This window comes from Caballeronia arationis (assembly GCF_001544975.2).
Lineage (GTDB): Bacteria > Pseudomonadota > Gammaproteobacteria > Burkholderiales > Burkholderiaceae > Caballeronia > Caballeronia arationis.
Genome location: NZ_FCOG02000007.1, coordinates 1 through 56404, shown reverse-complemented (window position 1 = coordinate 56404; position 56404 = coordinate 1). Strand labels below are relative to the sequence as shown.

Sequence of the window (56404 nt, the reverse complement as noted above, 5' to 3'; positions counted from 1 at the left end):
TAGATGCGCAGGATCGCCCCATGCGCGACGACGCAATAAAGACACTCGTTCACCGCGCTCGTCGCGACCACGATCATTTCGCGCTCGCCTTTGGTGAGGCCGCCTTCCTTCAGCATCAGGGCGTCGTGGTACGCGAAGAACGCGCGGAATTCGTCGGGGCGATGTGCGAGCGTGAGGAACACGTTCGGCACGAAACCGGCCTTTTCCTGCACTTCGACGATGCGTGCGCGGATATCGTCGGGCCACGCAGCAGGATCGGGCACGGGGTAGCGGCTGATCGGCTTTGCATTTGTCATCGGGGGTCTCCGTGGTCTGGAATCTCGCGCCCAAAGGGCTCCCGGCGATTGTAGCGGCTCTGCGATCTCGCACTCCGAGGGCGCCTCGTCGGCGTTTTCCCGTATAAACGCGTTCGGGGTATGCCGGTTGCTGACAGAGTGCTTCCTTGGACAACCGACGCAAAAGGGCGCAACGACGGCGCATGGAATCCTACGAACGCACTCCGCGAGAAACGATCTGGCGCATTCCGCAAGCGGCGTCGCCGATCGACGAAAAGCGCGTCCTCATCGCCGACGACGACATCAACGCCACGCGCGCCACGATGCTCGCCCTGGAGGATGCGGGCTTCGTCGTGCGCGCCGCGCACACCGGGCTCGATGCGGTCGGCGTCGCGCGCAAGTGGCGGCCGGCCACCGTGCTGCTCGACCTGACGATGCCGCTCGGCGACGGCTGGGAGGCGGCCGAAGTGATTCGCGCGTCGGACCCCGGGATGCTGCTGATGGCGCACACGAGTTCCACCGACTACGCGGACTGGCAGCGCTCGCGCCTCAGCGGTTTCGACGCGTACTTTGTCAAGCCGACCGAGCCCGCGCGGATCATCGAAGTGATCGAGCAGTATTTTCTTCAGCTGCCGGAGATTTGAGCAAAGCGCTCAGTGTCCGGTTTCCCGCAGATAGGCAGCCCGCGCGGCCACGCCCGTATTGGCGAAATCGGTAAAGACGCCATCGACGCCCAGCCGGAAGAACTTCAGGTATTCCGCGCTCGGATCGCCCTGGTAATCGGCGGCGAGATACTTCTTTTCGTTGCGGAACGTGAAGACGTGGACGAAGAGGCCGGCCTTGTGCGCTTCGCTCACGACGTTCGTCGCGGGCTGGGTCCGCGCCGTCGATGTCGAGCCCTTGAACGGCGTGCCGTCGGCGTTGGTCGCAGGATACGGATCAATCCTGAGCGGCACGATCTGCGGCTTCCACGGGCCGATGCCGTCCGCGTACGTCCTGATTTCGGCGAGACCCGAGGGCGTCAGCATCGCGTCGAACCAGCGCGGATCGCCTGCGACGGTCCAGTCGAACGGACGGCTGTCGGTGATCTCGTTGTAGAACACGTTGCCCGTGCGGTAATCGACGTCGTAGCCGTCGATGAGTTGCACGACCTTCGTCTTGAGGCCATGCGAGCGCATGTACTTGAGGCTGCCCGGCTCGAAGCTCTGCACGTAGACGGCGGCGTCGCGGGTGTTCATGCCGTTGGCGTCGAGCAGACGGATCAGCGCGTCTTCGAGCGGACGGCTGCCCGCCGGACCGCATCCGTTCGCTATTGCCTGCGCGTTGTTCCAGGTCGGATTCTTCGTCTCCGGATACACGGCGATCGTGCGTCCGGTCGCCTGGCTCTTCGCCTTCGCGACGTCGATGATCTGCTGGAACGTCATGACCGGATCGCGGCCGTTGAATTCGCTCGGGCGTTCGTTCGCGACATCGTACGTGGTGCCGCGGATGAGCGTCGTCAGTTCCTTCGCGGTGAAATCGGTGATCGACCAGTCGTTCGTATGGTCCTCGCCATCGACGACGAGCGACTTCAGCACCGACTTCGGATTCGACGGATCGGTCAGGTCGGTGAGGTATTGCGAGGGACCGGTGGCGGGCGCCGTCGCCCATTTCACCGGGACCATCACGCCGGGCACGGTGCGCTTCTTCGCCGCGACCGACGCGTTGGTTTTCGCGACTTCGGCCACGTTGGTGTTGTCCGAGAGCCAGGGATTGTGGCGCGCGACCAGCACGCAATCCTTCGACAGATGCAGGTCTTCTTCGAGCGCATCGGCGCCGCTGTCGGCGGCCAGTTCGTACGACGGCCGCGTCTCTTCGGGCCGCAGACCCGGCAACCCGCGATGGCCGATCACGAGCGGCGCCTTGCCATCGAGCGTCGCAAATGCTGGCTTCTGGCCGACGCTGCTACAGCCGGCGACGCTCATGGCAAGCATCGCCATTGCGACCGCGCTTTTGATTGGGCGGCAAGTGCGCTTCATCGGGTCTCCGTTCGTTCGATGCGTAACTGCGGATTATGACGAAGCGTACATGACCGCCGTGTGAACCTGCACGACGCAGCGCGCGCCGCTCAGCGCTTCGACGACGTGCGCGCCTTCGTCGTCGCACCTTCGGCGATTTCAGCCGCCTGCACGCCTGCATCGGCCGTCTTCTGCGCGACTTCGCCGCTCGCATCGAGAATCGCCCTCGCGCTCTCTCCGGCCGATTCGGCCATCGTGTCCGTCATGTTCGTGACGATGCGCGCCTCTTCGCCAATAGCCGACTCCGTTTCGCTCGCGGCGGCATCAAGCGCTTCCTTCATGCCGATGCCGTTGCGCTCATACTGGCTGCGTGCCTCGCTGATGATATCGGCTTCCGTCGACGTGACGATCGACAGGAAGTAACGTCCATACGAGGCGGCCTTTTCCGGAAACTGCGCGAGCATGATCGATTGCCAGCCGAGCACGTCGCCGGGACTCGATTCTTCGCCCGCGCGCAGCAGCGAACTGCTTTCCTCGATCATGGTCCTGACCGTCTGCACATTCAGTTCCGTCAGTTGCTGGATGCCGCTCGCAAGCCGTCCCGACACGTTCAGGAAGGCAGCGAGGTTGGCGCGGGTCATCGATGAGATGGGTTGCATGGCGTAGAACATGGGATCGCTCCTGTTGAGTGTCGAGCGTGTGCTCGGAGTGTCGAAGTCTGCCAGCGCTGTGTGACCGATGTTAGCGAGGACTCGGTGTCCCGCTGATGAAGGTCGATCGCGAACTGCGATGCGCACGGATTGAAAAAATGACGAAAGTCGCGAAGCGGGGCGGAGAAGCGCGGAAAGCGTCGATCGCCGGGTTCGTCGTTCGGGTCTCAGAGCGGCATGCCGCTCTGGTCTGTACGCGACCTGAGCGGCCGCGCGGTGGAACTCGCGGAACATTTCAGCATGCGGCGTTCCCGAGCCGGGCGACGCGCACTCTTTGCCGAAGGAGACAGCGATCGGGAAGGAGCGGCAGGAAGGTAGGGATGCTGACTAACGGCTCGCCGCGATGCTGCGGTCGTGCAGCGCCGATGCGATGAGCCACGCATTCGCGCCAGCGGCCTCGGCAGCGCGCAAGTCGTCGATGTGACGCACGCCGCCCGCGCCAACGATCGTTCGATCGTTTCCCGCGCGGCGGCGGATGTCAGCAATGGTCGCGAGATCGGGGCCGCTGAAGGAGCCGACACGGTCGAGCGACATCGCGATCACGCGTGCTGGCCAGTGCGATGCGTCGCGCCATAACGCGGGATCGCCGAGCGGCGCATCGAGCCGGCGGTCGAGCGACAGCACCGCATCGCGTGCGAACTCGTGCACCGATTCCGCGCGCAAGGTTTCGCTGCCGAAGACGGGCGTGACGACCGCGCCTTCTTCCTGCAGCGAGGCAATCATTTCGAGCGCAGACGCGCCATCGGTGAAGCCCGCATCGAGCCAGAGTTCGACACCGGGAAGCGCGCGGGCGAGACGCGCGAGCGCGGCCGTTTGCGGCGCGCCGCGCACGATGCCGTCGAGGTCGGCGACGTAGAGCACGGGCGCCGCGCAATAGTCGACGAGCGCCCGCGCGACGACGGCCGGATCGCTGCCGCTGCACAGTTGCGACTGCACGGGCCGATAGCGGCTGCGCTCGCCGCGCACGGCGTGGACGGCGACGCCGTCCAGAAGATCGACGACGGGAATGATCCGCATCGCGGCGTCAGTCGCTGAGTACGGCGGCGCCGCGGTCGGCGAAAGCCCGCAGCAGGTGATGCGCGATAGCGAAGGGCTTCGGCGCCGTGAGGCCGTCCGGATGCGTGCCATCGAGCATCGCCGCGACTTCGGCACGCGAGAACCAGCGCGCGTCTTCGAGTTCGACCGTATCGACGACGATCTGCGTGTCGTCAGCGTGTGCGAAGCAGCCGATCATCAGCGAAGACGGAAACGGCCAAGGCTGCGTGGCGTACTGCGTCACGCCGGAACAGCGCACGCCGGCTTCCTCCAGCACTTCGCGAACGACGGCACCGGCGGCGGTTTCGCCCGGCTCGACGAAGCCCGCGAGCGCCGAATACATGCCCGGCGCGAACTGGCGCTGCCGGCCGAGCAGACAGCGGTCGCCGTCGATGGCGAGCATGATCACCACCGGGTCGACGCGCGGAAAGTGCTGTGTGCCGCAGGCGTCGCAATGACGGCGCCAGCCGGCCGCCGCCGCGCGGCTCGGCTGTCCGCAGTTCGCGCAGAAGCGGTGGCGCCGGTGCCAGTCGAGCATCGATTTCGCCTGCCCGAGCGCGCTGACGAGCGCGGGCGCGACGAGACCGCGCATCGCGATCGAGCGCAGGTCGATCGGCCCGATTTCCGCATGGGGCGTCGCTGCCTCGATCGCGTCCTTCTGGAAACCTAGCGCGAAGAGCGCGCGGCCCTCGTGCTCGCCGTCCGTTTCCTCGCCGAGAAACACTCTCTGCACCGGCTCACCAAAGGGCGCGGCTTCGTCGGCCGAAAAGAGAACGTCGTGTCCGTCCGACACTTTCAGCAGCGGAATATCCGCGCTGAAAACGACGAACCGCGTCGACGGATCGCGGTGCAGGCGCTCTATGAACGCTTCGTCGTCGCGTTTTTCGGAATGCCGGTTGAGCGGGTTGAACGCAAAGCCAAGGGCAATGAAGGGGTCTGGAAGGGACATGGAAAGATTTTTCGGTACGATCGCGCAGGTTGCAACTTACCATGACGCGTTGGATGCGGCAGGCGCGCGCATCGCGCGAGACGAAGGAGCGAGACGATGAAGGTGTGCATTTACGGCGCGGGCGCGATCGGCGGGTGGATCGGCGTCAAGCTGGCTCAGGCGGGCCACGACGTGAGCGTGGTCGCGCGCGGCGCGACGCTCGACGCGCTCGCCGCGCACGGCCTGCGCCTCGTGGAAGGCGGCGCGACCCACGCGGTCAAGGTGCGCGCGAGCGCCGATCCGGCGGACCTCGGCGCGCAGGATGTGGTGGTGGTCGCGGTGAAGGCGCCCGCGATGGCGTCGGTGGCGGCGCGCATCGCGCCGCTCCTTGGCGCCGACACGGTCGTGCTCACCGCGATGAACGGCGTTCCGTGGTGGTTCTGCGACGGCCTGCCCGGCGACTTCGCGGGCAAGCGGCTCGCCTCCGTCGATCCGCAAGGCGATATCGCGGCGGCGATTCCCGGCGCGCGGACGCTCGGCTGCGTCGTGCACGCCGCCTGCGCGACGGATGCGCCCGGCGTGATCCGTCACGTTCAGGGCAAGGGACTGATCGTCGGCGAAGCGGCCGGGCGCCCGAGCGAGCGCGTGAAAGCGCTGTGCGCGCGTCTCACAGAAGCCGGCTTCGAGGCGAGCGCGTGCGACCAGATCCAGCGCGAAGTCTGGTTCAAGCTGTGGGGCAACATGACGATGAACCCGATCAGCGCGATCACCGGCGCCACGACCGACCGCATCCTCGGCGACGACCTCGTGCGCGAGTTCGTCACGAGCATCATGCTGGAGGCGAAGGAGATCGGCACGCGCTTCGGCATTCCGATCGACCAGCAGCCCGCCGACCGCCATGCGGTCACGCTGCGGCTCGGCGCGATCAAGACGTCGATGCTGCAGGACGTCGAGGCGTCGAGGCCCGTCGAACTGGATGCGCTCGTCGCGGCCGTCTGCGAACTCGGCCGGATGACCGGCGTCACGACGCCGTTCACCGACGCGCTGTTCGGACTCGCGCGCCTCAAGGCCCGAACGCTCGGGCTTTATCCGGCGGACTGAACTGAACGCGCAACCGATAGAAGGAATATCGAGATGAACGAGCCGCAGGACCTGCCGCCCTCGCGTGGCGAATTCGACGAACTGCGCGCGCTGGTGCGCGAGTTCGTCCGCGAACGCGACTGGGCGCGCTTTCACACGCCGAAAAACCTGGCGACCGCGATCAGCGTCGAAGCGAGCGAGTTGCTCGAACCGTTCCAGTGGCTCGCCTCGGGCGAGCGCGAAGAACTCGACGACGAGAAGCTCACCGGTATCCGCCATGAGATGGCCGATGTGCTCGCCTATCTCGTGATGCTCGCCGACAGGCTCGACGTCGATCTGTATCGCGCGGTCTTCGAGAAAATGGCGTTGAACCGGGCGAAATATCCGGTGCACAAGGTTCGCGGCGACGCGCGCAAGTATAGTGAGTACGAGGACTAGGGTTGTCAGCCGTTCGATGCGTCCGGCTCGCCCGAACCGCCCGCTGCGACCGCGACCCAAACCCGGCAACGCAAACCCGCGACGCAATCAACAGGAATCGCCGATGGACTTCTCCCTCTCCCCCGAACTGACCGACCTGCAGGCGCGCGTGCGCGCCTTTGTCGCCGACGAAATCGTGCCGTTCGAACGCGATCCGCGCTGCACGCCGCACGGGCCGGATGAATCGCTGCGCGCGGAACTGATCGCGAAAGGGCGGCGCGCGGGTCTGCTGTCGAGCCACGTTTCGCCGGAATTCGGCGGGCTCGGGCTCGGCCATGTCGCGAAAGCCATTCTTTTCGAGGAGGCCGGCTATTCGCCGCTCGGGCCGGTCGCACTCAACATCGCCGCGCCCGACGAAGGCAACATGCACCTGCTCGAAGCGATCGCGACGCCCGAACAGAAGGAACGCTGGCTGCGTCTGCTCGCGGCCGGCGAGATCCGCTCGTGCTTTTGCATGACCGAGCCGCCGCCCGGCGCGGGCGCGGACCCGTCCATGCTGCAGACCGTCGCGACGCGCGACAGCGACGACTACGTGATCGACGGCCGCAAATGGTTCATCACGGGCGCGGAGGGCGCGGCGGTCGCGATCGTGATGGCGAAGCTCGCGGACGGCCCCGCCACCATGTTTCTCGCCGACATGCAGAGCCCCGGCATCGTGATCGAACGGGCGATGGATTCGCTCGACACGTGTTTTCCGGGCGGTCACGCCGTCGTGCGTTTCGAAGGCCTGCGCGTGCCCGCCGCGAACGTGCTGGGCGAAGCCGGCGAAGGCTTCCGCTACGCGCAGGTGCGACTTTCGCCCGCGCGACTCACGCACTGCATGCGCTGGCTCGGCGCGGCACGGCGCGCGCACGACGTCGCTTCGGCGTATGCGCGCGAGCGGCAGGCATTCGGCCGCGCGCTCGGCGAACACGAGGGCGTCGGCTTCATGCTCGCCGACAACGAAATGGACCTGCACATCACGCGCCTTGCCATCTGGCACTGCGCGTGGGTGCTCGACCAGGGCGTGCTCGGCAAGCACGAATCGAGCATCGCGAAGGTGGTGTCGTCGGAGGCGCTGTGGCGCGTGGTCGACCGCTCCGTGCAGGTGCTGGGCGGACAGGGCGTGACGCACGAAACGGTCGTCGCGCGGATCTTCGCGGACATGCGCGCGTTTCGCATCTACGACGGCCCTTCGGAAGTGCATCGCTGGAGCATCGCGCGACGCATCCTGCGTGGCGACAAGCGCGCGGGCCGCGAATGAGCGGGATCGGACGCGTCCGTCGCGTGAGCGCGTCGCGTCTGTCAACGGGACGTCACTGCGGGCGCATCTGCCCGCTGCCCGAGCCCGCTTCCTGCGCGCGCTGGGCCGCGACGATGCGTCCGGCGCGCTGCGCGTTGTCGGGATAGTCCCACCAGTTGTTCGGATCGTAGCCGGCGGCGAGCCAGGCGAGCGTGTCGGCCTTGACCTCGGCGCGGGTCTTGGGCGCGTTCGGATCGTACTTCGCCGGCGGTTGCGCGAACGCCGAAGCGACACACGACGCGCCGAACAGCGCGCCGGCCAGAAGGCAGGGAAGGTTTTTCATGGCGGGAGCCTCGCACCGTCGAAAGACGGTTTTTTCATTCTAGGCGACGCATCGGACAAGGCGAGGCGCAATTTGGGGCCGAAATGATACGCTCGGTCCGTCCGATGCAAAAGGCCATCCCAACGCGCTCTGCGCTGTACGCATTCATCCGGTCGCGCGAAAATCGGCGCACGCGGCGACCGCCGGCCGCACACAAGACAATCCAGAACAATCACACGACAGGGGCGTGGCCATGAGTACGTTGCGGGTTGCCTCGGACAGCTTTGCGGAACTCGACGACCTCCGGTCGCTGCTCGACGCCGGCCGCGCGTGGTTTGTCGGACGCACCGTGGCCGACGTCCGGACCGGCCGCCACACGTTCCCGATCCTCACCGCGACCATCGGAGCGACCGACCCCGGCGCGCCCGCAATCGGCTTCTTCGGCGGCGTGCACGGACTTGAGCGGATCGGCACGCAACTGATCCTCGACTACATGCGCGCGCTGCTGCGCCGCCTCGAATGGGACGACCTGCTGTCCGAGCAGTTGCGTTCGATCCGGCTCGTCTTCATGCCGATCGTCAATCCCGGCGGCATGTGGGCGCGCACGCGCTCGAATCCGAACGGCGTCGACCTGATGCGCAACGCGCCGCAAAGCGCCGAAGGCCGCGTGCCGTGGCTCGCGGGCGGCCAACGCATCGGGCCGTGGCTGCCGTGGTATCGCGGCAGTCGCGACGGATCTATGGAAGTGGAAAGCGCGGCGCTCCTGTCGGTCGTTGAGAAGGAACTGATGTCGCGGCCGCTCAGCTTCGCGCTCGACTGCCATTCGGGCTTCGGCTGGGACGACAGCATCTGGTTTCCCTACGCGCGCACCGACCGGCAGATGCCGCATCTCGCCGAGATGTTCATGCTGAAGACGATGTTCGAGCAGTCGTGCCCGCATCACGGCTACGCGTTCGAACCGCAGAGCCATCAGTATCTGCTGCACGGCGATCTCTGGGACTGCGCGTACGACCGCACGCGCGCGCCGAACATCTTCCTGCCGATGACGCTCGAACTCGGCTCCTGGCGCTGGATCAGGAAGAATCCGCCGCAATTGTTCTCGCGGCTTGGCATCTATAACCCGATCAAGGCGCACCGGACGCGCCGCGTGCTGCGCCGGCACCCCAATTTCTTCGACTTTCTCACGCGCGCGGCGTTTTCTTCGCATCGATGGCTGCCGCGCGGCGATTTCCGCCAGCAGGTGATGGAACGCGCAGCCGAGCACTGGTGGAGCAAGGGCGCGCCATGAGCCAGTGGATCCTGCTGCGCGGACTCACGCGCGAGGCGCGTCACTGGGGTTCCTTCGCCGACGAATTCCGCGCGCGGATTGCGGATGCCGGCAGCGTTACGTCGATCGATCTGCCGGGCAACGGCACGGAACGCGCGATGCGCGTGCCTGCGGATGTGGACGGCATCGCGGAGTCGGTCCGCACGCGCGCGCAGGCAGCGGGAATCGCGGGGCCGTACCGGCTCCTGGCGATGTCGCTCGGCGCGATGGTCGCGACGCAGTGGGCAGCGCGCCATCCGGAGGAAATCGAGCGGCTCGTTCTCATCAATACGAGCATGCGGCCGTTTGCGAGCATCGGCGAGCGTTTGCGGCCGACGGCGTGGCCCGCGCTGGTTCGCGTCGCGGCTTGCTGGACGCGCGGCGTGCAATGCGAGCGCATCGTCCACGCGCTGACCTGCAACCGGCACGACGCGCTCGACGCTGATCTCGTCGCGTGGGCTCATGTACGCAACACTTCGCCCGTGAGCGCGGCAAGCGCGTTGCGGCAGCTTGCGGCGGCGGCGCGCTTTCGTGCGCCGCACGAAGCGCCGGGTTGCCCGACGCTGTTGTTGTCTTCGACAGCCGACAGGCTCGTCGACCCGGTGTGTTCCGGGCGCATAGCGGCGCAATGGGGCGCGGCGCACGCGCGTCATCCGTGGGCGGGGCACGATTTGCCGCACGACGATCCCGCCTGGGCCTGCGACACAATCGCCGACTGGCTGCGTTTATCCGACGAGGCTAAACACGAAGCCAGCATTCGCCGCGAGCCCGCCTGAGCGCGAGTGACGCGCATTTGTCCAACTTGCGACCGTACGATTCGCACCACGCCCGCCCATGGGGATGTTGCAACGCAACATTCAGCCGCGTATGCTGTACTTGCTGGGCAGGATCGCGTGGCCCTTGCATCGATGCGCCAGTCATGGCGCCCCGGCGAGCCGGATCTCCGTCCAGCGATGCAAACGAGGCGCCGCGCAGTACTTGCCGCAAGGAGTCGAACATGGACGCTCGGAATTCGTCTGACCCTACGCTGCACGTCTTCCAGCAGGACGGCGAGTGGCATTGGGGCATCACCGTCCCCCGGCCGACAGGCAACGGGATGAAAGTCGTCGCGTATAGCTACGAAGGTTTCGGTTCCGAGGAAGACGCTCGGGACGATGGCCAGCGCGCGCTGCGCGAAGGCGAATGGCGCGCGTCCTGGGGACGCCAGTCCGAACCGAGCCATACCGGCGTCTGAGCCGCCGTCCCTGCGCTTGCGCCCCGGGGCGCGGCCGTCTTTTCATGCTGTATCGGTCCTGGTGACATCGGACCGGTCTAAACACTTCTCCTTTTCTCCTTCCCCTCGCTTGCCGTCGCGTGACGAATCGCGCGACACTCGACGCATCTCCGCAACCCCACGCCGAGGTGCACGGCATGAACGCGACCGCCGCTCGTGACGCCGCCTATACGATCCGCCGCATGCGCGCTGACGAAGTCGGGCTCGCGCTGGAATGGGCCGCCGCAGAAGGATGGAATCCGGGCCTCCACGATGCGCCCGCTTTCCATGCCGCCGATCCGCACGGCTTTTTCATCGGCGAGATGGACGGCGAACCGGTCGGGTGCCTGTCGGCAGTCGCTTATGGCGAGTCGCTCGGCTTCATCGGCCTGTATATCGTGGCGTCCGCCTTTCGCGGAGTCGGACTCGGCATACGTCTATGGAACACCGGAATCGAATATCTCGGCGAGCGCAATATCGGGCTCGACGGCGTCGTGAGCCAGCAGGCGAATTATCGACGTTCGGGTTTCCGGCTTGCGTACCGGAACGTCCGCTTCGAGGGACTCGCACGCGATGATGCGGCGACCTGCGGGGGAATCGTAGAGGCGTCGGCAGTGCCGTTCGAACAGATCGCCGACTACGACCGCCGGATGTTTTGCGCGCCACGCGAAGCGTTTCTGCGCGCGTGGCTCGACCAGCCCGAAGGCGCCGCGCTGGTCGCGCTGGAAAACGGCCGTGTGCAGGGCTACGGCGTATTGCGCGCCTGCCGCAGCGGCTACAAGATCGGCCCGCTTTTCGCCGACGACTCGCGCATCGCCGACGATCTATACGGTGCGCTCGTCGCCCGCGTGCCCGGCGCTACCGTCTTTCTGGATGTGCCCGAAGCCAATCCCGAGGCGGTCGCGCTAGCCAGGCGTCACGGCATGTCGAGCATCTTCGAGACCGCGCGCATGTACACGAAGGCGCCGCCAGCGGTGCCGCTCGATTGCGTGTTCGGGGTGACGTCGTTCGAGTTGGGTTGAGCGTAATCCGGCGCGCGCTGCGCCGGATTTCCCCTGTTGAAGGCAGTTACTTGCGGGGGGTGTCGACGGGCGGCGTGCCGTCGTGGAAGAACGTCTTCAGTTGCGAACGCAGTTCCGGCGAATCCGTATGCTGATGCACCGAGACCGCGTGCTGCACGGCTGCCTCCAGCAATTCGTCGTCGGAATCCGCGGATAGCGCCACCGAGCAGTTATTGTCGCTCGGCACTTCGCGGCAATCGATGTACTTGCGCGTCATGATGTCTCCTTACTCTGGTCCCATGCAGATGGTTGCTGCCTCGAACGAGTCATCGGCCAGCAGGCATCGCCGTGCGGGCCCGGGAAACGCGGTAAAAGCCATGCGATGCCGGAAGGCGTTCCGATTGGAAACGCTTCTAAAAGTATAGGTGTCGAAAGCATGTGTTGCGGTGCGTTTGCGGAGGTCTGCGCGCTCCGGTAACGTATGAACGTCTTCGCACAAGGGAGCGGCGCCGATGAGCCACGACCACGAACATGATCACGCCGGCAGCGCGCTGCCGGAAATGGACCTGCGGGTGCGCGCGCTGGAGTCGCTCCTGATCGAGAAAGGTTACGTGGATCCGAAGGCGCTCGACGTCCTCATCGACACGTACGAGCACCGGGTCGGGCCGCGCAACGGCGCGCGCGTGGTCGCGAAGGCGTGGACCGATCCGGCCTACCGCCAGTGGCTCCTCGACGATGCCAGCGCCGCCATCGCGTCGCTCGGTTTTTCGGGGCGGCAGGGCGAGCATATGGTCGTGCTGGAGAACACGCCGGAGGTGCACAACGTCGTCGTTTGCACGCTGTGCTCGTGCTATCCGTGGCCGGTGCTCGGCCTCCCGCCCGTGTGGTACAAGTCAGCGCCGTATCGCTCGCGCGTCGTGATCGATCCGCGCGGCGTGCTGGCGGAATTCGGCGTCGAATTGCCGGCCGAGGTCGAACTGCGGGTATGGGATTCGACTGCCGAGGTCCGCTATCTCGTGCTGCCGATGCGTCCCCCGGGCACAGGGGACATGGACGAAGCCGCGCGCGCCGAACTGGTCACGCGCGATTCGATGATCGGCACGGGCGTCCCGGCGATACCGGGTTCATCGTCCACACAGTCACAGCGGGAGCCGACATGAACGGAGTTCAGGACATGGGCGGCATGCAGTCGTTCGGGCCGGTCCGGCGGCGCGAGAACGACCTGCCGCTGCACGACGACTGGGAGCGCCGGGTGCTCGCCATGACGCTCGCGATGGGCGCGACCGGCGCATGGAACATCGATGCGTCGCGGGCCGCGCGCGAGAGCCTTCCTCCCGCGCAGTATCTGTCGAGCAGCTATTTCGAAATCTGGTTCGAAGGTCTGAAGAAGCTGCTGGTGAACACCGGCCTGGCCACCGCGGAAGAAATCGAATCGGGCGAATTGCAGAGCGCGGCTGTGCGCGTGCAGCGCGTGCTTCACGCGGATCAGGTTCAGGCGGCGCTCCTGCGCGGCAGTTCCGTCGAGCGCCCGGCGCGCGCGCCAGCGCGTTTCGCGGCCGGCGATCCGGTGCGCGCCCGGCAGATGAATCCGCCGACGCACACGCGCCTGCCGCGCTATTGCCGGGGCAGGCGCGGCGCGATCGTCGCCGTGCGGGGCGCGCACGTCTTTCCCGATACCAACGCACTCGGCGCCGGCGAGGATCCGCACTGGCTCTACACCGTGCGCTTCGATGCGGCCGAGTTGTGGGGCGCAGAGACGACGGCGTCGTCGGTGTGCGTCGACTGCTGGGAGCCGTATCTGGAACCCTGTCCGGCATGAAATCGCACGACACCGAACCGAACCCGCCCGGATGGCGCGCGGCGCTGCCCGACCTGCCCGCCGACGCCGCCGGTCCCGTCTTCGATGCGCCCTGGCAGGCGCAGGCTTTCGCGATGACGCTCGCGCTGCACGAGCGCGGGCTCTTCACCTGGAAGGAATGGGCGGAGTACCTGAATCGCGCGATTGCGGACGCGCAGTCCGCGGGCGACCCCGATCGCGGCGACACCTACTACTCGCACTGGCTGACGGCGCTGGAGCGCATCAGCACGGCGAAGGGACTGGTGACGAGCGGCATGCTCACGAGCCGCCGCGCCGACTGGGACGAGGCGGCGCGCGCGACGCCCCACGGTCAGCCGATCGAACTGCGCCGCCGCCCGGAACGGGCGTGAACGGCGAGACGCTCGCGGCCTATCGGGCGACGCGGTATCGCGTGTTCGCGCAAGCCGCGATCGACATGCGCATCGGCGAGACGAGCGCCGCGATGGCCGCGTTGCTCGGGCTACACGGTGTCGGATCGGCGGTGTTCGTGACCGCGTTCAATCCGTTCAGCCAGCGCCTGAGCGACGAGGACAACGCCGCGCGCCAGCGCAGGCTGAAGGCGCATCTCGCGCGCCTCGGTTTCGCGACGATCGCAGGCGCTGGCATCGATCCGACGGGCCATTGGCCGGCCGAGGAAAGCGTGCTGGCACTAGGCGCGGACCGCGCGGCCGCCGACGATCTGATGATGGAATTCGAGCAGAACGCGGTGGTGTTCGTCGAAAGCGACGGCTGCGCGCTCCTGTTGCTGCATCCGCGACTGCGCGATGAGACCCACAATGGCTGAGCGCGCGCGAAAACCCGTGCCCGAAGCGCTTCGAACGGTCGCGCTCTAATCGTCGCACCCGAACGGTGTATGCTCGTCAAAGCTTGAGCTTCTACAAAAATACGACGCTATGACCAATCCCGCTTCCTCCCCGATTCCCGAGGATACGCCCGCCCTTGGGCCGCGCGAGGACGCCGATGTCCGCGATTCGCTCTACCGGACGCTCGTCCAGGAAATCGAGGACTGCGCGATCTTCATGCTCGATGTCGACGGCCGCGTACGCACCTGGAATGCCGGCGCGCAGAAGATCAAGGGCTATGCGGCGCACGAGATCATCGGCGAGCACTTTTCGCGCTTTTATCCCGCGGACGCCCTCGCTCGCGGCTGGCCGGACTACGAGCTGCGCGAGGCGCTTGCCGTCGGCCGCTTCGAGGACGAGGGCTGGCGCGTGCGCAAGGACGGCACGTTGTTCTGGGCGAACGTCGTGATCACTGCGCTGCGCGACCCGGACGGCACGCCGATCGGCTTCGCCAAGCTCACCCGCGACCTGACCCTGCGCCGCCAGGAAGAGGAACGCCTGCGCGAGAGCGAGGAGCGCTTTCGCCTGCTGGTCGAATCGGTCAAGGACTACGCGATCTTCATGCTCGAACCGGACGGCCGCGTCGCGAGCTGGAATTCCGGCGCCATCGAGATCAAGGGCTACCGGCCCGACGAAATCATCGGGCAGCACTTCTCGGTGTTCTACCGGCCGGAGGACAACGCCGTCGGCAAGCCCGCCGGCGAACTCGCGCAAGCGATCCGCTTCGGGCGCGTCGAGGACGAAGGCTGGCGCGTGCGCAAGGACGGCTCGCTCTTCTGGGCAAATGTCATCATCACGGCCATGTACGACGGCACCGGCAGGCTGCGCGGCTTTGCGAAGGTCACGCGCGACCTGAGCGAGAGAAAGCGCCTGGAGGAACTGGAGCGGTCGAGCCAGCACGTCAGCGAATTCCTCGCGACGCTCGCGCACGAACTGCGCAATCCGCTCGCGCCGCTGCGCAACGCAGTCGGCGTGATGCAGCTCGAACCGCTGCTCTCGCCGACCATCGCCTCGTGCCGCGACATGATCGACCGCCAGACCATTCAACTGTCGCGGCTCGTGGACGACCTGCTCGACATGGGCCGCATCACCACCGGCAAGATCGATCTGCGCACGGCGACCGTCGATATGGCCGAGGTCGTCGCGCAGAGCGTCGAGGCGGTGCGGCCGCTCGCCGACCAGCGCCAGCAGGCGATCGACGTGCGGCTGCCGGCGGAAGGCGTCGTCGTCGAGGGCGACTTCGTGCGGCTCGTGCAGGTGCTGCAGAACCTGCTGAACAATGCGTCGAAATTCTCGCCGACGGGCGGGCGAATCGGGATCGAGATGTTGAGCGAACCGCGCAACATCGTGCTGACCGTGAGCGATCAGGGACGCGGCATCTCGCCTGGCTCGCTCGACACCATCTTCACGCTCTTCGCGCAGGAAGACCGGCTGCTCGACCCGACGCACAACGGACTCGGCATCGGCCTGACGCTGTGCCGCTCGCTCGTCGAACTGCACGGCGGCATGATCTCGGCGCAAAGCGAAGGGCGCGGCATGGGCAGCGTCTTCACCGTGCGCCTGCCGCGCGCGCGGCGCCGCGCCGGCAACGGCCCGGAAAACGGCGCCGGGCGGTCGTCGGCGGCCGTGCCGGCGAAGGCGATGCGGGTGCTCGTGATCGACGACAACCGCGATTCCGCCGACAGCCTCGCGATGCTGATCGGCATGAAGGGCCACGAAGCGCGCGCGGCCTACGACGGCGCGAGCGGCCTAGTCGTCGCCCGGGAGTTTGTGCCCGATCTCGTGCTGGTCGATCTGGCGATGCCGGACATGGACGGCTTTGCCGTGCTGCGGGCGTTGCGCGCAAACGCGACGCTCGGGCGCACGGTGACTGCGGCGATGACGGGCTTCGGGCAGAATCAGGACCGCGAGCGCTCGATCGACGAAGGGTTCGACGCGCACCTCGTCAAGCCGGTGGACATGGCGCTGCTCGACGCGCTGCTCGCCGATGCGAAGCGCCGCTTCCTTGCCACCGGCACCGGGCGGCCGCTCGCCTGATCGCCCGTATCACTCTCGCCTGGGGAGGCGTCCGTGTCCGTGTATCTGATCGCGCTGCTGATGGGTATCGTCGCGGGCCTGCGGGCGATGACCGCGCCCGCCGCCGTGAGCTGGGCCGCGCATCTCGGCTGGCTGCCGCTAGCGGGCACGCCGCTCGCGTTCCTGGGCTACGCCGCGACGCCGTGGATCTTCACGGCGCTCGCCGTCGTCGAACTGGTCACCGACCAGTTGCCGCGCACCCCGAGCCGCAAGGTGCCGATGCAGTTCGGCACGCGCATCGTGCTCGGCGCGTTGTGCGGCGCGGCGCTTGCCATGCCGGCGGGCGTGTGGATCGGCGGGTTGGTCGCGGGCGTGTTGGGGGCGATCGCCGGGACGCTCGGCGGGGCGAAGGCGCGCGCCGCGCTAGCGCAGTCGTTCGGACGCGATCTGCCGGCGGCGCTGATCGAGGATGTCGTCGCGGTCGGCGGTGCGGTGCTGCTGGTGCTCGCCATCCCGCGATAGCGCGATAGCGCGTCAGGCCGCCTTGATGCGGCACAGATCCCGATGCGTGAGATAAAGCCGCAGGTCGAATTCGATCTGATGGTAGCCCGGCTGCATGAATTCGCAGAGCCGGTAGAACGCCTTGTTGTGATCGCCTTCCTTTAGATGTGCGAGTTCATGCACGACGATCATCTTCAGGAATTCGGGCGCAGTGTCCTTGAACAGCGACGCGATCCGGATCTCCTTCTTCGCCTTCAGCTTGCCGCCCTGCACGCGCGAAATGGCCGTGTGCAGCCCGAGCGCGTGCCGCAGCACGTCGAGCTTGCTGTCGTAGACGACCTTGTCGATGGCGGGCGCGACGCGCAGGAATTCCTGCTTCAGTTCGCAGCAATACTCGTAGAGCGCACGGTCCGACTGCACGGCATGGCGGTGCGGATAGCGCGTTTCGAGATAGGTGCCGAGCCGCCCCTCGGCGATCAGGCGGCGGACCTTTTCCTGCAGCGTGGCCGAATAGGCGCTCAGGTATTTCAGATGTTGCATGGCGGTCGGAAGGGGGCCAAAGGGCGGCGAACAGACTCGATTGTAACGAGAGCAGGCAAACGCGTAAGTTTGTGTATGGATCGTGGTTGAGGCGCACGCGGCGTGCCAAGATGCGCGACCTGGTTTCATCACCGCAGCGCGGCATCGACATCATGGCTTCGAACAAGGCGCATCACGCCACCGGCTGGGCGGCCGGCATCATCGCGGCGGCGCTCGTCAGCAAGACGGGCGGCGCGGGTCCTCATCAGCTGTTCAGCGTGCTCGCGCTCGCCGCGGGCGTGCTCGGCGGCACGGCGCCCGACTGGCTCGAAGTCGCGTGATGGTCGCGCGCCCGCAGGCTCTGGATCACGCATCGCACGCTCACGCACTGGGGCGTCGGGTGGATCGCGCTCTGCGTGGTTTCGTATCGGCTGCTCGGCGTGCATCCGCTCGCGGCAGTGCCGTTCGGCTTCGCGTGCGGCGGCCTGATGCATCTCTTCGCCGACTGGCCCAATCCGCTCGGCGTGCCGTGGATCGCGGCGCGCCATTCGCTGAACCTGTGGACGAGCGGGCGTTGCGATCTGCTTGTCGTTGGCGCTGCGTGGGTCGGCGCGGGTCTGACGGTCGATCACGTCTGGCTGCATGGCGCATTGCTGCACGGCACCGAAGGCCTGCGTTTCCTGCACGCGATCAAGCTCTAGGGCGCGCCAGTACAATGGCCCGTTCATATCAAACCGCATTCACGGGGTGACCAGTCCATGCAATCCGCTTTTGCCGTGCGCACGATCCGACGCTTCGTTCTTGCGTGCCTCACGTTGCTGGCGTTGTGCTCGCTCGGCGGGTGCGCGGGCCTCTTCAACCGCGAGGAGATGCGCGTCCACGTGGTCGGGATCGAGCCGCTGGAGGGGCAGGGCCTCGAAGCGCGTTTCAACGTGAAGCTGCGGGTGCAGAATCCCAACGAAGCGCCGATCGATTACGACGGCGTCTCGCTCGATCTCGAACTGAATGGCCGGCCGTTCGCGAGCGGCGTGAGCGACCAGAAAGGCACCGTGCCGCGCTTCGGCGAAGCGGTGCTCGCCGTGCCGGTGACGGTTTCGGCATTCTCGGCGGCGCGCCAGGCGCTCGGCTTCGCGAACGGCTCGCAGTTCGACAACATTCCGTACGCGCTGCGCGGACGACTCGCGGGCGGCCCGTTCGGCGGCGCGACCTTCAACGACAAGGGCACGCTGAGCCTTCCGTCCGGCGGCGGGTTCTAGAGGTCGTCCGCCGGATCGTACGGATCGACGCGCTCCTGTTCGTTCGCATCGTTGCGCGCCACGATCGCGCGGGCGGGTTCGGTCGCGCTCAGGTTGAATGCCTGATGCGGCACGCCCGGCGGGACGAACAGGAAATCGCCCGCCTCGTTGATCACCGACTCGCGCAGGCCCGGCCCATAACGCGTCTCGACGCGCCCTTCCAGCACATAGATGCCCGTCTCGTAGCCGCGATGCACGTGCGGCTCGGCATGCCCGCCCGGCGGCACGACGACGATATGCATCGACAAGCCCCGCGCGCCCACCGACGCTCCGGAAATGCCCACGAAGTAGGGTAGCCGCTGACGCGTCGCAATCTCCCGGTCGGGTCGCACGGTGACGAGTGTGGGCGGTGCAGCATCGTTTTCATCGTTCTGCATGTCGTCTTCTCCGATGAGTCCGCGCGCTCGCGTTCCATTCCCATGCCGCGCGCGTGGCACGCTAACCGGCGCATAATCGCAGAAAATGCGATGCGGGTGCAGTGCACGCCATCTCGGCGAGCCAGGAGGACACCATGCTGGTCAAGAACGAAGAGCGCGTCGAGCATCTGCTCGACGATGTCGTCGAGTTCGCGCGGGGACGCTTGCCGCAAGAGACGTTCGCCATCATCGAACCATTCCTGCGCGGGTACTACGAACTGGTGGATGTCGAGGACATCCAGAGCCGTGATATCGCCGACCTGTACGGCGCCGCGATGGCCCACTGGCAGACGGCGCAGAAGTTCGTGACGGGCCGCGAAGTGCTGCGCGTCTACAACCCGAACCTGGAGCAGCACGGCTGGCATTCGGACCACACGGTCGTCGAGATCGTCAACGACGACATGCCGTTCCTCGTCGATTCGGTGACGATGGAAATCAACCGTCTCGGCCTCTCGCTGCATTCGGCGATCCATCCGGTGTTCCGCGTGTGGCGCGGCAAGTCGGGCGAGATCGAGCGGATCGGCCCCGGTCACGCCGATGCGAGCGAACGCGAAGCGTCGTCGCTCGAATCCTTCATACATTTCGAAGTGGACCGCTGCGGCGAGGCATCGAAGCTCGACGAGCTGCGGGTGAACATCGCGCGCGTGCTGGGTGACGTGCGCGCGTCCGTCGAAGACTGGCCGAAGATCGTCGACGTGGCGCGTGCGACCATCGGCGAACTGAAGACGCGCGACACGACTCCGGACGGCATCGAGGCGCGCGCGTTCCTCGAATGGATGGTCGCGGATCACTTCACGTTCCTCGGTCATCGCGACTACGAACTCGTTACGCAGGACGGCGCGTTTGCGCTGCGCGGGCTGCCCGGTTCGGGCGCGGGCATTCTTCGCGAGACGCTGCGCCCGCCCACCGCCGATGACATCACGCCGCTGCCGCCCGCAGCCGCGTCGATTGTCGAGGGCGCGTCGCCGATCTTCCTCACCAAGGCCAATTCGCGCGCGACGGTGCATCGCCCCGGCTATCTCGACTACGTCGGCGTGAAGCGCACCGGGCCCGACGGGAAGGTGATCGGCGAGCGACGCTTCCTCGGTCTCTACACCTCGACCGCCTATCTCGTGCCGACGTCGGAGATTCCGATCGTGCGTCGCAAGTGCGCGAACATCGTGCGGCGCGCGGGCTTTCTCGCGAAGGGGCATCTGCACAAGTCGCTCATCACGGTGCTCGAACAGTATCCGCGCGACGAACTCTTTCAGGCCGACGAAGACGTGCTCTTCGACATCGCGCTCGGCGTGCTGCGCCTGCAGGAACATCAACGCACGCGGCTCTTCGTGCGCCGCGACCGCTTCGACCGCTTCGTCTCGTGTCTCGTCTTCGTGCCGCGCGACAAGTTCAACACCGACCTGCGGCGGCGCATCTCGAAGGTGCTGATGGAAGCGTTCAACGGCAAGAGCATCGAATTCACGCCGCTCCTGTCGGAGTCGCCACTCGCGCGCATTCACATCGTCGTGCGGGCGGCCAAGGGCGGCATGCCGGAAGTCGACACGCGCGAACTCGAAGCGCGCGTCGTGCAGGTGGCGCGCCGCTGGCAGGACGATCTCGCCGATGCGCTGATCGACAGCCACGGCGAGGAAGCGGGCAACCGCCTGCTGCAACGGTACGCGGATTCGTTTCCCGCGGGCTATCGCGAGGACTATCCGGCGCGCACCGCCGTGCGCGACATCGAACTGATCGAGGAGACGCAGACGCGGGCGAGCGGACTCGCGATGAGCCTCTACCGGCCGATCGAGGCGGGGCGGCGCGCGTTTCGCTTCAAGGTGTATCGCGTGGGCGAGCCGATCGCGCTGTCGCACAGCCTGCCGATGCTGGAGCACCTGGGCGTGCGCGTCGACGAGGAGCGGCCTTACCGCATCGAGCCAATAGGCGCGGAGCATGCGTGGATCCACGACTTCGGCCTCGAACTCGCGGATGACGTCGAGTTCGACATCGACCACGTGAAGGCGCTCTTCGAAAACGCGTTCGCGTGCGTGTGGACGGGCGAAGTCGAGAACGACGACTTCAACCGGCTCGTGCTGCGCGCGCAACTGGGCGCACGCGATGTCACGATCCTGCGCGCGTATGCGAAGTATCTGCGGCAAGTGGGCTCGACCTTCAGCGACGCCTATATCGAGCGCGCGCTCACCGGTAATCCGGGCATCGCGCGCATGCTGCTCGAACTGTTCCTCGCGCGCTTCGATCCGGCGCTCGAGGACGGCGACGCGCGCGAAGCGATCGCCGAACGCATGCTCAAGGCGATCGAGGCGGCGCTCGACAAGGTGCCCAATCTCGACGAAGACCGCATCCTGCGCCAGTTCCTCGGCGTCATCAATGCGACCGTGCGCACCAATCATTTCCGCAAGGACGCGGACAGCCGGTCGCGGCCGTATCTGTCGTTCAAGCTCGATCCGTCGAAGGTGCCGGGCCTGCCCGAACCGAAGCCGATGTTCGAGATCTGGGTCTATGCACCGCGCGTCGAGGGCGTGCATCTGCGCGGCGGCCGCGTCGCGCGCGGCGGACTGCGCTGGTCGGACCGGCGCGAGGACTTCCGCACGGAAGTGCTCGGCCTGATGAAGGCGCAGATGGTCAAGAACGCGGTGATCGTGCCGGTGGGATCGAAGGGCGGCTTTGTCGTGAAGAATCCCCCGCCCGCGAGCGATCGCGAAGCGTTCATGCAGGAAGGCATCGCGTGCTATCAGATGTTCCTGCGTGGCCTGCTCGACGTCACCGACAACCGCGTGTCAGGCGAGATCGAACCGCCGCCGGATGTCGTGCGCCATGATCCCGACGATCCGTATCTCGTCGTCGCCGCCGACAAGGGCACCGCCACCTTCTCCGACTACGCGAACGCGATAGCGCGCGAATACGGTTTCTGGCTCGACGATGCATTCGCGTCGGGCGGCTCGGTCGGATACGACCACAAGAGGATGGGCATCACCGCGCGCGGCGCGTGGGAGTCGGTCAAGCGGCACTTCCGCGAGATGGGCGTCGATACGCAGACGACCGACTTCAGCGTGGTCGGTGTCGGCGACATGTCGGGCGACGTGTTCGGCAACGGCATGCTGCTCTCGCGCCATATCCGGCTCGTCGCCGCGTTCGATCACCGGCATATCTTCCTCGATCCGCAGCCGGACACCGAAGCGAGTTTCAGGGAACGCGAACGGCTCTTCGCGCTGCCGCGCTCGAGCTGGGCCGACTACGACGCATCGCTGATCTCGGCGGGCGGCGGCGTGTATCCGCGCACCGCGAAGACCATCGCGATCTCGCCCGAAATGCAGGCGGTGCTCGGCATCACCGCCGCGACGCTCGCGCCGAACGAACTGATCCGCGCGATCCTGCTCGCCGATGTCGATCTGCTGTACAACGGCGGCGTCGGCACCTATGTGAAGTCGGCGCGCGAGACGCATGCGCAGGTCGGCGACCGGACCAACGAAGCGGTGCGCGTGAATGGCGCCGAGTTGCGCTGCGAGGTCGTGGCCGAAGGCGGCAATCTCGGCTTCACGCAACTGGGACGCATCGAGTTCGCGCAGCACGGCGGGCGCATCAATACCGATGCGATCGACAACTCGGCGGGCGTCGACTGCTCGGATCACGAAGTCAACATCAAGATCCTGCTCGGGCTTGTGGTGGCCGACGGCGAGATGACCGAGAAGCAGCGCAACAAGCTGCTCGCGGAGATGACCGACGAAGTGGGCCTGCTGGTGCTGAAGGACAACTATTCGCAGACCCAGGCGCTCTCGATTGCGAAGCGTTACGTGACCGAGATGCTCGACGCCGAGGAGCGACTGATGCGCTCGCTCGAACGCGCGGGGCGCCTGAAGCGCAAGATCGAATTCCTGCCGTCCGACGACGAGATCACCGAGCGGCAGGCGGCGAAGCAGGGGCTGACTTCGCCGGAACGGGCGGTGCTGCTCGCCTACAGCAAGATGTGGCTGTACGACGAATTGCTCGACTCCGACGTGCCGGAAGACGCGCTGGTCGCCGGCCTGCTGCTCGATTACTTCCCGCAGGCGCTGCAACAGCGCTATAGCGAACCGATGCAGCGTCATCCGCTCAGGCGCGAAATTCTCGCGACGCATCTGACCAATGCGTTCGTCAATCGCGTGGGATGCACCTTCGTGCATCGGCTGATGGAAGAAACCGACGCGTGCCCGAGCGACATCGTGCGCGCGGCGCTGATGGTGCGCGACGTCTTCGATCTCAACGACTTGTGGAAACGCATCGACCTGCTCGACAACATCGTCGCCGATGAAGTGCAGGCGCGCATGTTCGTCGAAGTGGTGCGGCTGCTCGAAGGCACGACGCTCTGGTTCCTGCGGCATTTGAAGGAGCGCACGGGCGACGGGTCGCTGCTGCTCGCGCGTTGCCGCGAGGCGGCGTCGCGGCTTGCGCCGCAGTTGCCGGCGCTCCTGCCGGTGGCGGACCTGGAGTCCTGGTACGCGCGCAGGCGCGAGCTGGAAGACGCGGGCGTGGAAAGCGGACTGGCGGCGCGGGTCGCGAGCGGCGACATCTCGACGGCGGTGCTCGACAGCGCCGAGGTCGCGGCAAACTGCGATCGCCCGCTCGAAGTCGTCGCGAGCGTGTACTTCGCCATCGGGACGCTGCTCGACTATGGCTGGATCGCCGAGCGGGCGATGGCGCTGCCGACGGCCACGCACTGGGACCTGCTCGCACGCGCGGCCGCGCTGGAAGAACTCGCGCGGCTCAAGCGCGCGCTCACGGTGAGCGCGCTTGAAGCGTCGCGCGGAATCGATTCAGCCAATGTGATCGTCGATAGCTGGCGTGCAAAACGCGAGGATGCGCTCGAACGCTACGCGCGGCTCCTCACCGAACTGCGCGCGGCAGGCGGTGCGAGCCTCTCGATGCTGCTCGTCGTGGTGCGCGAGATGACGGTGCTCGAACGCGCCTGAACGGCGCGGTCTCCGGCGCCGCCTGCTCAGCGGCGCTTTTTTCTTGCCGGTTTCGGCGGCGTGAACGCGGCCGTCCAGAAATCGGCGATCTGCTTGTTGCCCTGTTTGACGGCCGTCGACGCCTGCCGCTTCGCGGCGGCGCTCGCATGTCCGCGCGCGGACCCGGCAACGGCATTCGCGCCTCTCAGCCACATGCTCATAAACGGGTTCTTCTTCGTCCACGGATTCTTCATGGCTGTGCTCGCAGGTTGGCGACGCCTGTGACGGCGCCGCAAAGGAAGTGAAAGGGACAGGCACGGCTTGCTCTGTTGTGGCTGCTGTGCATTCGATCCGGAGTCTTCCGCACGGGCCGTGCCCGCGCCCCGACCGCACGTCTGTCCCGCTGTGCCGCCGGTCACGCAGGTTTTGCAGCGGAAACTTCAATCGGCACGGCAATCCCTACAAGAATCCCCGCAACCTAAAAAAAGCAGGAGACAGTCGTGACTGATCATTCTTCCAAATACCCGGATCTCATGCGCCGTCAAGTCCTCGCCGCGCTGGCGAGTTCGGTCGCGCTGTCCGCATGCGGCGGTGGCGGCGACTCAGGATCGGGCGGCTCGGGGGGGCACATCGCCTGCCGTCGGCACGATTCCGCCCGACCGCGCCGGCCTGCCGCGTCCCGCGTTGCCCGATCCGGCGACATCCGGCATCGACCATATCGTGCTCGTGACGATGGAGAACCGCTCCTTCGACCACATGTTCGGCTGGGTGCCGCATGCGGAAGGGCTGCCCGCCAACCGGCAGTTCAAGGATGCGTTCGGCACGATGCAGACGCCGTTCGCGCTCGCGGCGAACGCGAGCTTCGGCTTTCAGGCGTGCAATTACGCCGATCCGAACCACGCCTACGATGCCGGCCGCGTGCATCTCGCGAACGGCGCGATGAACGGCTTCCTGCTGACGGCTGGCACGAGCCTCACGCGCGGCGACCTGCTGCCGATCGGCTACTTCCGCCCCGAGGACATGGACTTCTATCGCGGAGCGGTGAGCCAGTACACGGTCTGCGACTACTATATGAGCGGCATCCTCGCGGATACCTTTCCGAACCGCCTCTACCTGCACAGCGGCGCGACGGACCGGATCAGCGACACGCTGGATTCGTCGTCGCTGCCGACGATCTGGGACCGGCTCGATGCGAAGAGCGTTTCGTCGGCCTATTACTTTCACGATGTGCCGTTCACGTCGCTCTACGGCACGCGCTATGTGGGCCGCTCGAAGCTGTTCGCCAGCTTTCTCGCCGACGCCGCGGCGGGCACGCTGCCGTCGTTCTGCATGGTCGATCCGCGCTTCAGCGGCGAAGCGCTCGGCACGTCCAACGATGACCATCCCCACGCCGATATCCGCAACGGACAGGTGTTGCTCGGCCAGATCTACGATGCGCTGCGCACGAGCCCGAACTGGAGCCGCACCCTGATGATCATTGTCTACGACGAATGGGGCGGCTTCATGGAGCACGTCGCACCGCCCGTGAAACCGGTGTCGGCGGCGGAACAGGCGGTCGGCAACGACGGGCGTCTCGGTTTTCGCGTGCCGTGCATGCTGCTTGGACCGCGCGTGCGCCAGAATTACGTATCGCGCTATCCGTTCGATCCCAGCTCTATTCATCAGTTGATCGCATGGCGCTTCGGCCTCGATCCGCTCGGTGCGCGTGCCACCGACCCCTCGACGTTCAACCTGGCCTACGCGCTCGATCTGCAGAGCGCGGCGCGTACCGACGCGCCGGCCATCGCGGTGACGCAGGGCGTGTTCGGGTCGGCCTGCCCGCTCATCTCGACCGGTTCGATCACGAGCGGCATCGGGCAACTGGATCACCGGCAGCCGACATCGCCGAGCGACGGCTCCATGGCGACGAGCGACGCGGGCGGCCGATTTACGGATCTGCACGCGAAAGCGGCCGCGCTGGGCTTTCCGGTCGCGCCCTGAGCATCGCTGACATGCCGCGCGCAACGAACGCGCGGTTGATTGCACCGAGCGAAACGTCCAGTACATGCGAGCGTCATACTCGCATGTACTGAGTCCGCTCTGACCGACAGGCACGGTTTACAAAGCCTTATAGGCCGCCTACCATTCGGTCACCCCCTCACGTTTCATCGCTCACTGTGGCGCTTTGCGAATACCGCAGCACGGAAAAACAACGCATGTATGCGCGGTGCATGACGACGCAGTCGTTCCAGCGATATTCTGAACGTCGCCTCGCCTTGCTCCCGGTTGTTCCTTGAGTCTTCCAGTACCGGCTCGCGCGATGCGAGCCCAACGACAGGAGCACGGGGCCCATGACCATCGTTCACACCGCTGCATTCAGCGAGGCCATGCTGATCGCCGCGTTGATCGTGCAGCGTGTCCTGCGCGGGCGCGCCCCGCACGCCGAGCAGGCGGCTGCGTCCGGCATCGTCCATGCGGGCGAAGCGCCTGCGTTGGCCGACCGGCCGCGCGCCTCGCAGATGGCAATGTTTCAGGAACTCTTGCGCGACCGATGGCAGCCCGTCCGTCGGCGCTTCGCGATGCTTCCGATTGGACGCACGCGCAGGGTGCGCAAGCGCATGAGCCCGGAGCCGTTCGACGAGCGCTTTCGCGAGTCGCTCGAATGCCTTCCGCTCGCGGCACTCATCGTGAACGAAGATGGCCGGATCGAACTCGTCAATGCGGTGGCGGAGAAACTCTTCGGCTATGACCGCGCCGAGATGATCGGGGCGGCGGCGGAGTGGCTCGTGCCCGGCTTTCTCAACGATGCTCACGCGAGCGCGCTCCCACGCGACGACGCGCCTCTCATACAACACCATTTCGCTCGCCGCAAGGACGGCACGCAATTTCTGGTCGAGGTTGCGCGCAATCCGGTTCCTTCGATGGAGGCGCGCCTCACGTGCGCGGTCGTGATCGATCGCACCGACCGCTACGAGCTTCAGCGCAGCCGTCAGGAACTCGCGCATCTCACGCGCGTGTGCGCACTCGGCGAACTCGCGGCGTCGCTCGCTCACGAACTGAACCAGCCGCTGACTGCGATCCTGAGCAACGCGCAGGCGGCACAGCGCTTCATGACGCGCGAGCCGATCGATCTCGACGAAGTGCGCGAGATCCTGAGCGATCTCGTCGAGGACAACAATCGTGCGAGCGGCATTCTGCGCCGCATCCGCGCGCTCGTGAAAAAGGGCGAAGTCGAACTCGCGCCGCTGAATCTCGCGAGCGTGATCGGCGACGTGGCGTTGCTCGTCCACAGCGATGCGATTGTGAGGTCGATGCGCGTGACGCTCGAAATCGATGCGCACCTGCCACCCGTTCGCGGCGACAAGGTGCAGTTGCAGCAGGTGGTGCTCAATCTTCTGCTCAACGCATTCGATGCGATGGCCCATTGCGCGGTTAGCGAGCGGGAGGTGGTCGTGTCGGCGGTTCCGGACGGCACGGGCTCCGTGCACGTCGCGGTGCGGGATCGCGGAGCGGGCTTGTCCGCCGACGACCGCGAGCGCATCTTCAAGCCGTTCTATACGTCCAAGCGCGACGGCCTCGGTCTCGGACTGTCGATCAGCCGGTCCATCCTCGACATGCACGGTGGCCGCATCTGGGCCGAGAACAACGAAATGCGCGGCGCGACCATCCATTTCACGTTGCCGGCGGCAGTCGAGCCGCGCGACGCAGCCTGGCGGCCGGCATCATGATCGACCTGGAGCCGGTCGTATTCGTGGTCGACGACGACGACGGGGTGCGCCGGGCACTCGCCCGCCTGATCGGTTCGGCGGGATATGGTGTGCGGGCCTTTGCGTGCGCAAGCGACTTTCTCGCATTCGACCTCGCGCCCGGTTGTCCGGCATGCCTCATTCTCGATGTGCGCCTGCCGGATTTCAGCGGTCTCGAATTGCAGCAAAGACTCAACAACATGGGGGCGGCGTTGCCCATCGTGTTCATCACGGGTCACGGCGACATTCCGATGACCGTCACCGCGATGAAGGCCGGCGCCGCCGACTTTCTGGAGAAGCCGGTGAGCGATCAGGACCTGCTGCGCGCGATCGACGTGGCCCTTGCCCGCTCGCGGGAAGCGCTATTCGAGAGCGTCGAGATCGACGCGATCCGATTGCGCCTGACGAAGCTCACGCCGCGCGAACGGGAAGTGTTCGCGCTGGTGGTAAAGGGGCGCCTCAATAAACAGGTGGCGTCCGAACTCGGCACGGTCGAAAAGACGATCAAGGTGCATCGCGCACGCGTGATGGAGAAGATGGGCGCGCACTCGCTCGCCGAACTCGTGCGCATTTCGGACAAGGTAGGCGACCTGTCCATTCGCTCGACGCACGCTTCACCGGACTGAACGCAACGAACGCTGGATTTTGAATCGCATTGAAACACTTAATTCGCCATCCTTAATGCGCTATCGCTCATAGCGGGGACGAATGTCCGATCGATGCTAGATGTGATGCGCGCTGGCGCTTGGCCGAACCTTTACATCCGCGTCGCGCGATCCTTAAATGAGCTTGGGGCGAGCGATTGCCCGTCTTCTGTTCATACGCTCCAGTCTCTTCCAATCATCCACAACATGAGACAGGTGACCCGCACCGGCGGTGCATGCGGCTGTGCTCGCACGTCCGTCGTCGCGCAATTCATGAAGTATGCAGTGAGGTAAAGCCATGGTTAGTCTGACAAGCGAAGCAATCGATACTCTCAAATCACGGTTGCGCGGCGCCATCTTGATGCCATCCGACCCCGGCTACGACGCAGCGCGCACCGTCTGGAACGCGACCATCGACCGGCGTCCGGCGATCATCGTGCGCTGCGCGGGCTCGGCCGATGTGATCGCCGCAGTCGGGTTCGCGCGCGACAACGCCCTCGTGCTCTCGATCCGCGGCGGCGCGCACAACATTGCCGGCAGCGCCGTCTGCGACGATGGCCTGATGCTCGATCTCTCCGCGATGAAGTCGGTGCGCGTGGACCCCGAAGCGAAGCGTGCGTACGTGGAACCGGGCGCGACGCTCGGCGACCTCGACGGCGAAGCGCAGGCATTCGGTCTCGCCACGCCGCTCGGCATCAATTCGACGACCGGCGTAGCGGGGCTCACGCTCGGCGGCGGCTTCGGCTGGATCAGCCGCAAGTTCGGAACGGCGGTCGACAATCTCGTCGCAGCGGAGATCGTGACGGCGGACGGCAAGTGGCATCGCGTGACGGCCGAGCAGGACGCCGATCTCTTCTGGGCGATTCGCGGCGGCGGTGGCAACTTCGGCGTGGTCACGCTGTTCGAGTACCGCCTGCATCCGGTGGGCCCGCAGATCTATGGCGGGCTCGTCGTGTATCCGCTCGAAGAGGCGAACGAGGTGCTGCCAAAGTATCGCGACTTCGTCGCCAAGATGCCCGACGAGCTGACCGTGTGGGCCGTGATGCGCCTCGCGCCGCCGCTGCCTTTCCTGCCCGAAGACGTGCACGGCAAGCCGATCATCGTGCTGGCTTCGTGTTATGTCGGTCCGCTCGAAAGCGGCGCAGAGGCCGTCGAGCCGTTGCGCCACTTCGGCACGCCCTATGGCGAACATCTCGGCGCGATGCCGTTCACCGCGTGGCAAAAGGGCTTTGATCCGTTGATGACGCCCGGCGCGCGCAACTACTGGAAGTCGCACAACTTCGCGGCGATGGACGACGACGTGCTCGCGGCCCTTGCGAAATCCACGAACGAACTGCCGTCGCCTCATTGCGAAATCTTTATCGGCGCGATGGGTGGCGAAACGAACCGCGTGGCCGTGGACGCGACGGCCTATGCGAACCGCGATTCGCTCTATACGGTGAACATCCACTCGCGCTGGACGGAGGCCGCCGAGGACGATGCCTGCATCGGCTGGGCGCGCAAAGTGTTCGATGCGCTCACGCCACATGCGATCGGCAGTGTCTATGTGAACTTCCTGACGGGCGATGAAGGCGATCGCGTGAAGGCGGCATACGGGCCCAACTACGGACGGCTTGCCGAAGTGAAGAGCCGCTATGATCCGGACAACCTGTTCTGCACCAACCAGAACATCAAGCCGGCGGCCTGAAGCGCGCTTGCATTGATGTGAAAACGGGCCAGCGTGAAAGCTGGCCCGTTTCGTTTGCAGTGTCGCAATTCCGACGCATCAGGGCCGCCCCAGATGCCGCTCGACGCCTCGCGTGTCGAGCTTCGAGATGTCGTGGTTGATTTCCTCGTAGACGAGCTTGCGCGTTTCGCTGCTCAGGTGCTCGCGCAAGAGGCCAAGGAACTTGGGTTCGACGGCAAGACGCAATCGATCGAATCGATGTTGCAACCGCGCCTGTTCCAGATGACTCGCGACATTCCTCGCAAACTTCTCGCGATCCTTGTCGTTGAGTTCGGTCGAGCGGGCAACGGGGTTCATGAGGTCTTCAATTTCCTGAAGGTCGAGCTTGAGTCCATGCGTCTCGAAGATCCGGGCACGGCAGCCGTCGGCGGCGAGAACCCAGGTGATTGTGGTCATGTGCTCCTCCTGTTGCCCGTAGCGAACGCGCAGGCAACCGCCATTTTCGCTCAAATTTCCATATCGATGCTTTGTTCAAGAACTTTATCTGTCATCCGAAGTAAGTAGCTACAGAAATAATCTCGCCATTGCGCGGGGCATGCAATCAAATGACGGTTTTAACGCGCGAAAAAAGCTTGCATTTTTCGCGGAAAAAACTAACTTGATTAAACAAAAGCAATGCAAGCGCGGCGGAGGAGACCCATGCCGGCTACCCGGATGATGATTGCGCGGCGAGCCGGCGTCAGTGTGGCGACGGTCGATCGTGTGCTGCGCGACGATCAGGCCGTGCGGCCCGAAACCGCCGAGCGCGTGCACGTGGCGCTCGCCAATCTTCGCGACGAACGCGCGAGCCGCGGACGTCCTCCCAAGCCGAGCACGTTTCGGGTGGCCTTCGTGCTGCCGCAGGTCAACTCGCGTTTTCTCGATCACGTCGAGCGCGACATCGCGTTGTCCGCGAGCTTCTTTCGCGAGCATCGCGTCACGCCATCGTTCTATCGATGCGACTTCGCGAGTCAGCGCGAGACCGTCGCGTTTGCGGAGAAGGCGCGCGATTACGACGCGCTCGTGCTCGCGCCGCTCGATTACCCGTGGGTCGAGCGCCTGATCGAGGAACTGGCCGAAGCCGACGTGCCCGTGGTTACCGTGTTCTCCGATCTTCCCGGCAGCAGCCGCGCCGCGTACGTGGGCGTCGACAACCGCATCGCGGGGCGCACCGCGGGCCTCCTGATGGGCCGCTTTCTCGGCAATCGCATCGGCACGGTGGCGGTGGTCTCGGGCTCGTCGCGGCTTCATGACCAGCTGGAACGGCGCACCGGCTTTTCGCAGGTGCTCGAAGAGGACTTCCGTAATCTGCGCTGGATCGCGGAGCCCGATTTCGCCGAGGACAGCGACGGCGCCGGCCTCGCCACGGCCGGGTTGCTCGCGCGCCATGAAGACCTCGCGGGCGTCTACGCGACGGGCGGCGGCATCTCGGGCATCGCTTCGGCGCTGCAGGAGGCGGGCGACAAGGCGCGCGTCGTCGTGATCGGCCATGGCCTCTCGCCCGAGACGCGCGGTCAACTCGCGGAGCGCGCGATCGACGTGATCCTCGATCAGGACGTGCGCGGCATCGTGCACTGGGCGGGCATCGCGGCCGTCAACTTTCTGAACGACGTGCGGGGCGCGCTTGCGATCCCGACGCCGGAAACCCGAATTTATCTTCGTGAGAATGCGCATGCCTAACGATCGCGAAACGGATCGCGAGACGGATCGCGACACGCGGACCGGCGGCTGACCCCGCAAGTGCCGAAGCACGACGCCCGGCGCATGGGCGTCGACCGTCATCAGGATGGAGACCGCAAGCAAGAAGGAGAAGACACATGTTACGGCTTACACCACGAAGGATGGCCGCAGCCCTGGCTTTGTCGCTGGGGCTTTGCATGGCGGGCGGCGCGCAGGCGCAGGGCAAGCAGCTGACGCTCTGCTGGGCGGCATGGGATCCGGCGAACGCGCTCGTCGAATTATCGAAGGACTTCACGGCGAAGAGCGGCATTCAGATGAAGTTCGAGTTCGTTCCCTGGACGAGCTACGCCGACCGCTTTCTCAACGAACTGAACTCGAAGGGCAAGCTGTGCGACCTGATCATCGGCGACAGCCAGTGGATCGGCGGCGCGGCGGTCAATGGGCATTACGTGAAGCTCAACGACTTCTTCGCGAAGAACAAGATCTCGATGGACGACTTCATGCCGGCGACGGTCGTCGGCTACGCGGAGTGGCCGAAGAACACGCCGAACTACTGGGCGTTGCCCGCCATGGCCGATGCAGTCGGCTGGACCTATCGCAAGGACTGGTTCGCCCGGCCCGAGTTGCGCGCCGAGTTCAAGCAGAAGTACAAGCGCGAACTCGAACCGCCGCAGACATGGGACGAACTCAAGCAGACCGCCGAGTTCTTCCAGGGCCGCAAGATCGACGGCAAGACGGTGTACGGTGCGTATATCTTCACCGAGCGCGGTTCGGAAGGCATCACGATGGGTGTGACCAATGCGCTCTACAGCTTCGGCTTCGAGTATCAGGACCCGAAGAAGCCTTATCACCTCGAAGGCTTCGTGAACTCGCCGGATGCGGTGAAGGGGCTGGAGTTCTATAAGTCGCTCTACAAGTGCTGCACGGCGCCCGGCATGACGAACGCGTACATGCAGGAAGGTCTCGATGCGTTCAAGTCCGGCCAGGTCGCGATGCAGATGAACTGGTTCGCGTTCTTTCCCGGCCTGTACAAGGACCCAAACGTCGGCGGCGACAAGATCGGCTTCTTCGTCAATCCGCGCGAGAAGAAGCAGTTCACGCAACTCGGCGGACAGGGCATCTCGGTCGTGTCGTACTCGGATCACAAGGACGATGCGCTCGAATACATCAAGTGGTTCGCCCAGGCAGACGTGCAGAAGAAGTGGTGGCAGCTGGGCGGCTATTCGGCGGCGAAGTCGGTCGTGCAGGACCCCAGCTTTCCGGGCAGCGCACCGTTCGCGCCGGCCTTCCTGAAGTCGATGGAGATCGTCAAGGACTTCTGGGCCGAGCCGACGTATGCAGAGCTCCTGCTCGACATGCAGAAGCGCGTGCACGACTACGTCGTTGCTGACAAGGGCACCGCGAAGGAAGCGCTGGATCTGCTCGTCAAGGACTGGAACAAGGTGTTCAAGCAGGCGGGCAAGAACTGAGGCCTGGCAGCATGGCGGCGGTCCGCAGGGGGCCGCCGCTTTACGGGTGAGCCAGGTTGCATGGGACCAGAGCAAGCGCTAGCTCTGGTCGATATAGGAGACAGGCATGCAGGCAGACAGGCCTTTCGTAACGCAGGAAGTCGACCCGCGACAAACGCGTCGCGCGGTCAGCAAGCTGCGCGGGCTTTCGGACCGCACGATCGCGTGGCTCTTCATTCTTCCGACGATCCTGCTGCTTCTCGCGATCAACATCTTTCCGTTGATCTGGGCCCTGCGGCTGTCGTTCACCAGCTTCAAGTCGAACATGCCGAGCGTGGCGCCGCACTTCGTCGGCATCGACAACTACGTGGACATCCTCACCGACGAAGACATCTGGTACGCGATGCAGGTCACCGCGCGTTTCGTGTTCTGGTCGGTGGGACTGGAAGTGCTGCTGGGCTTCGGCCTCGCGCTCCTCATCAACAGGCAGTTTCGCGGCCACAGCTTCTGGACCACGCTGATCCTCTTGCCGATGATGCTGTCGCCCGCGGTCGTCGGCAACTTCTGGACCTTTCTGCTGCAGCCGCAGACAGGCCTCTTCAACGACATCGTGAGCTTTCTCACCGGCATTCCGCCCGGTTCGTTCCAGATGATCGGCGACGTGCCGCTCGCGCCGTGGACCATCGTGATGGTCGATGCATGGATGTGGACGCCCTATGTGATGCTGATCTGTCTCGCGGGACTGCGCTCGATTCCCGACTACATCTACGAAGCGGCCGAAGTGGATCGCGCCAGCCCGTGGCGTCAGTTCTGGTCGATCACGCTGCCGATGACCCTGCCGTTCCTGATGCTCGCTGTGCTCTTTCGCGGCATCGAGAACTTCAAGATGTTCGACATGGTGAACCTGCTGACTTCGGGTGGCCCGGGATCGGTGACGGAAACCGTATCGATCACATTGAAGCGGGCCGCGTTCGAGAAATGGCAGACAGGTTATTCGTCGGCGCTCGCGATCATTCTCTTCGTAACCGTGTTCGGCGCGGCGAACATCTATATCAAGGCTCTCAACCGGATCAAACAGCGATGAGACCGTCTGGCAACGCCCATTCCGTGGTGGCCGCATCGGCGGGCGGCAAGCGCTTCGCGGCAATCGTCGTGATCGCGTATGCGCTCGTGACGACGCTGCCGATCGCGTGGATCTTCATGACGAGCTTCAAGACGCAGGAGGACGCGATTGCGTATCCGCCGGTCGTCGTGTTTCATCCGTCGCTCGAAGGCTACGTGAATCTCTTCACGATCCGCTCGCGGCAGACGCCCGAGTTCATCGCGAGCCTGCCCCCCGCGACGACCTGGTACGAGCGCGACGTGAGAAAACGCAACATGGTGATCGCGGGACCGTCGAAGGTCTTGCCGCGTTTCATGAACTCGCTCGTGATCGGGTTCGGCTCGACGTTTCTGGCAGTGTTCCTCGGTACGCTTGCGGCGTATGCGTTCTCGCGCTTCAAGGTGCCGCTCGCAGACGACCTGCTGTTCTTCATCCTCTCGACGCGCATGATGCCGCCGATTGCCGTCGCGATCCCGATCTACCTGATGTATCGCGCGCTCGGCCTGAGCGACAGTTATGTCGGCATGATCGTGCTCTATACGGCGGTGAACGTCTCGCTCGCGGTCTGGCTGCTCAAGGGCTTCATGGACGAGATCCCGCGCGAATACGAAGAGGCCGCCCTCGTCGATGGCTACACGCGGCTGCACGCGTTCGTCAAAGTGGTGTTGCCGCAGGCGATCACCGGCATCGCAGCGACCGCGATCTTCTGCCTGATCTTCGCGTGGAACGAGTACGCGTTCGCGTCGTTGCTCACGAGCGGCGATGCGCAGACGATGCCGCCGTTCATCCCGTTCATCATCGGCGAGGGCGGGCAAGACTGGCCGGCGGTCGCGGCGGCGACGACGCTCTTCGTGCTGCCGATCCTCTTCTTCACCGTCGTGCTGCGCAAGCACCTGTTGCGCGGCATCACCTTCGGAGCGGTGCGCAAATGAAACGCGACCTGACACTGCCGCGCGTGAACCTGCTGAGGCGCGGACCGGGCGAAGCGCTTTCGACCATCCTGATCGGCGCGGGCATCGCGATGCTCGTGCAGCCGTTCTCGCTTGCGCTCTTCACGTGGTCGTTTCCCGTGATCCTCGTCGGCGCGTTCGCGTTTCTCGTCACCAGCCATTTCCCGGACTGACTCATGTCGCAGATCGTTCTCGTCAACCTGCACAAACGCTTCGGCGATTTCACCGCCGTGCGCGGCACTGATCTGACGGTCGGCGCGGGTCGCTTCGTCGTGCTGCTTGGGCCGTCGGGTTGCGGCAAGACGACCACGCTGCGCATGATCGCCGGTCTGGAGTTGCCGACGTCCGGCCAGATCCTGATCGACGGCGAGGACGTCACCGCATTGCGCGCTCGTCAACGCGACATCGCGTTCGTGTTCCAGATGTTCGCGCTCTATCCGCACATGACGGTGCGCGAGAACATCGCGTTTCCGCTGAAGAACGAACACGTGCCGCGCCGCGATATCGCCACGCGCGTGGATGCCGCCGCGCGCATGCTGCGCATCGAGGAGCTGATGGATCGCAAGACGGGCGGCCTCTCGGGCGGCGACCGGCAACGCGTCGCGCTCGGCCGCGCTATTGTGCGCCAGCCGAAGGCGTTCCTGATGGACGAGCCGCTCGGCACGCTCGATGCCGATTTCCGCGAACTGATGTGCCTCGAATTGCGCAAGCTGCACAACGCGCTCTCGGCGACGACCGTCTACGTGACGCACGACCAGAGCGAAGCGATGGCAATGGCCGACGATCTCGTCGTGATGAACCAGGGCGAAGTGCTGCAAGCTGGGCCGCCGCACGAGATCTATCATTTTCCGGCGACGGTGTTCGTCGGCAATTTCATCGGCAGCCCGCCGATGAACTTTCTGCCGGTGGACGGCGCAGTGCATGCAGGCGATGAAACAGTGCGCCTGCACGATGCGCCGATCGCCGTGCCGCGTTGCGATGCCACGTCAGAGCGCGTGCTGCTCGGCGTCCGGCCTGAACATGTCGTGATCGATGACGCGGGACCGCTGCGCGGCAAGGTGATCGCCGACGAGTATCTCGGCTCGCATCAGGTGCTCGTCATCGAGACCGCGGCGGGCGTCGTGCGTGCGCGCACAAGCAAGGACGCGAGGCTCGCGGCGGGGTCGCCTGTCGGGCTGTCGATGCGCCGCGACCGCACGCTGCTCTATGACGCCACGAGCGGCCGCCTGCTTCCGGGAGCCGCTCATGGCTGAGATCCAGTTGCGCAACGTCTCGAAGCGCTTCGGCGCGATCGTCGCGGTCGACGATCTATCGCTCGACGTGAAGGACGGCGAATTCGTGGTGATCCTCGGTCCGAGCGGCGCGGGCAAGACGACCACGCTGCGTCTCATCGCGGGTCTCGAAGGCCCCGATGCAGGTGACGTGCTGATCGACGGCGAGATCGCGACAGACGTCCATCCGTCCGAGCGCGATGTCGCGTTCATCTTCCAGCAGTATTCGCTGTATCCGCACCTGAGCGTCTTCGACAACCTCGCGTTTCCGCTGCGCTCGCCGCGCCGCCGCACGAGCGAAGGCGAGGTGCGCGCGCGCGTGCAGAAGGTCGCCGGGATGCTGCACATGGAGTCGAAGCTCGGCAACATGGCGACGCATCTCTCGGGCGGCGAGATGCAACGCGTCGCGATCGGGCGCGCCCTCGTGCGCGAGCCGCGCGCGTTCCTGATGGACGAGCCGCTCTCGTCGCTCGATGCCAAGCTGCGCGAGGAACTGCGCATCGAACTAAAGCGGTTGCACCGGCAGATCGGCGCGACCATCGTCTACGTGACGCACGACCAGGTTGAAGCGACGACGCTCGCAGACCGCATCGGCATTCTCGAACACGGGCGTCTCGTGCAGATCGGCACGCCGCGCGAAGTCTATGGCGATCCCGAATGCCTGTCCGCCGCGCGGCGCCTCGGCTCGCCGCCGATCAACCTGCTGCCGCCCGCGTTCTTCGATGCGTCCTCGCTTCCCGCCGATGCCTCCGTCGTCGCGATTCGTCCGGAGGACATCGTGCTCGAAGCGGCCGGCAGACAGAGCGCGCTCGAACTGAAGGTGCTCGAATATTCACCGCTGCGGCATCTGCTGATTCTCGATCGCAACGGCACGCCGGTCGTCGCGACGACCTCGATGGAGCGCAACTTCAGCCCGGGACAGACGGTAGGCATCTCGCTGCCCGCGCAAAGCCTTTTATATTTTCGCGCCGACGGCAGGAGGATCCGGACATGAACGGCAAGACGGTCATGGCATGCATCGACGCCGCGCACGCGGCGCTCGTGGCGAACACCGATGAGATCGCGCAGCTCGACCAGCAGATCGGCGACGGCGATCATATCTTCAACCTGCTGCGCGGCATGGAAGCGCTCGTCACGGCGCGCGCGCAGATCGAGGCTGCCGCGTTCGGGCCCGCGCTCGACCTGGCCGCGATGAAAATCCTCTCGACGGTAGGCGGTTCGTCGGGTCCCTTGTTCTTTTCGCTGCTGAACGGCATGGGAAAGGCGTCCGCGAACGAAACGCTGAACGTCGATGCCCTGGCTCGCATCTTCATGGCCGGCGTCGATGCCGTCGGGCAGCGCGGCAAGACGGGCGAGGGCAGCAAGACGATGATGGACGTGCTGATCCCGGTCGCCCGGCGTTTCGAGGAACTGGCTGCCGCAGGCGCGTCCTCCGGCGATGTGCTGACCGGCTTGCCGCAGGTCGCCGAAACGTCGATGCTCGCCACGCGCGACATGCTCGCGACCAAGGGGCGCGCGTCCTTTCTCGGCGAACGCTCGCGCGGCCATATCGATCCCGGAGCGCGGTCCAGCCAGCTCATGATCGCGGCGGTGTGCGCGCGGCTCGCCCAATCCAGTTGAAAAGGAGTGGAAACATGAAGAAGTTCATCAACCACGTCGACGACTTCCTCACGGAAAGCCTCGCCGGCTTCGCCGCCGCGCATGCCGATTTGGTCGTGCTCAACGAAGATCCCGTGTTTGTGCGGCGCCGCGAACCGAAGCCCGGCAAGGTCGCGCTGATCTCCGGCGGCGGCTCGGGACACGAGCCGCTGCACAGCGGCTTCGTCGGCTACGGGATGCTCGACGCGGCGTGTCCGGGTCAGGTTTTCACCTCGCCGACGCCCGACCAGATGATGGCTGCCGCGAAGGCCGTCGATATGGGCGCGGGCGTGCTGTTCATCGTGAAGAACTATTCCGGCGACGTGATGAACTTCGAGATGGCGTCGGAGATGTGCGAGGTCGAAAACGCGATGGTGCTCATCAACGACGATGTCGCCGTGGAGAATTCGAGCTATACGACGGGGCGTCGTGGTGTGGCGGGCACGGTGATCGTCGAGAAGCTGGTGGGCAGCATGGCGGAGAGCGGCGCGAGCCTCGAACAGTGCAAGACCTTCGGCGATCGCATCAACAAGCACACGGCATCGATGGGCGTCGCGTTCACGAGCTGCACCGTGCCGGCGGCGGGCACGCGCACGTTCAAGATCGGCGACGATGAAATCGAGGTGGGCGTCGGCATCCACGGCGAGCCGGGGCGGCGCCGCGCGCCGATGGCCTCCGCCGATGCGATCGCGGGCGAGCTGCTTACGGCGATCGTCGACGATCTGGCGCCAGAGGCGGGCGCGCAACTGCTCGTGCTCGTGAACGGGCTTGGCGGCACGCCGCTCGGCGAGCTTTATCTGCTTTTCAACTCGACGCGTCTGTGGTTGCAGCAGCGCGACCTGCATGTTTCGCGCGTGCTGGTCGGGCCGCTCACGACATCGCTGGAGATGTCGGGCGCATCGATCACGCTATGCGTGCTCGACGACGAGATGACCGCCCACTGGGACAGCCCCGTGCATGCGCCCGGCCTGCGCTGGGGGATGTAGCCGCTTACGTGTCGCTCCACATGCGCAGCAGGTTGTGATAGCAGCCGACGAGCGTGCGGCGTGCTTGGTCGTCGGCGGGAAGGCGCTGGATGGCCGAGTCCATGTCGAAGAGCAGCGTGCGGCGCCCGTCGTCGCGCACGAGGCTCTGCACCCAGAAGAAGCTCGACACGCGCGCGCCGCGCGTGACGGGGCGCACCTGATGCAGGCTCGTCGCCGGATAGACGACTGCGTGTCCAGCGGGCAGCTTCACTTCCTGCACGCCGTAGGTGTCCTCGATGACGAGTTCGCCGCCTTCGTAGTCCTCCGGCCGCGAAAGAAACAGCGTGATCGACACGTCTGTGCGAACGCGCGCGCCGTGGCCCGGCACGATGCGGATCGCGCCGTCGACGTGACTGCCGAAATGCATGCCTCCTTCATAGCGGTTGAAGAGCGGCGGATAGACGCGATTCGGCAGCGCCGAGCTGATGAACAGCGGATTCTGTTCGAGCGCGCCGATGATGAGCTCGCCCATCTCGCGCGCGATTGGCGAGTTTTCCGCAATCTGCTGGTTCTGCTTGACGGGCGCGCTCTGGTAGCCCGACGTCACGCGCCCGTCGACCCACGAGTCGGTGGCGGCTTCGAGCCGGGCGCGCATCGCGGCGGCGTTCTCGGGGGTGAGTACGTTGGGGATGCAGACAATCATGATTCGGTTCTACGTGCGTAAAAGCCGCCTGCTTCGGCAGCGAAGCGGGCGGCGTGGGTGGATCGTCTCAGGCGATCACAGGAAGCGATAGTTTAGCGTCCCGATGAACGTGCGTCCGACACCCGGTACCGCGCGTCCGCCATCGGACGGGATCAGCGCGTCGTAGTACTTCTTGTCGGTCATGTTGAGCACGTTGAACTGGATGTCGTACTTCTTCGCGTGATAGGCGGCCATCGCATCCCAGCGCGTGTAGCCCGGCACCGATACGTAGTTGGTATTCGCCGCATAGCGCGACGACATGTACGTCGGACCGCCGCCGATTTCCCAATGCGGCGTGAACGCATAGGTGGTCCACAGCGTCAGCATGTTGCGCGGCGTGTTCGCCAGCGTGTTGCCGGTGGTGCCGTCGAGCGCCTTCAGCACTTCGCCGTTCATGTACGTGTAGCCGCCGAACACCTGCCACTTGTTCGTGATGTGGCCCGCGACGCCCAGCTGATAACCGCGCACGCGCACATCGCCGTCGAGATGGTAGCCGCCCGTCGAGTCGGCCGTGCGCGCGTTGGTCTTCTCGATGCTGAAGAGCGACTGCGAGATCGACAACCCGCCGCCGAGCAGGTCCCATTTGGAGCCGACTTCATACGAGCGGTTCTTTTCCGGCGGCAGGTTCTGCTGGCCGTTTGTGAGCGTCAGCGCTTCGAGCGACGGATCGAACGAAGTGCCGTACGACACGTAGTACGACTGCCAGTCGGACGGCTGCCAGATGACGCCGCCGCGCACGCTGGTAAAGAAGTTCGTCTGCGTTGCGTACGAGGGCACGTTGATCGAGTTGTTGATCGACGCCTCATAGCGGTCCCAGCGCACGCCACCCACGACCTTCCAGTGCTCGCCGATCGAAACCGTGTCGTTGACATAGAGACCGATGCCGTTCGCGCTGGATTCCGCGAGATTGGTCGCGACGGTCTTCGTGCTCGCGGGGCGGGTCGTGTACACCGGATCGACGAGCGGCACGATCGCGAGCGTGTTCGACGGCAACCCTGCTGCGGTCGAGGTGAAGCTCTGGTTGCTGTATGTCTCGTGACTCAGGTCCACGCCCGTGATGACGTCATGCTTGAGGAAGCCGGTGTCGAACTTCGCTTCGAGATCGGTCGAGTTGTAGACCGAGTGGTCGTTGATCGTGCGGTCCTTGCCCTGCAGCCTGACGTACAGCGACGACAACGGCAGCGTCGTGTAGTTGCCGTTCGTCAGCGCGGTCGATGTTCCGGGCGGACCAGTCAGCACGGCGGCCGGATTGGTCGCGCGCGCCTCGGTGCCGTAGTGGCTGAACTGCGTCTGGTTGCGCAGCGTCAGGTTGTCGTTGAAGCGGTGCTTGATGCGCGCCGAAACGGTTTGCACGTCCTGAATCGTGCGGTCGTCGGTGAAACCGTAGAAAGTCTTGCGATCGACCGGCGCCGGATGGCCGTTGAGCGCCGGCACGCCGTAGTCGGGCTGGTCGCGGTTGTGCTCGATCAGCGCGGTCAGCGTGACTTCGGTCGGCGTGCCGATGCCGAACTTGATTTCCGGCGCGACGCCGTAGTCCTTGCTCTTCATTACATCGCGCGTCGTGCCGATGTCCTGCCCGAATGCGTTGACGCGCACCGCGGCCGTATCGCTGATCGGCTGGTTCACGTCGACGGTCGCGCGATAGCGGTCGTGCGTGCCGGCCATCAGGGACACGTCAGCGCGCGGTTTCAGGTTCGGCTGCTTGCTGACCTGGTTGATCACGCCGCCCGTCGAGCCGCGCCCGAAATACAGCGACGACGGGCCGTAGAGCACGTCGATGGATTCGAGGTTGAACGTGTCGCGATAGTACTGGCCGCGGTCGCGGAAGCCATCGAGGTAGATGTCGGTGCGCGCGGTGAAGCCGCGCAGGTTGATGTTGTTGCCGATCTGGCCGCCTTCGGCCGCGCCGATCGTGATGCCGGGGACGTTGCGCAGCGCATCGGTGAACGACGTGACCGCCTGCGACTGCAGCAGCGCCTTCGGCACCACGGTCACGGCCTGCGGAATATCGCGCAGCGCAGTCGGCACCTTGGCACCGACGCTCGATGTGTCCGCCTGGAAGTCGCCGCTCGTGTCGGCCTGGCCGGTCACGCGCACGGCGGGCAGTGCGCCGCCTTCGGCGGGCGCCGTGGTGTCGGCGGCGGCCGGTGCGGTTTGCGCGGCCTGCGCGGTTTGCGTTGCCGGCGTTGCCTGTGCGGCGGCCTGCGGTGCAGCTTGCGGTGCGGTCTGAGCGTAGAGCGGCGCGGCGATCGGCGCGGCGACGATCGTCATCAAGGCCGCAGCAAGCGGCGTCTTCCTCAACATGTGAATCCCCGATACATGAAATTGTTGCTGGCAGGCGAGATCGACGTCGATCGCCGCCAGGCAAGTCACGGCGCAGCCCGCGGCTGGCTGCGGAACTGCCCGGAATTGAAGGGCAGCCGCCGTCGTGCCGGACACAATGACGGAAGCTGTCGATAGTTAATGCGAATCGTTATCATTACATGAGTAAGAATTATTAACAAGATGTAGCAAAGAGGAATAACATGCCGAAAACAGAAACGAAGTGAGTTGTTTTATTACATATAGCTTTCTGTCGTGGTATGCTCTCCGCTGTCTTTGGGGAGTAGCCGGCTTCCGTCTCACGGAAGCGCTCATGTCAACACGCTTGGTCGGATCGACCGTGGCATGAGCAGCCATCGCACCTTTTCAGGTTGGCAAGACCATCGACATGTCAGCGCGGCCGGCCGGGCGCGAGGGCATGTCGCATGTTCACGCCCGGCCCGCACGCTACTTCATGAATATCGCCTCCACACTTCTGCTCGCCGTCGCCATGTCGACGGATGCCTTCGCTGCCGCCGTCGGAAAAGGCGCGGCGCTCAACCGGCCGCATTTGCGCGAGGCGCTCAGGACGGGCCTCGTCTTCGGCCTGATCGAGGCCGCTACGCCGCTGATCGGCTGGGCGCTCGGCCGGGCCGCCGCGCCCTATGTCGCTTCATGGGATCACTGGATCGCGTTCGGACTGCTCGCGCTGCTCGGCTTGCGCATGATCCGGTCGGGCTTCGGCACGCCCGAGCCGCAAGCCGAAAAGCCGAGCCGCCATTCGTTCTGGCTGCTCGCGGCGACGGGCTTCGCCACCAGCATCGATGCGATGGCGGTCGGCGCCGGCCTCGCGTTCATCGACGTGAACATCCTTTCAACGGCCGCCACCATCGGCCTCGCGACCATGGTGATGGTCACGCTCGGCGTGATGGTCGGGCGCTTTCTGGGCGCGGTCGTGGGGCAGCGGGCGGAAGTCGGCGGGGGCGTGATACTGATCGCGATCGGCTCGCTGATTCTCGCCGAGCACCTCGGATACATGGGATAAGCGCGCCGCCATTGCGGCGACGCGTGCAGGCGGGAGTCAGCCGGGCGTTGCCCGGCTGATCGCTGTCAGTTGGACAACGAGAGGAACGGCGAAACGAGCGGATTTGGCGGGAAGGACGGGATGCCCGACTGCTTCGAGAAGCTGTAGCGGACGTACACGGCCGCGAGCCACTCGCGATACTGGTACGCGTTGCCGAAAGCCGCCGTCGCACCGAACGCGAGTTGCGGCGCGAGCTGGTATTCGCCCGTCGCGTTGAGCGAATAGGACACGCCCGTCTTGCTCTGCTCCGGATAGACAGCACCGGCATCGGGTGCAAATCCGAGCTTCGCGTAGGCCGCCTGATAGCTGGCGTTGGTCGGGAAGTAATCCGACTTGTCCTGCCGGTAATGCTGCACGCCGATCGATCCCTTCAGATCGTACGAGAACAGTCCCACGCGACCCATGTATTCGACCGGGAAGTTCAGGATCATGTACTGCTGCGGACTGAAGTATCCGCCCTGACCATAGGTGAAGTAGGACAGGTTCTTGTCGTAGTGCATCAGCGTGGTGTTCGCGCCGACGGTCAGCGTCTGGTCCGCGTCCTTGATGAGGCGCGTATAGATGCCGCCGCCGCCCTTGACCGCGTTGTTGCTCGCGACGTTCTTGCCGTCGAGATACTGGAAAGCCGCGTTCAGGTAGACGCCGCTCGTGCCGTCGTCCCAGCCGAGGTCGCCGCGCACGCCGTTCGAGGTCACGCCGCCCCATTCGAGGCCCGCGAAGCTGTCGCGCGCGCCGGCGTAGGAGAGCAGGCTGTCCGTGACCGCCCGCCGCGCGACCGCGACGGAGTACGACACCTTGTCCGTGATCGCGTTCTGGTACTGCACGCCGCCGACCACGGTCGTCTCGCGAAAGCCGAGGGGCGTCGAGCCGACGTCGCCCTTGATGTTGCGATTCTCGTAGCCCACCGACAAGCCGACGCCCGTCGCCGTCTGCGAGCCGTAGGGGTTGGTCAGCGCGTTGGTCGGCGGCAGGCCCGTCACTGGCCCGAGGCCGGAGCCGAAGCGCGCGAGCGTCTGCGAGTTGGCCTCGGCGGTGCCGGCGTCGAGCGTGACGGGCGTCACGCGCACGACGACGTGGCCGTTACCCGCCTTGATGCGGCCTTCGATGGGTGCTTCGATATCGGTCAGATTCGACAGTCCGTCCTCGCCGTTGCGGTTGCGGAACACGATCCCGCCCGATACGGTGCTCGCCTGCTCGCGCTCGATCTGCGCGAGTTCCTCCGCGACGCCCTGCGTCTGCGCGCTGGCAACCGCGGCCGCGCCTGCGGGTTGCCGGGCTTGAGGCTGGGCCAGGTTGTACGGCTGCGCGTATCCCGCAGGCGGCTGCGGGATGTATTGCTGCTGCGCAGAGGGCTGGTAGGGCTGCTGTTGCGGATAAGGCGCCTGCGGCACATAGGGCTGTGCGGCGTAAGCCTGCTGCTGCGGGTAAGGCTGTTGCGGATAAGGCTGCTGCTGCGGATACGTCGGCGCTGCCGCATATTGAGGCGCGCGCGCCGGCGCCTGCTTCTTGCTCGTCGAACGCTTCGAGCCGGCGGCGGGTAACGGGACGTCGGCCGCGTACGGCTGCGCGTCGCGCGCTGCCGGCGACATCGGCCAGGGTGTGCTCACGTAACCGTTCTGCGCGGGATAAGCCGCCGGTTGCTGCTGATACCCCTGCGCAGGCGCCTGCTGATACTGCGGCGCGCCGTAGCCCGCCTGCCCGTCCTGTCCCGGATAGGGTTGCAGCGGCGCGGCAGCGGGACCGCCGGACTGTCCGGAGCCGTACGTGTCGGGACCGTAGCCGCCGCTTGCCGCCACCGGGCGGGTCGCGCCGGACGGCGCGCCGGGATTCGCATAAGGCGCCACGTAAGGCGCGACATAGGGCGCGGGCTGGGAAGGCGGCAGATAGTTCGGCACGGCTTGGGTCGGAGAAGTGGTCGGCTGGAAAGGGGCCGAGGAATAAGGTGCTGCCGTCGTCGTATCGACGGCCGTCTTGCCTTCGAACGGATTGGTGCCGGGCAGAGGCGCCGCACCGACGCGCTGCATCGCGGTTTCCCAGCCGCGCGGCACATTCGACGGCGCTCCGGCGGCACTGCGCGCAGTCGGCGCGAGCGGCGTGTTGGCCGCGACGAGCGAACGTTGCAGATACTGCGCCGCGAGATCGAGCTTGCCTTCGGCGCGATACATCCGTCCGACGGCGGCAAGCGTCGCCGGATCGCCAGGCGCGGCTTGCAGCGCCTGATTCGCGAGCGATTCCGCGTATCGATAATCCTTCGTGGCCGTCGCCGACGACATCGCCGCCAGTTGCAGCCCGAGGTCGTCCGGACGGCGCGCGAGCGCCGCGCGATAACTCCTGAGCGCGCTCGCATCGTCGCCGGCGGAAGTGTAGAGGCGCGCGAGCGCCGCCTGCAGATCGGCGTTGTCGGGCATCGCGGCGAGCCACGGCGCGATCACGTCGTAAGCGGCCGCGAGATCGCCGCGCAGCCGCACCGTATCGCATTGCTTGATGACGATGCCGAGGTTCAGGTTGTTGAAATCGGTGCGTTGCTGCGGCGTGAGCGGCATTGCCGCGAGCCGGCGCATCACGGAACCGAGTTCGGCCTCCTGCTGCGCCGCCGACAGGATGCCCGCGTATTGCAGCAGCAGCCCGGGATCGTTCGGCGCAGCGCTCAGCGCGCTGCGCACGAGTGCGAGCGCGCGGGACGGATCGCCCGCCGTCACATACGCCGACGCCAGCGCGCCGATCAGTTCCGGCGAGCCGTACGCGACCGGCTCGGCCGCCTGCAGCATCGAAAATGCCTGCTGGCGCTGGCCGTTGCGTGCGAGGCGCGTGGCGAGATCGGCCTGCTGGTGCACCCACAGCCGGTGCTGGAGCGCCGTCATCGCGGCGGTGCGCTGCGCGGCGGGAATCCGGTCGAGCTGCGCGAGTCCGGCCGACCAGTCCTGCGTCTCCGCCGACAGGAGCGCGCTCGCGTAGAGCGCGTCGGTCATGTCGGGATGGGTCGCGAGCAGGCCGTCCATCATGCTGCGCGCGTTCGCGACGGCACCCTGGCGAACGTAGATGCGCGCGAGGTCGAGCCGCAGCCACGGATCGTCGGGATTGTTGAGGAGCGCGTCTTCGAAGAGACTGCGCGCGCTGCCGAGATCGCCGCGCGCTTCTGCCGCGCGCGCCTGCGCCGCCTGCGCTTCGCCGCGCAGCTTGTTGATGCCGCCCGCCTTCGACTGCTGTTCGGCGTTCAGCCGGTTCGCGAATTCGAGCGCCTCGTCGCCGCGACCCTGCGCCGCGAGCGCGCCGACGAGTCCGCGGATCGCGTCGGGGTTGTCGGCCTGGCGGCGCAATGCCATGCGGTACGCCGCTTCCGCGCCGCGCGCGTCACCCATCGCGAGGAGCGTCTCGCCGAGCAGCGTCTGCGCGGTGACGTCCGACGGATTCACCGCGATCGCGCGTTCGAACAGCGCCTTCGCCTTCGCATTGTCGCCGTTGCTGCGCGCGCCGATCGCTTCGCTCGTGTAGGTCCAGTAGGTTGCGCTCGTGAGCGCGTCCTTCCAGCGCGCGGGATTGCCTGCCCGCGACGCGCGTTCGAGATAGGTGCGCGCTTCGGCGAATTTCTCCTGCTTGAGCGAGGCGACGCCCATGCCGCCGAGTGCATCGGCGTCGTTCGGATTCGAGACCAGCACCGACGAAAACTTCGCCCGCGCCGTGACGAGATCACCGCGATCGAGCGCGGTGAAGCCCTCGGCGACAGTGCGACCGCGTGCATCGACGACCGCGTCGGTTTGCGCGCGCTCGCGGGCGGCCTTGTCCTGCTGCACCATCGAATCGAAGCGGGCTTTCACGGCAGCGTCATCTGGCGAGGTCTGCAAATACGCCTGGAAGAGCGGCGCGTCCGACGCGCGAGCGCCGAGCCACAAAAGCGCCTGCCGCCAGCTCTTCTTCGCCTGCGCGCCGACCGTGCTGTCGTTCGACAACTGCGCGAGCCGCGCGATGCCGTCGCGCCGGGTCGAGTCGCGGTAAGTCAGATGCTGCGCGTACGCGAGCGTGTAGCGCGGATCGTCGGGATTCTGGCGCGCGAGCTGTTCGAGCCCGCGACGCGCTTCGTCCCAGCCCTGCGGCGTCGCCGCGAGCGCCTGGTAGTACTCGAGCTGCAGCGCGGGCGTCGACGGCTTGCCTTCGATCGCCCGCTTGTACTCCTCGACCGCCGATGCACTCTGGCCGCTCTGCGCGAGGCGCCGGGCGTCGTTCACGGTCTGGTCGCGCGCGCTGGTTTCGCCGAGCCGGCGGCCGAGTTCGTCGATGCTCGGATAATTCGGCGCGACCTCCCTGAGGCGCGCGAGATACTGCTGCGCGCCGCTGCCGTCCTTGCGGTCGGCGAGCACCATGCCCATGCCGAACAGCGCGTCGGGCTGCTTCGGATCGATGCGCAGCACTTTCTGCCACGCCTGCTCGGCGAGGTCGCCGCGCTTGTGCGCCTGCCAGTACTTGCCCTGGTCGATCAGGACGTTGAGCGGGTCGGCCGCGGCCTGCGCGAAAACGACGGCGGGCGCGTTGGCGGCGAACGCCGTCGCGATGCTCAGCGCCAGCGCGCTTCTTTTTGCGCGAATCAGCATGCGCTTCTCCAGCTTGGCACGAGACGGCCGCTTTCGTCGAAACGATAGCGGCCGTCGATGAATCCCGTGCCGAACAACCCCAGCACACGATCGTAATAGACAGGGTCGCGTCCGGCGCCCGGCGAGGGCGCGTCGAACGCGGCGAGATGCGTGCGGGCAAGGCCGAGCCCGCGTTCGTCGTTCAATGCCTTGAAGTACGGCGCGAGCGCGGCCCAGTAGGACAGCGGGCCTTCGCCGGCCGGCGTGCCGGTCGCGACCGCGACGCGCTCCGGCGGAATGCCCGTCTGCGCGATGCTCTGGCGCATGCCGCCAAGCGCAGCGAGCCACGTCTTCGCGAGCGGATCGGCGGGCGCGGCGAGACCCGCCCACAGATAGACGCGGATCGCGTCATAGCTGCCGGTGTCGCCGTTCTTCGGGTCGACTACGAACTGGCCGTCCTTGTACGCCGCCCAGTCGGGCGCGTAGCCGTGCGGCGAGGTCGTCTTGACGAGCTTGTACGCGTTCACGGCGAGGCGCGTCCACGGGCCGTTCGGCGCGTCGTGCGCGAGTGCGCGCAGCACGGAAAGCGGCAGATAGCTCGGATTCAGGCGCGTCACGTCGCCGGTGCGAAAGCCTTGCGGGCCGGGCAGCAGCATCGGTCCGAGACCGGCCAGATCGACGACTTCATGCTTCACGATCTGCGCGGCGAGCGCCTGCCCGAGCTTCGTGTAAGCCGGCTCTTTCCAGAGGCGTCCGGCCTGCAGGAGATCGTAGGCGATCCACAGGTCCGAATCCGACGCGGAGTTCGGGTCGAGCACGCCGAACGAGCCGTCGGGCTTCTTCCCCCACTGCCACGCCGGAAGCTGCACGTTTTGCGGATCGAAGCGGTTGGCCGCGAGGTTCGCACGCGTCCAGTCGAGCAGACGGTCGAAGGTCGCGCGGTCGTTCGCGACGAGCGCGAAGAACATCCCGTAGGACTGGCCTTCGGACGTGGTCTGCTGCGCGGGCGTCGAAAAGTCGATCACGCGGCCGTCGGCCTGCACGAAGCGCTCGACGAACGTGCGGTACGCCGGCCAGTCGGCGCTGCACGAGGCAGCGTTCGCAACGCTGCCCGCGAGCAGCATCGCGGCCGCCACGGTCGTCATACGGAGGGCATGCCGCATCTCAGTCCCTCAGGCGGCGCGCGGCGATCGCACGCAACGCACGGTAGAACAGCGCGGCGATGATCAGCGCGGCGACGAGCCCGGAGAGCACCAGCAAAAGCGGATGCGACGACAGCGCCCAGCGCATGTAATTCATCGGCGACAGGTGGCCGACGTAGTACGCCTCGCCGTTCGACGTCACCGTGACCGAGCGGCCGTGGATCACCGCCATCGCGCCCTGGATTTCCGGCAGCAGGTCGTTGTCGAGGAGCGCGGCGCTCAAGTCGGCGTCCGACTGGCCCGCCGCGCTGATCAGCGCGACCGCGCTCCTGCCCTTCTTCAGCGGCGATTCGAAGCCGGTGATGAGCGCGTCGCCGCTCGAACTCACGAGCGACAGGTCCGCCCGCGCGGGCGAGCGCTCGACGCCGTGCGGCCCGTGCCACCAGTCGACGACCTTGTACGCGACGTCGGTCAGCTCGAACGTGCGCGCGTCGCCGTCGCCGGAGAAGGGCATCGACTTCGCCCAGCGCTGCAGGAGCGGCTGGCGTCCCGGCGAGCCGAGGATCAGCAGGTCCTTGTCGGCGAACTGATCGACCTGGTCGGCAGAAGCGACCGCGACGTTCGTTGCCGGATAGCCCGTCGATGCGCCCATCCGGCCCATTTCGAGCAGGAACAGGCTGTAGTCGGCGGAACCGGCGTCGGTCGGCAGGATCACGGCTGTCTGCGACAAATCCGCGAGACGCGTGAACGGGAAGCCGCCGTTCGCGAACGCGGCGAGGTCGGGCAGCGCCATGTAGTGCGGGAAGCCGGAGAGATCGATGGTCGAATTCGGATCGATCGCGCCGACGACGTTGTCCAGCACGCGCCCCGTGCATTCGCCGGTCTTCGGGATGTCGTAGTAGAAGTGCAGGCGCAACTGCGCGCGCGGCGTGAGCAAGAGCGGCGGCACATAGATCTCGCGGCGCGCGGCAACGGTCTTGTCCGGCATCACGCGGCTGAAGTACTGGCCGAGATCGAACGTCGACGCCGACACCGCCGGAATCCGCAGCGACTGCACGAAGCCGTTGTTCACGCTGATATTGAGCGACGAACGATCGGGCGCGGGCCGCACCGTATAGCGGTAACCGAGGTCGATCGGCACGCCCTTGGTCTGCCACATGAAGAGGTCGGGCGGCACGCGCAGGTTCACGCGCACGGCGTCGGCGTCGTAGCCGTTAGCGGTCAGGTCGCGGGCTTCCGCCAGTTCGCCGAAGCGCACCGGACGGTCGGTCGCGAGCCAGTTCGGCGCGTCGTAGGGGCGGCGCGGCTGGAGGTCGGTCAGTTGCGTGATCGTCGCGCTCTGGCCGGACAGCGCGTTCTGGCCCATGCCGAGCGCGCGCGCGGCGGTCTTCAGTTCGGTGTCGTTGCGGCCGAGCACAAGGAGGAACCGGCCGCGCGCGGGCGCCGGCCGGTCGACGACGGCAATCGTCGGTCCGGAAACCGGCGGAATCTCGACGCCCGTCGGACGCGATTCGGACGTCGCGAAGATCACGGCGTTGCCGGCGAGCGGCGCGTTGTCGATCTGCGCGGGGAACACGGCGCCGCGATAGCCCGCGAGCGAGCCGAACCACGATGCCACCGAACCCCCCGCTTCGAGCGTCTGGCTGCTCGGCTTCTGCGCGAACACGAACGGCAGTTCGAGCCGGCGCACGTCGCGGCGGTCGAAGAAGGGCGCCGGCAGTGCGGCGAGATCGGGCTTGCTTGCGAGGAACGCGTAGGTCAGGTCGAGCGAGCTCGCGTTGCTGACGGTCGCCCACAGCGTCGAATTCGACGGGTCCTCGCACTGCTGCGTGTAATGCCCGATCAACTGCACGTTCAGGTGGTTGAACTCGGTGATGAAGCGCGGATCGATCGCGACGTCGCGGGCGACGAGCGTGCCCGCCTGATCGCGCGGCACCGGCAGCGTGGCCGCGACTTCGCCGTTGATCAGCACCTTCAGTTGCGAGATGTTCGGCAACAGCGACGGCGAATAGCTGTAGATCAGATGCAGCACTGCCGCAGTGACGACTTCGTCGCCGCGCACGGAGAACGGCACGCCGTTCTGGCCGTCCGTGCCGCGCAGTTGCAGCGGATCGAGCGCGCCGAGATCGGCGAACGTGAGCGTCTGACGGCGGCCGCCCGGCACCAGCGTGCCCGGATCGGCGGTGGTCGGCACGCGCACGGTGAGCGGCTTGCCCTGATTGCCCGAGAACGCCGGCACCGGCATTGCCAGCGCAGGCTGGGCGACCGTGTTCGGATTGAGCAGCACGGCCGGACTCGGCGCGGGCACCGAGCCGACGCCGGTAGCGGTGTCGGTGGCAGACGGCGCGCTCGCTGCCGTCGCGGCGGCCGCGAGCGGCGCCGCGAACGCGGTCTGCAACGCCATCCAGACTGCCAGTACGCGCCCGAGGGGCCTTTCGCAGAAACGTGGCGTGCGCTCGCCCGGTACGTGATCCACGCGCAACTTCGAGATGCCTTTGCCCATTTTCAGTCTTTCGTTTTCAGCTTCTTGGTATCGATGGGGCGCTTTCGCATCCACGTCCGAAGGTCACTGTGAAGAAGTTCGAACAATCCTGCGATGCCGCGCGAGCCGACCAGCAGCACGTGCGACAGCCCGCGCAGGGGCGTATCCGCGAGGCGTCCCTCGCCCCAGCCGGTCCAGGCGTCGGCGCGCGCGAAGGTCGTCTTGACGAACTCGAACTCCTGCTCGCGCGTGAGCGTGGCAAAGCGCAGGCCGACGCGCCCCGGCGCCGTGAAGCCGACCGTCGCAGGGAACGCGTATTCCTCGTCGCCGCGAAAGAGCGAGACCGTCACGCGCTCGTGCATCGGCACTTCGATCTGGCTCGGCAGCTTCACGCCGACGCCGCCTTCCGAGTAGTCGATCGTTTCGCACGCGAGCGTACGGCCGGTCGAGAACTTGAGCATCACGGGCATCTGCATGTGCACGCGATGCGTCGTGCGGACCTGGCGGCGCTCGCTCGCCGCCGCGACGCTCGCGCCGAGGATCAGCATGTTGTAGACGGTCCAGCAGAGATTCAGGATGGTCGTCTGCACTTCGCTTCGCACGTCCCAGTAGAGCCAGATGTGCGCGATGCCGGCCACGAAGCCGATCAGGTTCAAGAGCAGCAGGAACAGGTAAGGGCGCGAGATCGACCAGTCGAAATAGTCGTTCGCGATCTGGCCGCCTTTCGCCGTCACGTTGAACTTGCCGAGCTTCGGGTTGATGACGGCGAGCAGCGTCGGGGCCGTGATGTAGGACGCCAGCACCGATTCGTACACTTCCGCCCAGAACGAATGGCGAAACGAACGCTGCATCCGCGAATTGGTGATGCTCGCGTGCATCATGTGCGGCAGCGCGAAGATCGCGATGGTGCTCGCCGCCGCTTCGATCACGTGCGCGCCGAAGAACAGGAACGACAGCGGCGCGGTCAGGAAGACGAGTCGCGGGATGCCGTAGAAGAAGTGCATCATCGCGTTCAGGTAACACAGGCGCTGGCCGATCTTCAGGCCGCGCCCCGTCAGCGGATTGTCGATGCGGAAGATCTGCGTCATGCCGCGCGCCCAGCGAATCCGCTGCCCGATGTGGCCGGACAGGCTTTCCGTCGCGAGGCCGGCCGCCTGCGGAATCGCGAGATACGCGGTGGTGTAGCCGAGGCGGTGCAGCTTGAGCGCCGTATGTGCGTCTTCGGTCACGGTTTCCACCGCGATGCCGCCGATTTCTTCGACCATCGTGCGTCGCAGGATCGCGCACGAGCCGCAGAAGAAGGTCGCGTTCCAGAGATCGTTGCCGTCCTGCACGAGGCCGTAGAACAGCTCGCCTTCGTTCGGCACCTTGCGGAACGTGCCGAGATTGCGCTCGAACGGGTCCGGCGAGAAGAAATGGTGCGGCGTCTGGAGCATCGCGAGCAGCTTGTCGCGCAGGAACCAGCCGAGGCCGATCTGGAGGAACGAGCGCGTCGGGATGTGATCGCAGTCGAAGATCGCGAGATATTCGCCCTTTGTGATCTTGAGCGCTTCGTTGATGTTGCCGGCCTTTGCATGGCGGTTGTGCGTGCGGATCGTCCAGTTGACGCCGAGTTCCTCGCAGAACGCCTTGAATTCGGGGCGGCGGCCGTCGTCGAGCACATGGATCGCGAGCTTGTCGGCGGGATAGTCGAGCGCGAGCGCGGCGTAGATCGTCGGCTTCACGACCGACAGCGGCTCGTTGTAGGTCGGAATGAAGATGTCGACGGTCGGCCACTCGGCGCGCGAGGCGGGCAGCGGCAGCGGTTTGCGCTTCAACGGCCAGGCGGTCTGGAAATAGCCGAGCATGAGCACGATCGTCGAATAGACCTCCGCCGAGACGAGCAAAAGTCCCCAGGCGGCATCGAGCGGACGCTCCCAGTACGTGGTCTCGGTCAGGCGCCAGAACATGTAGCGGCCCGAGGCGACCACCGACAGCATGATCATCACGAGCGTTGCGTACTGGCCCTGTAGGCGGCGAAAGCCGAGCGCGAACAGGAAACAGAGGGTCGCGAACGCGAGTTGCTGGCCGAACGCGAGCGGTACCGTCACCACGAAATACAGCGCGACGACCGCGAACAGCGTCACGAGGATCGTGACCGGGCGGCTCGCCCAGATGCGCGCATCGACGAAACGTTCGAGGCGCGACGGTTTCTCGGCCGCCTCGGGCGTGCCATTGGTCGTGCTCATGCGACGTTCCTCGGCGAGACCTGCATCGTGTCGATCGCCGACAGCAGCCAGTCGCCGCACGCGCGCAGGTCGGCGGCGGCCTGGGAAAGCGGGTCGTAATGGATGAGCGTGGTGTCGCACGCAAGCGATTCGCTCACGCCTTCGTCCTGATGGATCACGCCCGGGAACAGCCTCGTGCCGAGCATGTTGCGCAGCACCTTCAGCACGTCCTTGCTCAACTGGCGCGACTGGTCGACCTGATTCACGACGTAGCCCTGCCCGCCGAAATCGGCGCGCGGCGACGCGTAGTTCTCGATCATGCGTTCCATCTGCGGGATCGCTGCGTAGGACGCGGCGTCCGCGAGCACGACGTTCAGCGCGAAATTCGCCGCCGTCAGCGCCGTGCGCGTGTAGACGGACGAACCCGGCGGGGTATCGACGATCACGATGTCCGACGGATCGAGCCCGAGCGTGTCGAGCGAGTGCGCGAGCCAGGCCGGCTCGCGGTCGACGTGGGCCTCGAAGCGCCGGCGGTCGTCTTCGAGCACCGCGCCGTACGGCAGCACGGTGACGCCGTCGACGCCGTCGAACATCACGCTCTGCCAGGCGTCGCCGGCGAGCGTCGCCCGCGAGATGCCGTCGATGCTGTCGAGCGGAATGCCGAAATGCAGGCGCAGCGCGTTTTGCGGATCGAGGTCGAGCACGATCACGCGACGCGAGCGCGCGGCGAGCACGGACGCGAGATTCGCGGCGAGCGTCGTTTTGCCGACGCCGCCCTTGGCCGATACCACGGTGATGACTTTCATGAGCGCGGCATCCGGCTGGTGGCCCACGCGCGGCTGGCGGGGGGATTGTCGTTGCGGGCGTCGTCCGGGCTTGCGAGCGAACCGCGCAGGCGGTCGAAGACCGAAGCGAGCAACTTCGCGGCGGCCGCCGGGGCCTGGGGTTCGGGCGCGGCGTCGCATGCGGGCGACGCGAAGAGCTTGCCGAGAATCGATTGCGGCGCCGGAGAGTGCGAAGCCGCCGGGCGGGCGGGGATCGCGGCGGGCTTCGGCGCGGGCGGCGTCGCGGGTGCGGGGCTCAGGGCGGCGCGCAACGAAGTCTGCGCCGGGCGCGACGCGAACGGGTTTGCTGCGAGGGGGGCGAGGGGCGCGAGGGGCGCAGCGGGCACAGCCGGTACGGCGGCGCGCAGCGCCGGCTGTGCCGGAGCCGCAGCGGGCGCCGTCGCTGTTACCGGCGCTGCTTCGGCCGGCGACGCTGCTTCACTCGATTCAGCGAAGCGCGGGGCGCCCGGTGTGACAGCCGGCAGCGTCACGTTGCCGACCGGCGGGATCGTGCGCCGGTGCGCTCGTGCGAAGAGCGGCGGCTTGCCGCGGTTGATCGGCGTCGGCGCGGGCGAGGCGTCCGAGGCTGCATCGCCGCGCGCACCGCGCGCCGTCGGCAACTGGACGTCGCGACGCTGCGCGACCTCGGGAATCGGCGGCTGCGCGAAATCGAGCGTCGCAAGGAGCGGCCAGCGCGTCCGCGCCGAGCGTGCCTCGTTCTCCTTGCCTATTTCCTGATAATCACCGGCGTTGCCGCCGAAATGCTCGAATAACTTTTCGATGTCCCGCGAAGTATTCATGATGCCGCCGTCCTCGTAATGCCCTGATTCGCGTTGCCAATTAGGTAATGCCGCGCGGATTCGCCGAACCGCTGCGGGTAATGATTCAAAGCGAATGCATCGAATTCGATGCCGTGTCCACTCTCGCTTTTGCCGCTAGTGACAATCTTTCGTTTATGCAGCGCCGCGTGCCAATCGAAATTCGACTGCGGCGTTTTCATCGAATTCACCGGATTGCTTCATCGCGAGACCGTCTGCGCCGAGCGCACCCAGCCACTGCTGGTAGGCGCCTTCGAGAAACGCGGGCGTCCAGGCGAGCGCGCGCTCGCCGAATGCCGGCAGCGGCGCGCAGTAGTGCGTGATGCTCAGGTAAGCGGGCTCCTCGGCAAGCGCGACGAAACCCCAGTCGGTCCCGCGCCACAAGGCGTTGAGCGATTCGACGAGATCGGCAAGCGACTCGCACGCAGGCAGCGGATGCGCGTTCGCGAAGCGCTGGCCGATCCGGTTCATCAATTGACGCAATTCATTGCGTCCGATCTGCGCTTCGAATTCTTCGGCGAGCGCGGCGAGCACGCCGCGCCATTGCGTCGATATCTGGCGTTCCAGCAGGTAATCGAAAATGGCAACCATGTTGGCCCTGAAAGAGACTGGGAACTCCGACCGGTTTTCGGTCGTTCTTACTCGAATAGCACGGAAAGCATAATTGCCGCTTGCAGGCAACATAATCCGACGCGCTTATCTATGGGATTTCGCACGCCCGAAGGTACTTCAACGCGTTTCTTTTCGCCAGTAGAAAGACTAGCAGTGCCATTTTTATCGAATTCGATGAAGACGCCCGCAATCGCCCCGCTATTTACCGATTCGCGCGTTCATCCGATGGACAAAAACTCTGCGCTAGGACGGAAGCAGCAAATAGCGCGATTCGTCCGATAAAAACTGCCTTTGTACTATCTCGTTAACGGCGCAGCGGCCGCAGAGTTTACCCGCGGCGAGCGGAAATACGCGACTTTCTGGCCGAGGCAGGCTCCCGGCGTCAGCGTGAAGGACGGAAGAGGGCGGGAGAGGACGGGCGGAGGGGCAAAAAAAAGCGCCCCATTTGGGGTAATGCCGTTCAGTTAATGTTCTTTTTGAGGTATCGAACGGTGTAGCGTTTAGGGCGGGATTTGACGACTCGGTCGC

At 66.0% G+C, this 56404-nt stretch carries 49 protein-coding genes, 2 pseudogenes and 1 riboswitch (1 of these 52 cut by a window edge); of the genes and pseudogenes, 31 read left to right on the top strand and 20 right to left on the bottom strand.

Annotated elements, in window-relative coordinates:
* Positions 1-296, bottom strand: the 5' portion of a protein-coding gene (locus tag AWB81_RS06060; protein WP_062633237.1) for a peroxidase-related enzyme. The gene continues 289 nt to the left of window position 1, outside the view; only the first 296 of its 585 coding nucleotides appear in the window; it begins with the start codon at positions 294-296; its stop codon lies off the left edge, out of view.
* Between the two features lie 182 nt (positions 297-478).
* Here AWB81_RS06060 and AWB81_RS06055 point away from each other — a divergent pair, with 182 nt between their 5' ends.
* A complete protein-coding gene (locus AWB81_RS06055) occupies positions 479-919 on the top strand; it encodes a response regulator (RefSeq protein ID WP_062633235.1) in 441 nt (146 codons plus the stop codon).
* Between the two features lie 9 nt (positions 920-928).
* Here the strand turns inward: AWB81_RS06055 and AWB81_RS06050 are convergent, their stop codons facing one another.
* From AWB81_RS06050 to nudC, 4 genes are all read right to left on the bottom strand, one after another.
* Positions 929-2248, bottom strand: coding sequence for a glycerophosphodiester phosphodiesterase family protein (locus AWB81_RS06050; protein WP_235025734.1), 1320 nt, complete (start codon positions 2246-2248; stop codon positions 929-931).
* 134 nt (positions 2249-2382) lie between these two features.
* Positions 2383-2943 (bottom strand): phasin family protein, encoded by a 561-nt coding sequence (locus AWB81_RS06045; protein ID WP_062633226.1) that lies wholly within the window; start codon positions 2941-2943, stop codon positions 2383-2385.
* A gap of 366 nt (positions 2944-3309) precedes the next feature.
* A complete protein-coding gene (locus AWB81_RS06040; protein ID WP_062633224.1) occupies positions 3310-3999 on the bottom strand; it encodes a HisA/HisF-related TIM barrel protein in 690 nt (229 codons plus the stop codon).
* A gap of 7 nt (positions 4000-4006) precedes the next feature.
* Complete coding sequence (nudC, locus tag AWB81_RS06035; RefSeq protein ID WP_062633222.1) at positions 4007-4966, bottom strand: NAD(+) diphosphatase; 960 nt, start codon at positions 4964-4966, stop codon at positions 4007-4009.
* 96 nt (positions 4967-5062) lie between these two features.
* Here nudC and AWB81_RS06030 point away from each other — a divergent pair, with 96 nt between their 5' ends.
* The 3 genes from AWB81_RS06030 to AWB81_RS06020 all read left to right on the top strand — a co-directional run bounded on the left by AWB81_RS06030 (position 5063) and on the right by AWB81_RS06020 (position 7745).
* Positions 5063-6046, top strand: coding sequence for a 2-dehydropantoate 2-reductase (locus AWB81_RS06030; protein WP_062633220.1), 984 nt, complete (start codon positions 5063-5065; stop codon positions 6044-6046).
* 33 nt (positions 6047-6079) lie between these two features.
* On the top strand, positions 6080-6463 hold the full coding sequence (locus AWB81_RS06025; protein ID WP_062633218.1) for a nucleotide pyrophosphohydrolase: 384 nt from the start codon (positions 6080-6082) through the stop codon (positions 6461-6463).
* A 103-nt stretch (positions 6464-6566) separates the two neighbouring features.
* Positions 6567-7745, top strand: a complete 1179-nt coding sequence (locus AWB81_RS06020; RefSeq protein ID WP_062633216.1) for an acyl-CoA dehydrogenase family protein — start codon at positions 6567-6569, stop codon at positions 7743-7745.
* 52 nt (positions 7746-7797) lie between these two features.
* Here AWB81_RS06020 and AWB81_RS06015 read toward each other — a convergent pair whose 3' ends face one another.
* Positions 7798-8067, bottom strand: coding sequence for a DUF4148 domain-containing protein (locus AWB81_RS06015; protein ID WP_062633214.1), 270 nt, complete (start codon positions 8065-8067; stop codon positions 7798-7800).
* Between the two features lie 232 nt (positions 8068-8299).
* Between AWB81_RS06015 and AWB81_RS06010 the strand changes: the two genes are divergently transcribed.
* The 4 genes from AWB81_RS06010 to AWB81_RS05995 all read left to right on the top strand — a co-directional run bounded on the left by AWB81_RS06010 (position 8300) and on the right by AWB81_RS05995 (position 11626).
* Complete coding sequence (locus AWB81_RS06010) at positions 8300-9334, top strand: M14 family zinc carboxypeptidase (protein ID WP_062633212.1); 1035 nt, start codon at positions 8300-8302, stop codon at positions 9332-9334.
* Positions 9331-10128: an alpha/beta fold hydrolase gene (locus AWB81_RS06005; protein ID WP_062633210.1), complete on the top strand. Its 798-nt coding sequence runs from the start codon at positions 9331-9333 to the stop codon at positions 10126-10128. Before AWB81_RS06010 ends, AWB81_RS06005 begins: the two co-directional genes overlap by 4 nt.
* A 221-nt stretch (positions 10129-10349) precedes the next feature.
* The gene (locus AWB81_RS06000) at positions 10350-10586 is read left to right on the top strand and encodes a hypothetical protein (protein ID WP_062633209.1); all 237 of its coding nucleotides are present in this window, start codon (positions 10350-10352) and stop codon (positions 10584-10586) included.
* A 176-nt stretch (positions 10587-10762) separates the two neighbouring features.
* Positions 10763-11626: a GNAT family N-acetyltransferase gene (locus AWB81_RS05995; protein ID WP_062633207.1), complete on the top strand. Its 864-nt coding sequence runs from the start codon at positions 10763-10765 to the stop codon at positions 11624-11626.
* 46 nt (positions 11627-11672) lie between these two features.
* Here the strand turns inward: AWB81_RS05995 and AWB81_RS05990 are convergent, their stop codons facing one another.
* Positions 11673-11882: a DUF1059 domain-containing protein gene (locus tag AWB81_RS05990; RefSeq protein ID WP_062633205.1), complete on the bottom strand. Its 210-nt coding sequence runs from the start codon at positions 11880-11882 to the stop codon at positions 11673-11675.
* Positions 11883-12117: 235 nt separating this feature from the next.
* On the opposite strand from AWB81_RS05990, the gene nthA reads away from it, so the two are divergent.
* The 6 genes from nthA to AWB81_RS05960 all read left to right on the top strand — a co-directional run bounded on the left by nthA (position 12118) and on the right by AWB81_RS05960 (position 16843).
* On the top strand, positions 12118-12765 hold the full coding sequence (gene nthA / locus AWB81_RS05985; RefSeq protein WP_062633203.1) for a nitrile hydratase subunit alpha: 648 nt from the start codon (positions 12118-12120) through the stop codon (positions 12763-12765).
* Positions 12762-13424 carry a nitrile hydratase subunit beta gene (nthB, locus tag AWB81_RS05980; protein WP_062633202.1) on the top strand — a complete coding sequence of 221 codons (663 nt, stop codon included), beginning with the start codon at positions 12762-12764 and terminating at the stop codon, positions 13422-13424. The genes nthA and nthB overlap by 4 nt, the downstream gene beginning before the upstream one ends.
* Positions 13421-13813, top strand: a complete 393-nt coding sequence (locus tag AWB81_RS05975) for a nitrile hydratase accessory protein (protein WP_062633200.1) — start codon at positions 13421-13423, stop codon at positions 13811-13813. Before nthB ends, AWB81_RS05975 begins: the two co-directional genes overlap by 4 nt.
* Entirely contained in the window at positions 13810-14247 is a 438-nt protein-coding gene (locus AWB81_RS05970) for a DUF3293 domain-containing protein (protein WP_062633198.1), read from the top strand. The genes AWB81_RS05975 and AWB81_RS05970 overlap by 4 nt, the downstream gene beginning before the upstream one ends.
* A gap of 109 nt (positions 14248-14356) precedes the next feature.
* On the top strand, positions 14357-16342 hold the full coding sequence (locus AWB81_RS05965) for a PAS domain-containing hybrid sensor histidine kinase/response regulator (protein WP_087134824.1): 1986 nt from the start codon (positions 14357-14359) through the stop codon (positions 16340-16342).
* A gap of 33 nt (positions 16343-16375) precedes the next feature.
* Positions 16376-16843, top strand: coding sequence for a DUF4126 family protein (locus AWB81_RS05960; protein WP_062633196.1), 468 nt, complete (start codon positions 16376-16378; stop codon positions 16841-16843).
* Between the two features lie 12 nt (positions 16844-16855).
* Here the strand turns inward: AWB81_RS05960 and AWB81_RS05955 are convergent, their stop codons facing one another.
* On the bottom strand, positions 16856-17362 hold the full coding sequence (locus AWB81_RS05955; protein ID WP_062633194.1) for a YgjP-like metallopeptidase domain-containing protein: 507 nt from the start codon (positions 17360-17362) through the stop codon (positions 16856-16858).
* A 152-nt stretch (positions 17363-17514) separates the two neighbouring features.
* On the opposite strand from AWB81_RS05955, the pseudogene AWB81_RS05950 reads away from it, so the two are divergent.
* Positions 17515-18042: pseudogene (locus AWB81_RS05950) on the top strand (metal-dependent hydrolase).
* A 57-nt stretch (positions 18043-18099) separates the two neighbouring features.
* Complete coding sequence (locus tag AWB81_RS05945; protein WP_087134823.1) at positions 18100-18597, top strand: LEA/WHy family protein; 498 nt, start codon at positions 18100-18102, stop codon at positions 18595-18597.
* On the opposite strand, the gene AWB81_RS05940 is transcribed toward AWB81_RS05945, so the two are convergent.
* Positions 18594-19013 carry a cupin domain-containing protein gene (locus tag AWB81_RS05940; RefSeq protein WP_062633192.1) on the bottom strand — a complete coding sequence of 140 codons (420 nt, stop codon included), beginning with the start codon at positions 19011-19013 and terminating at the stop codon, positions 18594-18596. The genes AWB81_RS05945 and AWB81_RS05940 overlap by 4 nt on opposite strands.
* A gap of 134 nt (positions 19014-19147) precedes the next feature.
* Between AWB81_RS05940 and AWB81_RS05935 the strand changes: the two genes are divergently transcribed.
* Positions 19148-23992 carry an NAD-glutamate dehydrogenase gene (locus AWB81_RS05935; protein ID WP_062633190.1) on the top strand — a complete coding sequence of 1615 codons (4845 nt, stop codon included), beginning with the start codon at positions 19148-19150 and terminating at the stop codon, positions 23990-23992.
* A gap of 26 nt (positions 23993-24018) precedes the next feature.
* Here the strand turns inward: AWB81_RS05935 and AWB81_RS05930 are convergent, their stop codons facing one another.
* Positions 24019-24225, bottom strand: coding sequence for a hypothetical protein (locus tag AWB81_RS05930; RefSeq protein ID WP_062633188.1), 207 nt, complete (start codon positions 24223-24225; stop codon positions 24019-24021).
* 279 nt (positions 24226-24504) lie between these two features.
* On the opposite strand from AWB81_RS05930, the pseudogene AWB81_RS05925 reads away from it, so the two are divergent.
* The 4 genes and pseudogenes from AWB81_RS05925 (at position 24505) to AWB81_RS05910 (ending at position 30027) form a co-directional block, all read left to right on the top strand.
* Positions 24505-25951 (top strand): annotated as a pseudogene (locus AWB81_RS05925) (alkaline phosphatase family protein).
* A gap of 350 nt (positions 25952-26301) precedes the next feature.
* Complete coding sequence (locus AWB81_RS05920) at positions 26302-27678, top strand: sensor histidine kinase (RefSeq protein ID WP_062633187.1); 1377 nt, start codon at positions 26302-26304, stop codon at positions 27676-27678.
* Positions 27675-28322 carry a response regulator transcription factor gene (locus tag AWB81_RS05915; protein ID WP_062633185.1) on the top strand — a complete coding sequence of 216 codons (648 nt, stop codon included), beginning with the start codon at positions 27675-27677 and terminating at the stop codon, positions 28320-28322. The genes AWB81_RS05920 and AWB81_RS05915 overlap by 4 nt, the downstream gene beginning before the upstream one ends.
* Before the next feature lie 316 nt (positions 28323-28638).
* A complete protein-coding gene (locus AWB81_RS05910; protein WP_062633183.1) occupies positions 28639-30027 on the top strand; it encodes an FAD-binding oxidoreductase in 1389 nt (462 codons plus the stop codon).
* Between the two features lie 78 nt (positions 30028-30105).
* Here AWB81_RS05910 and AWB81_RS05905 read toward each other — a convergent pair whose 3' ends face one another.
* On the bottom strand, positions 30106-30462 hold the full coding sequence (locus tag AWB81_RS05905) for a host attachment protein (RefSeq protein ID WP_062633181.1): 357 nt from the start codon (positions 30460-30462) through the stop codon (positions 30106-30108).
* A gap of 243 nt (positions 30463-30705) precedes the next feature.
* Here AWB81_RS05905 and AWB81_RS05900 point away from each other — a divergent pair, with 243 nt between their 5' ends.
* From AWB81_RS05900 to dhaK, 9 genes are all read left to right on the top strand, one after another.
* Positions 30706-31725 carry a LacI family DNA-binding transcriptional regulator gene (locus AWB81_RS05900; RefSeq protein WP_200822475.1) on the top strand — a complete coding sequence of 340 codons (1020 nt, stop codon included), beginning with the start codon at positions 30706-30708 and terminating at the stop codon, positions 31723-31725.
* Positions 31726-31862: 137 nt separating this feature from the next.
* Positions 31863-33194, top strand: a complete 1332-nt coding sequence (locus AWB81_RS05895; protein WP_062633175.1) for an ABC transporter substrate-binding protein — start codon at positions 31863-31865, stop codon at positions 33192-33194.
* A 106-nt stretch (positions 33195-33300) separates the two neighbouring features.
* The gene (locus AWB81_RS05890) at positions 33301-34257 is read left to right on the top strand and encodes a carbohydrate ABC transporter permease (protein ID WP_062633173.1); all 957 of its coding nucleotides are present in this window, start codon (positions 33301-33303) and stop codon (positions 34255-34257) included.
* Entirely contained in the window at positions 34254-35207 is a 954-nt protein-coding gene (locus AWB81_RS05885; protein WP_062633172.1) for a carbohydrate ABC transporter permease, read from the top strand. Before AWB81_RS05890 ends, AWB81_RS05885 begins: the two co-directional genes overlap by 4 nt.
* Positions 35204-35398 carry a hypothetical protein gene (locus AWB81_RS05880; RefSeq protein ID WP_062633170.1) on the top strand — a complete coding sequence of 65 codons (195 nt, stop codon included), beginning with the start codon at positions 35204-35206 and terminating at the stop codon, positions 35396-35398. The genes AWB81_RS05885 and AWB81_RS05880 overlap by 4 nt, the downstream gene beginning before the upstream one ends.
* A gap of 3 nt (positions 35399-35401) precedes the next feature.
* Positions 35402-36478 (top strand): ABC transporter ATP-binding protein, encoded by a 1077-nt coding sequence (locus AWB81_RS05875; RefSeq protein WP_062633168.1) that lies wholly within the window; start codon positions 35402-35404, stop codon positions 36476-36478.
* Positions 36471-37490, top strand: a complete 1020-nt coding sequence (locus AWB81_RS05870) for an ABC transporter ATP-binding protein (protein ID WP_062633166.1) — start codon at positions 36471-36473, stop codon at positions 37488-37490. The genes AWB81_RS05875 and AWB81_RS05870 overlap by 8 nt, the downstream gene beginning before the upstream one ends.
* On the top strand, positions 37487-38116 hold the full coding sequence (dhaL, locus tag AWB81_RS05865) for a dihydroxyacetone kinase subunit DhaL (protein WP_062633165.1): 630 nt from the start codon (positions 37487-37489) through the stop codon (positions 38114-38116). The genes AWB81_RS05870 and dhaL overlap by 4 nt, the downstream gene beginning before the upstream one ends.
* A 14-nt stretch (positions 38117-38130) precedes the next feature.
* Positions 38131-39120, top strand: a complete 990-nt coding sequence (gene dhaK, locus AWB81_RS05860; protein ID WP_062633163.1) for a dihydroxyacetone kinase subunit DhaK — start codon at positions 38131-38133, stop codon at positions 39118-39120.
* Positions 39121-39124: 4 nt separating this feature from the next.
* Here dhaK and AWB81_RS05855 read toward each other — a convergent pair whose 3' ends face one another.
* Positions 39125-39802 (bottom strand): Fe2+-dependent dioxygenase, encoded by a 678-nt coding sequence (locus AWB81_RS05855; RefSeq protein WP_062633161.1) that lies wholly within the window; start codon positions 39800-39802, stop codon positions 39125-39127.
* A 75-nt stretch (positions 39803-39877) separates the two neighbouring features.
* Positions 39878-42145: a TonB-dependent receptor gene (locus AWB81_RS05850; protein WP_062633411.1), complete on the bottom strand. Its 2268-nt coding sequence runs from the start codon at positions 42143-42145 to the stop codon at positions 39878-39880.
* 284 nt (positions 42146-42429) lie between these two features.
* A riboswitch (yybP-ykoY riboswitch) is annotated at positions 42430-42607 on the top strand.
* A gap of 10 nt (positions 42608-42617) precedes the next feature.
* Between AWB81_RS05850 and mntP the strand changes: the two genes are divergently transcribed.
* Positions 42618-43187 (top strand): manganese efflux pump MntP, encoded by a 570-nt coding sequence (mntP, locus tag AWB81_RS05845; protein WP_062633408.1) that lies wholly within the window; start codon positions 42618-42620, stop codon positions 43185-43187.
* A 65-nt stretch (positions 43188-43252) separates the two neighbouring features.
* Here the strand turns inward: mntP and AWB81_RS05840 are convergent, their stop codons facing one another.
* The 7 genes from AWB81_RS05840 to bcsD form a co-directional block, all read right to left on the bottom strand.
* Positions 43253-47812: a cellulose biosynthesis protein BcsC gene (locus AWB81_RS05840; protein ID WP_062633159.1), complete on the bottom strand. Its 4560-nt coding sequence runs from the start codon at positions 47810-47812 to the stop codon at positions 43253-43255.
* On the bottom strand, positions 47806-48915 hold the full coding sequence (gene bcsZ, locus AWB81_RS05835) for a cellulose synthase complex periplasmic endoglucanase BcsZ (RefSeq protein WP_235025731.1): 1110 nt from the start codon (positions 48913-48915) through the stop codon (positions 47806-47808). Before bcsZ ends, AWB81_RS05840 begins: the two co-directional genes overlap by 7 nt.
* Before the next feature lie 40 nt (positions 48916-48955).
* Complete coding sequence (gene bcsB / locus AWB81_RS05830) at positions 48956-51436, bottom strand: cellulose biosynthesis cyclic di-GMP-binding regulatory protein BcsB (RefSeq protein ID WP_087134821.1); 2481 nt, start codon at positions 51434-51436, stop codon at positions 48956-48958.
* Positions 51437-51438: 2 nt separating this feature from the next.
* A complete protein-coding gene (bcsA, locus tag AWB81_RS05825) occupies positions 51439-53643 on the bottom strand; it encodes a UDP-forming cellulose synthase catalytic subunit (protein WP_062633155.1) in 2205 nt (734 codons plus the stop codon).
* Entirely contained in the window at positions 53640-54428 is a 789-nt protein-coding gene (bcsQ, locus tag AWB81_RS05820; protein WP_062633404.1) for a cellulose biosynthesis protein BcsQ, read from the bottom strand. The genes bcsA and bcsQ overlap by 4 nt, the downstream gene beginning before the upstream one ends.
* Positions 54425-55246, bottom strand: coding sequence for a cellulose biosynthesis protein BcsP (gene bcsP, locus AWB81_RS05815; protein WP_062633153.1), 822 nt, complete (start codon positions 55244-55246; stop codon positions 54425-54427). The genes bcsQ and bcsP overlap by 4 nt, the downstream gene beginning before the upstream one ends.
* Before the next feature lie 153 nt (positions 55247-55399).
* Entirely contained in the window at positions 55400-55855 is a 456-nt protein-coding gene (bcsD, locus tag AWB81_RS05810) for a cellulose biosynthesis protein BcsD (protein WP_062633151.1), read from the bottom strand.
* Between the last annotated feature and the right edge of the window lie 549 nt (positions 55856-56404).

Coding starts and splice junctions, on each gene's coding strand:
- AWB81_RS06015 (WP_062633214.1), bottom strand. CDS start 8,067: ATGAAAAACCTTCCCTGCCTTCTGGCCGGCGCGCTGTTCGGCGCGTCG.
- dhaK (WP_062633163.1), top strand. CDS start 38,131: ATGAAGAAGTTCATCAACCACGTCGACGACTTCCTCACGGAAAGCCTC.
- AWB81_RS05910 (WP_062633183.1), top strand. CDS start 28,639: ATGGTTAGTCTGACAAGCGAAGCAATCGATACTCTCAAATCACGGTTG.
- AWB81_RS05890 (WP_062633173.1), top strand. CDS start 33,301: ATGCAGGCAGACAGGCCTTTCGTAACGCAGGAAGTCGACCCGCGACAA.
- AWB81_RS05840 (WP_062633159.1), bottom strand. CDS start 47,812: ATGCTGATTCGCGCAAAAAGAAGCGCGCTGGCGCTGAGCATCGCGACG.
- AWB81_RS05895 (WP_062633175.1), top strand. CDS start 31,863: ATGTTACGGCTTACACCACGAAGGATGGCCGCAGCCCTGGCTTTGTCG.
- AWB81_RS06020 (WP_062633216.1), top strand. CDS start 6,567: ATGGACTTCTCCCTCTCCCCCGAACTGACCGACCTGCAGGCGCGCGTG.
- AWB81_RS05880 (WP_062633170.1), top strand. CDS start 35,204: ATGAAACGCGACCTGACACTGCCGCGCGTGAACCTGCTGAGGCGCGGA.
- nthA (WP_062633203.1), top strand. CDS start 12,118: ATGAGCCACGACCACGAACATGATCACGCCGGCAGCGCGCTGCCGGAA.
- bcsP (WP_062633153.1), bottom strand. CDS start 55,246: ATGAATACTTCGCGGGACATCGAAAAGTTATTCGAGCATTTCGGCGGC.
- AWB81_RS06040 (WP_062633224.1), bottom strand. CDS start 3,999: ATGCGGATCATTCCCGTCGTCGATCTTCTGGACGGCGTCGCCGTCCAC.
- bcsD (WP_062633151.1), bottom strand. CDS start 55,855: ATGGTTGCCATTTTCGATTACCTGCTGGAACGCCAGATATCGACGCAA.
- AWB81_RS06010 (WP_062633212.1), top strand. CDS start 8,300: ATGAGTACGTTGCGGGTTGCCTCGGACAGCTTTGCGGAACTCGACGAC.
- AWB81_RS05905 (WP_062633181.1), bottom strand. CDS start 30,462: ATGACCACAATCACCTGGGTTCTCGCCGCCGACGGCTGCCGTGCCCGG.
- AWB81_RS05935 (WP_062633190.1), top strand. CDS start 19,148: ATGCTGGTCAAGAACGAAGAGCGCGTCGAGCATCTGCTCGACGATGTC.
- AWB81_RS05995 (WP_062633207.1), top strand. CDS start 10,763: ATGAACGCGACCGCCGCTCGTGACGCCGCCTATACGATCCGCCGCATG.
- AWB81_RS05900 (WP_200822475.1), top strand. CDS start 30,706: ATGCCGGCTACCCGGATGATGATTGCGCGGCGAGCCGGCGTCAGTGTG.
- bcsA (WP_062633155.1), bottom strand. CDS start 53,643: ATGAGCACGACCAATGGCACGCCCGAGGCGGCCGAGAAACCGTCGCGC.
- AWB81_RS05955 (WP_062633194.1), bottom strand. CDS start 17,362: ATGCAACATCTGAAATACCTGAGCGCCTATTCGGCCACGCTGCAGGAA.
- AWB81_RS06005 (WP_062633210.1), top strand. CDS start 9,331: ATGAGCCAGTGGATCCTGCTGCGCGGACTCACGCGCGAGGCGCGTCAC.
- bcsQ (WP_062633404.1), bottom strand. CDS start 54,428: ATGAAAGTCATCACCGTGGTATCGGCCAAGGGCGGCGTCGGCAAAACG.
- AWB81_RS05850 (WP_062633411.1), bottom strand. CDS start 42,145: ATGTTGAGGAAGACGCCGCTTGCTGCGGCCTTGATGACGATCGTCGCC.
- dhaL (WP_062633165.1), top strand. CDS start 37,487: ATGAACGGCAAGACGGTCATGGCATGCATCGACGCCGCGCACGCGGCG.
- bcsZ (WP_235025731.1), bottom strand. CDS start 48,915: ATGCTGCTCGCGGGCAGCGTTGCGAACGCTGCCTCGTGCAGCGCCGAC.
- AWB81_RS05870 (WP_062633166.1), top strand. CDS start 36,471: ATGGCTGAGATCCAGTTGCGCAACGTCTCGAAGCGCTTCGGCGCGATC.
- AWB81_RS06045 (WP_062633226.1), bottom strand. CDS start 2,943: ATGTTCTACGCCATGCAACCCATCTCATCGATGACCCGCGCCAACCTC.
- AWB81_RS05945 (WP_087134823.1), top strand. CDS start 18,100: ATGCAATCCGCTTTTGCCGTGCGCACGATCCGACGCTTCGTTCTTGCG.
- AWB81_RS05915 (WP_062633185.1), top strand. CDS start 27,675: ATGATCGACCTGGAGCCGGTCGTATTCGTGGTCGACGACGACGACGGG.
- nudC (WP_062633222.1), bottom strand. CDS start 4,966: ATGTCCCTTCCAGACCCCTTCATTGCCCTTGGCTTTGCGTTCAACCCG.
- AWB81_RS05990 (WP_062633205.1), bottom strand. CDS start 11,882: ATGACGCGCAAGTACATCGATTGCCGCGAAGTGCCGAGCGACAATAAC.
- AWB81_RS05885 (WP_062633172.1), top strand. CDS start 34,254: ATGAGACCGTCTGGCAACGCCCATTCCGTGGTGGCCGCATCGGCGGGC.
- nthB (WP_062633202.1), top strand. CDS start 12,762: ATGAACGGAGTTCAGGACATGGGCGGCATGCAGTCGTTCGGGCCGGTC.
- AWB81_RS05930 (WP_062633188.1), bottom strand. CDS start 24,225: ATGAAGAATCCGTGGACGAAGAAGAACCCGTTTATGAGCATGTGGCTG.
- AWB81_RS05940 (WP_062633192.1), bottom strand. CDS start 19,013: ATGCAGAACGATGAAAACGATGCTGCACCGCCCACACTCGTCACCGTG.
- AWB81_RS05975 (WP_062633200.1), top strand. CDS start 13,421: ATGAAATCGCACGACACCGAACCGAACCCGCCCGGATGGCGCGCGGCG.
- bcsB (WP_087134821.1), bottom strand. CDS start 51,436: ATGGGCAAAGGCATCTCGAAGTTGCGCGTGGATCACGTACCGGGCGAG.
- AWB81_RS05920 (WP_062633187.1), top strand. CDS start 26,302: ATGACCATCGTTCACACCGCTGCATTCAGCGAGGCCATGCTGATCGCC.
- AWB81_RS06000 (WP_062633209.1), top strand. CDS start 10,350: ATGGACGCTCGGAATTCGTCTGACCCTACGCTGCACGTCTTCCAGCAG.
- AWB81_RS05965 (WP_087134824.1), top strand. CDS start 14,357: ATGACCAATCCCGCTTCCTCCCCGATTCCCGAGGATACGCCCGCCCTT.
- AWB81_RS06030 (WP_062633220.1), top strand. CDS start 5,063: ATGAAGGTGTGCATTTACGGCGCGGGCGCGATCGGCGGGTGGATCGGC.
- AWB81_RS05855 (WP_062633161.1), bottom strand. CDS start 39,802: ATGATTGTCTGCATCCCCAACGTACTCACCCCCGAGAACGCCGCCGCG.
- AWB81_RS06025 (WP_062633218.1), top strand. CDS start 6,080: ATGAACGAGCCGCAGGACCTGCCGCCCTCGCGTGGCGAATTCGACGAA.
- AWB81_RS05875 (WP_062633168.1), top strand. CDS start 35,402: ATGTCGCAGATCGTTCTCGTCAACCTGCACAAACGCTTCGGCGATTTC.
- AWB81_RS06055 (WP_062633235.1), top strand. CDS start 479: ATGGAATCCTACGAACGCACTCCGCGAGAAACGATCTGGCGCATTCCG.
- mntP (WP_062633408.1), top strand. CDS start 42,618: ATGAATATCGCCTCCACACTTCTGCTCGCCGTCGCCATGTCGACGGAT.
- AWB81_RS06050 (WP_235025734.1), bottom strand. CDS start 2,248: ATGCTTGCCATGAGCGTCGCCGGCTGTAGCAGCGTCGGCCAGAAGCCA.